This is a genomic window from Alcaligenes sp. GW821-FHT11D07 (assembly GCF_058808495.1).
On the sequence record NZ_JBXART010000002.1, the window covers coordinates 573,126 to 629,798 of the forward strand.

Here is a 56,673-nt window from a genome sequence, read left to right on the forward strand (position 1 = left end):
CACGCTTTTTCCAGCGAGTGGAAATTCGCTTGATTCTTGTGCAGGGTAAAACCTTGGTGCTGTGTTTAGCCGCGATGATGGCGCAACAAGCGCTGAATGGCGTCTGCCAAGGGGCCTTGCGGCAATGAGTCGTGCAGTTCTTCAAAGGATTGCAAGGCCCGCTCGTCCAGGACTTGTACCTGGCGCGCGGGCTTTTCTGTCACACCTGCAAACAAATGGGCTTGCACGTGGACCAGCGTCTCGCTAATGTTCCAGCCAGCGGCATTCATGTGCCGCATCACCGTGGGCAGCAGCTGCCGCAGTTTAGCCGCATGCGCGGCGCTGGGAACTGCCAGCGTCAATTGCTGTCTGTCTATACGGGCGACTTTACATGCCTTGCCCAAAGCGGGTGGCAGGGCTTTGCTTACATGGGTCTGAGCTGCCATCAGCTGTCGGGCCATTTCCAGTACCTGGGAACCTTGCTGGTCACCGGCCAGCCAACCCAAAGCGTGGCTTTGCCCGCTACTGCGTTTTTGCGTGGGTGACGAAAAAGGGGGCTTCCAGGTCATGTTCGAGGTTATACGAAAGTGGATCAACATAAAGACTATACGTCCTTAGATAGTAAAGCCAAAGGGTTGCGCCGTACGGTGATCACCCTGGTGGCTTTAGTATCGCTGGGCGTTTCCGCTGCTGCGGGAGCCTTGGTGCAGTCGCACTGGGGTGAACGTGGCAGTGTGTCGTTGGATGTGGACGTGGCCCAGGGCCAGGCCGCTGCCATGCAGGACAACGTGACCCGTCTGGCTGAAAAAGTTGGCGGTTTGCAGGCTAAATTGATTGAAATGGATGGTGTCAGCAAGCGGGTCGCCAAAGCGGCCGGTATTGCTTATACCGATCCGGAACTGGCTGACTCCATGCCCGCACAGGATCTGGAGGTGATGGACAGCATGGATGGTGCAGATCTGGTCTGGAACGCGGATCGTCTGGGCGAGCAGCTGGACAGTCTGGCCAAGCAGATGTCCGACCAGCAAGACTGGTTCCAGATGCTGGATTCCGTACTGACTGAGCGCACCGGTAATGAAGCACGCCTGCCTAATTACCGCCCCGTGGATTATGACGAAGTGGCATCCTCTTTCGGCTGGCGCCGTCACCCGATCACAGGCCGCCATGCTTTGCATGAGGGCCTGGATTTCCCCGCTCCCAAAGGCACCCCTATCTACGCAGCCTCGGGTGGCGTTGTGTCGGAAGCTCGTTACATGACGGGTTACGGCAAGCTGGTGGAGATCAACCACGGCAATGGCATGAGCACACGATACGCCCATGCCTCGTCTATCGTTGTTAAATTAGGCGACGTAGTGGAAAAAGGGCAGTTGATCGCCCGCGTGGGTTCTACCGGGCAGTCTACGGGCTCGCATCTGCATTTCGAGGTGCGCATGGCCGGGCATGCACTGGATCCCAAGCTTTTTCTGCCAGCGCGTGAGTATGTAGAACAGCAGATCGCGCAATTGGATTCGGACAAGTAGTTCCGTCCAGCAGCATGTGCGTTAAACTGATTGTTTGCTTGCGCATCCCTTTTAACCAGAGATAGGCTCGAGGCATAGATTCAAGCCCTTGCGGCCTCGCCTACATTGACGACACAAGAATGGTTTCATTGCTGAAAAAGCTTATTGGCAGTCGTAACGACCGACTGCTCAAACAGTACCGTAAGCAGGTCGCACAGATTAATGCTCTTGAGCCTTCTATTCAGGGCTTGAGCGACGAGGCCCTGGCGGCCAAAACGCTGGAGCTGCGCCAACGTGTTCAAGATGGCGCGTCGCTCAACTCGCTCTTGCCCGAGGCTTTTGCCATTGTGCGCGAGGCGGGTATCCGTGTGTTTGGCATGCGTCACTTTGATGTGCAGATGCTGGGCGCCATTGCTTTGCACAACGGCAAGATTTCCGAAATGCGTACGGGTGAGGGTAAAACCCTGACCGCCACCTTGGCCGTTTACTTGAATGCACTGTCCGGCAAGGGTGTGCACGTGGTGACGGTGAACGATTACCTGGCCCGCCGTGACGCGGCCTGGATGGGGCGCCTGTATAACTTCCTGGGTCTGAGCGTCGGTGTAGTCGTTCCCCAGCAAGACAATGCCGAGAAGATCGCCGCCTACCAGGCCGATATCACTTACGGCACCAATAACGAATTTGGTTTCGACTACCTGCGCGACAATATGGAATATCGCGCTGAGGACCGCCGCCAGCGCAGCTTGTCCTATGCGATTGTCGACGAAGTTGACTCCATTCTGATTGACGAAGCCCGTACCCCGCTGATCATCTCCGGTCAGGCAGAAGACAATACCGAGCTCTACGTGCGCATGAACGTGGTGCCGCCTATGCTGACCCGCATGACGCAAGAGCCCCGTCCTCAGGAGCCCGAGCCAGAAGGCGACTTCTGGGTGGACGAAAAAGGCCAGCAAGTTCATATTTCCGAAGCCGGTCACGAGCGCGCCGAACAGTTGTTGACTGAAATCGGTCTGCTGCCTGAAGGCGAATCGCTGTACGAACCACGTCATATTTCCCTGATGCACCACTTGATGGTCGCCTTGCGCGCCCATAACCTGTTCTTCCGCGATCAGCAGTACGTGGTTCAGGACGGCGAAGTGGTGATTGTGGACGAATTTACCGGCCGCCTGATGGCAGGTCGTCGTTGGTCTGATGGCCTGCACCAGGCCGTGGAAGCCAAAGAAGGCGTTCGTATTCAGAACGAGAACCAGACCCTGGCCTCGATTACTTTCCAGAACTACTTCCGTATGTACGACAAGCTGTCCGGCATGACCGGGACGGCTGATACCGAAGCCTACGAGTTCCAGGAAATCTACAGCCTTGAAACGGTCATCATCCCGCCGAACCGTCCTTTGGCCCGTAAGGATCAAAACGACCAGGTTTTCAAAACGGATGACGAAAAGTTCAACGCTATTCTGAAAGACATTCAGGATTGTCACGAACGTGGCCAGCCTGTTCTGGTGGGTACCACCAGTATTGAAAACTCCGAGCTGATTTCCACGCGCTTGAGCGCTGCCGGTGTCCAGCACGAAGTACTGAACGCTAAGCAACACGCTCGTGAAGCCGATATCGTGGCTGAAGCGGGTAAACCTGGCCACGTCACCATCGCGACCAATATGGCCGGCCGTGGTACTGACATCGTGCTGGGTGGCAGCATTGAGCGCCAGATTGCCCAGATTCGTGAAGACGAATCCTTGAGCGCAGAGCAGAAAGAAGCCAAAACTCAGGCTATCCGTGCCGAGTGGGAGCCGCTGAATCAGCAGGTCAAGCAGGCCGGTGGTTTGCGCATTATTGGTACTGAGCGCCACGAGTCGCGCCGTATCGACAACCAGTTGCGTGGTCGTGCAGGTCGTCAGGGTGACCCGGGTTCTTCCCGTTTTTACCTGTCGCTGGAAGATTCGCTGATGCGCATCTTTGCCGGTGATCGTGTGCGCGCCATCATGGAGCGTCTGCGTTTGCCTGAAGGCGAGCCTATTGAAGCCCGCATGGTGACCCGCTCGATTGAGTCGGCCCAGCGTAAGGTTGAGGCCCGTAACTTCGATATACGTAAGCAACTGCTGCAATACGATGACGTGGCCAATGATCAGCGCAAGGTGATCTACGCTCAGCGTAATGAGGTGCTGGAGTCGGGTGATATTACCGAGACCATCAGCAGCTTGCGCGAAGCAGCCGTCAGCCGTCTGTTCCGTGAATACGTGCCGCAAGACACGATGGAAGAGCAGTGGGATATCCCTGGCCTGACCACCGCTTTGCAAAGCACTTTCCAGATTGATTTGCCTCTGGCTCAAATGCTGGAGCAGGAATCCAATCTGACTGACGACGATTTGCATGATCGTGTCATTGCGGAGTCCGAGCGCTTACTGCAAGCCAAGATTGAACAAGTTGGTCAGCCCAACTGGGGCAATTTCGAGCGCTCTGTACTGTTGCAGTCTATTGATACGCAGTGGCGTGGTCACTTGCAAGCGCTGGATCACCTGCGCCAAGGTATTCACCTGCGTGGCTATGCCCAGAAAGATCCTAAGCAAGAGTACAAGCGTGAAGCTTTTGAGCTGTTCTCCGACATGCTGGATCGTGTTCGTGATGAAGTCATCAAGGTGTTGATGACAGTACGCATCCAGACGCCGGAGCAGGTCGAGGAAGCAGCCGTGGAAGTTCCACCGGCTAACTCCAACATTCGTTTCCATCACTCGGATTACGACGCGGCCTTGAGCGGCGAAGACCCTGGCCTGGAAGAAGCGGCAGCAGGTGACGTGCCACGCGTTGGCCGTAACGACCCTTGCCCTTGCGGCAGCGGTAAGAAGTACAAGCAGTGTCACGGACGTTTGGCCTGATCTTGATCGGGGCCGTCCGGACTGCAGGCTACTAAGCCCAAACCCCATGAGTGTGACTCATGGGGTTTTTTCTTGGCATTTCTCTGTATTTTTTTATGACGACATCTCCTTTATTGCATCGCCTTGCCCTGATTGGTGCAGGTGAAGTGGCCCGAGCCTATGGCACAGCTATGAAACAAGCAGGCGTGCAAATTCCGTTTTTATTGGTACGCCGAGACAGCCCAGCCGCTCGTGATCTGGCCAATCAATTAGGTGCGCAATTGTGTCTGCATGCAGATGAGCAGTGGCAGAGCCTGGATGGAGTGGTGTCAGCGGTGACAGGAACGCAGGCGGCAGCGGTTGCGCAAGCCGTCATGCCTTGTTTGTCAGCCACTAGCCTGTACATGGATTTGTGCACGGCGGAGCCTCAAGACATAGAGAGCATGGATAAGGTGGCGCGCCAGTACGTGGTTGAGCTGGCCGACCTGGCTATTATGGGCTCTGTGCCCGCTACGGGCGCTCAGACGGCTTTGCTGGCAGCGGGGCAGGGTGCTGTCAGGGCTGCGGCGTTTTGGGAGGCTCTGGGGGCTGCTGTGCGTATTCTGCCCGGTCAGGCCGGCGATGCCATGCGTTTGAAGTTGCTGCGCAGCTTGATGACCAAGGGCTTGGAGGCTTTAGGAATCGAAAATCTGATGTTGGCAGAGCGCATGGGGCTGCGCGCCGAGTTGTACGAAGTACTGGAAGATTTGAATGAGCGAGGCTTGCAGGACTTTATGGAGTCGTGCCTGCGCAGTCATTTGGTTCATGGCGTGCGCCGTCGTGATGAGGTGCTGCAAGTGCGCCGTCAACTGGAGCTGGCCGGAATCGAGCCACGGGTGACAAACGGCGTGCTGAATTTCTTTGAGCACACCGCACAGACCGAGTCTTTGCAGCGTCCCCAGGCTGTGAGCACAGTAGAGAGCCTGGAGATTTTTCTGCAAGAGGCCCAAGCATTCGAATCCCGGTCCCCCTAAAACGAGAGGGTTCCTAGCTTAAGTGGAGTTTCTCTGCATCGCGCTAGGCGGAGCAAATGGTGAGGGGAAATGTTTCTAGCCAGGCGCTGAGCATCAAGCCTGATGGTGGAATAATAAAAACCCGGCTTGATGCCGGGTTTTTATTATCGAGCCTATTTTCCTGCGGTCTACAGTAAGAATACAGTTGCCAGACCCAGGAACAAGAGAAAACCCAGCGAGTCCGTGGCAAAGGTCAGCAGAACCGAGGAACCCACAGCGGGGTCATTGCCAAAGCGATCACGCAAAATTGGAATCAGTACACCAAGTGCTGCTCCAATCAGCATATTGCCGATCATGGCGGCCATCATCACGGCGGCAATGGCAAGCGAGCCGGAGATGAACCAGGCAAAGAAAGCCGTCACCGCGCTGCCACAGACGCCGACCAGAAAGGTCACCAGCAATTCCCGCTTGATCAAGGGGATGACGTTCGAACCTGTTACACGGCCAGTGGCAATGGCGCGAATAATCATGGTCATGGTCTGGTTGCCGGAGTTGCCACCAATACCGGCGACAATCGACATCAGGAATGCCAGGATCACGATATGGCTGACTGTGTCTTCAAAGCGGGAGGCAATAAAGGAAGCTGTTGCCGCCGTACAGAGGTTGATCAGCAACCAGGGAGCCCGGTTACGAATGGCCGTGCGTATGGGCGAGAAAATGTCGTCCTCTTGCAGACCGGCACGGGACAGGGCTTGTTCTTCCGAGTCTTCCTGCAGCACGTCCACCACTTCGTCAATGGTGACGCGACCAATCAAGCGGCCAATATCATCCACAACGGGAGCAGAAACCAAGTCATACCGCTCAAAAGCCCCAGCGGCGTCCGAGTCCGAGTCCAGAGGATTCAGAGCCAGATAGTCGGTGGACATGACCGAAGACACTAGGGTTTCAGGTTCGCTGACCAGCATGCGGGTCAAAGACAGGGTGCCCTGCAGTTTGTCGTCCCGGTCGACCACAAAAATCTGGTCAGTGTGGTCCGGCAGTTCTTGTAGGCGACGCAGGTAGCGCAAGACCACTTCCAGGCTTACGTCCTCGCGCACGCGCACCATGTCAAAGTCCATGATGGCGCCCACGGTGTCTTCGGGGTAGCCCATGGCTTCAATCAGCTGGGCACGTTCCTCGTCGGTCAAACCGCGTTGGACGGCAGCCACCACATCGGGCGGCAAGTCGGGGACCAGATCGGCAATCTCGTCGGCATCCATATTGCCGGCGGCCGCGATCAGGTCGGCGGTGTCCATGGAACGGATCAGCGATTCCCGTGCCCAGTCTGCCACTTCCAGCAGCACGTCTGCGTCGTGCTCGGCATCTACTAATTGCCAGATAGCCTGGCGTTCCAGCTCGGGCAAAGACTCCAGGATGAAGGCAATGTCGGCCGGATGCAGATCGTTCAGAATCGTCTTGATTTCGCTTTCATGCTGGCGATGAATCAGACCTTCAAGCAGGTTGGAGCGGTCGTCGTCCTCGAACTGGCGCTGGGCCAGCGTTTCGACAACCTCCTGGCGTTTGAGGATGTTTTTCAGGCGATAGAGCGCCTGCTGCGCATCCTCGGGTTCCAGGCGACGCGGCTTGGGAGTGGGGCTGGGAGTAGTAGGGGGTACCAGGTTTTCCTGCATAGACCTGCCTATCACGAATTCTTAGAGAGGAGGCAGCGGGCGGCTGCGGCGCTCGTCATCGGTGGCCACATAGGTGAGCGTGGCTTCAGTTACCTTGACCGTTTCCAGTTGCAGGCGTTTGCGTTCTGCATACACTTCCACAGAAACAGTAATGGAGGTGCGGCCTGTCTTGACGATTTCTGTGTAGAAGCTGAGCAAGTCGCCAACGAATACCGGCTGCTTGAAGGTAAACGCATTGACCGAAATCGTGGCGACGCGACCCTGGGCGCGTCGTGTTGCCGGGATGGCACCGGCAATGTCCACCTGGGCCATGATCCAGCCGCCAAACACGTCGCCGTGGATATTGGCGTCGGTGGGCATGGGCATGACGCGCAGCGTTGGTGCGCCGTCCGGAAGTGCTGAAAAGTTGCTAGAGGTACTCACAAATACTCCCGAGGGGCAAGAGGGCCATCAAAGCCAGAGTCCGGCGTACGAGACGCACGCCGTCAAGAATAGAACCTGCCATTGTAACGGCAAGGCTCTAAGCTACTGTGAAACATTTGTTAAAGCGTCAACGGTGTTGCGCGAGCCAATCCAGGGCCAGCTTGGCCCAGTAGCTGGCACCGATGGGGATCAGGCTGTCGTTAAAGTCGTAGCTGCCGTTGTGCAACATGCATGGGCCCATGCCATGACCGTGGCTGCGGTGGTCGCCGTCGCCATTACCCAGCCAGACATAGCAACCTGGCACCTCTTGCAGCATGAAGGAGAAATCCTCGGCACCCATGGAGGGGCGGATGTCCTGGCGCAGCTTGTCCGGCCCCACCAGTTCCTGAATGACTTGAGCGCAAAATGCGGCTTGCTCAGGATGGTTGATGGTGGGCGGGTAGCGACGATCAAAGTCAAACTGCGCTGTACAGCCAAAGGCGGTACAGCTGTGCTCTGTCAGTTCGCGCATGCGGGTCTCGACCAAGTCCAAAGCCTGGGTTGAGAAGGTACGCACGGTGCCGCGCATGACGGCTTCATTGGGAATGACGTTGTCGGCCGAACCAGCATGGATCTGAGTGATGCTCAGCACCACCGGTTCCAGAGGGTCTACATTGCGGCTGACGATGGTTTGCAGGCTTTGAGCCAGTTGTACCGCCGTCATGATGGGGTCCGCACCCAGATGGGGCATGCCCCCGTGAGCGCCTTTACCTTCGATACGAATTTCAAAGGTATTGCTGGAGGCCATCATGGCACCGGGCAGTACACCGAAAGTGCCTGCCGGCATGCCGGGCCAGTTATGCAAGCCAAAGACGGCTTGCATAGGAAACAGTTTGAACAAGCCATCCTTGATCATTTCCCGAGCGCCGCCAAAGCCTTCTTCGGCAGGCTGGAAAATCAGATAGATAGTGCCCGCGAAATCACGGTGTTCGGCCAGATAACGGGCAGCGCCCAGCAGCATGGCCGTATGCCCATCGTGCCCACAGGCGTGCATCTTGCCTTCGTGGCGGCTTTTGTGTTCGAACTCGTTGAGCTCCTGCATGGGCAGGGCATCCATATCAGCACGCAGTCCTACTGCAGGGCCTTCGCCCCCTGTGCCTTTCAAAATGCCAACCACACCGGTCACACCCAAGCCGCGATGAATCGGAATTCCCCATTTTTCCAACCAGGACGCGACTTGATCCGCTGTCCGGGTTTCCTCGAAAGCCAGTTCGGGGTAGGCGTGAAGATCACGCCGGATCGCCGTAATCTCGTGAGACCAGGCGGAAATGGGTTCAAACAGCTTCATGATGCGGGCTTGTCCTTGGGTTTGAACAATAAAGTAGAGTAGAGTTAACCATAAATAAACACGTATTAGGTGACAAGCCCTTGGATACTCAGCAAAAACCTTGGCTCGAACATTATCCCGCATCGGTGCCTCAGGACATTCAGCTAGGAGCCGAGCAGACCTTAATTGATTGTCTGGATACTGCCATCAAAAAGCATAAGGACAGGACTGCCCTGACCTTTATGGGCCACGATCTCACGTATGCCGATCTGGACCGCAACGCCGATGCTTTTGCTGCCTGGTTGCAGGCTCAGGGCCTGGAGCGGGGCAGTCGTGTCATGTTGATGCTGCCCAACGGTTTGCCTTTTCTGATCTGCCTGCTGGGAACGATGCGTGCAGGCATGGTCGGGGTCAATACCAATCCTCAATACACAGAACGCGAACTGGAATTTCAGCTGGCGGATAGCCAGGCGCAAGTCATTGTGATTCTGGAAACCTTTGCGCATGTTCTGGAGCAGGTCCCTGCCAAGGTGAAGCCCGCCCATGTGGTGCTGAGCACCGTGGGGGATTTAATGGGGCTCAAAGGCAGCGTGGTGAATTTTGCAGTGCGTTACTTAAAACGCATGGTGCCTTCGTATTCTTTGCCTGGGGCACAGCGACTGACCGCGGTGCTGGAACAAGGAAGCCAATCCACAGTTAAACGTCAGCAAGCCAAACCGGATGATCTGGCCTTGTTGCAATACACCGGCGGAACAACGGGCCGCCCCAAAGGGGCCATGCTCAGCCAGCGCAATCTGATGGCCAATGTCCTGCAGGTGGAAGCGGTCGGCTTTCCGGCTTTGGGGGACTTCAAAGGCCCGGCCTACACCATGATGGTGGCCTTGCCGCTGTATCACATCTTTGCCCTGACGGTATGCGGCCTGTTCGCCATGTACTCCGGTATGCATATGGTGCTGGTCATGAACCCACGCGACTTAGATTCAGTGAATAAAGCCTGGAAACGTAATCCGCCAGAGGTAGTGCCTGCGGTCAATACCTTGTTCAATGCGCTGGCCAATCACGAAAAATTTCGCAGCCTGCCTTTTGATCAGCTCAAGCTGTGCCTGGCTGGTGGGGCTGCTTTGCAAAAAGCGGTGGCTGAACGTTGGCTGGCGGTTACAGGCTGCCCTTTGATCGAGGGCTATGGCTTGTCGGAAACCTCGCCAGTGGTTGCGGTAAATTCTACCGATTCGCGTGAGTACAGCGGCACCATCGGTTTCCCTTTGCCTTCTACCGATGTCCTCTTGCTTGATGAGCAAGGGCAGCCGGTTGCTATTGGAGAACAGGGCGAATTGGCGGTTAAAGGACCGCAGGTGATGTCTGCCTATTGGAATCAGCCCGAGGAAACGGCCAATGTTTTTACGCCTAATGGGTTTTTGAAAACGGGTGATATCGGCGTCATGGATCAGCAGGGACGTATTCGCTTGGTGGACCGCAAGAAAGACATGATTCTGGTGTCTGGCTTTAACGTGTATCCCAACGAGATTGAAGATGTCGTAGCCGAGCACCCTGATGTTTTGGAAGTCGCTGCGGTGGGCGTGCCCAGTGAGCATAGTGGCGAGAGCATCAAGCTATTTGTCGTGCGACGTAATCCATCCCTGACTGAAGCGGATATCAAGCAGTGGTGCAAAGAGCGCCTGACGGCCTACAAACGGCCCCGCATTATCGAGTTTCGGGATGAACTGCCCAAGAGCAATGTGGGTAAGATCCTGCGACGCGTCTTGCGTGATGAAACGTCCAAGCCTTCAACAAAGGCGTAAGGGGCAGGCGGGTTCGGCTTAGTGGTCCGCCAAAAAAACAGCGAACCCGTTTGAATGGGCTCGCTGTTTTTTTTATCTGGCTAAGATGAGTATTCGCAGTCCGGTACTCAGGGCTTGGGCTTGCCGGGGCGTTGCGTCAACGAGGGGCTGACCATATCCAGCAATTGAATGGCAATGCTCAAGTTACCCGCATAGACATGACCACTGACCGGCCAAGGCTCTTCCTGATACAGGTCCTGGCAAACGCCTTTGGCTTCACGTACCAGCAAGGTGCCTGCTGCCACATCCCAAGGGGCCAGACCCATTTCCCAATACCCGTCGTAACGGCCGCAAGCGACCCAAGCCAGATCCAGCGCAGCGGCACCCATGCGGCGCACACCACGGCTGCCAGTAATGGCGGCGTTCAGCCCCGGCATGTATTGATCCGAAAACGAAAAGTCGCGGAAGGGGAAGCCGGTTGCCAGCACCGAATCGGACAGCTTTCTGGCGGAGGAAGTTTGGATGCGACTGCCATTGAGCCAGGCACCGACGCCATACATGGCGGTAAATAGCTCTTCGCGGCAAGGGTCATATACCACTGCAATGACGGGGGTGTCCTGAGCCAGCACGCCGTTATCCATAGGAGTGCCTGCTGGGGCCACCAGGGCCACTGAGACGGCGTAGTGGGGGATGCCATGCAGGAAGTTGGTGGTGCCATCCAGCGGGTCGATATACCAGGTGGGGCGGCCGGTATTCACTCCACCACTTTCTTCGGCCACGATGTCAATATCCGGTGTGCGTTCCATCAGGATACTGATGCAGGCTTGCTCGGCTTCGTGATCGGCTTGCGACACCAAGTCGTTGTGCATTTTGCTGCTGATCACCAAAGAACTACGGTCAGACGCATAGGCTTGTAAAATGGCGGCTGCGGCATGGGCTGCGGTAACGGCAGCGTCAAGGCAGTTGCTGAGCGGTAAACGTGACAATGGCATGGCAATCCGGTTTTTTTAAAAAGAAAAATCTGGGACAGTGACTTTTTATTGTACGTGTTTGTTGGTGTCAGTTTGATTAAGGCCAGTTTAAGGGGTTTGAGCGTGTGTGATTGTTGTCTTGAGCAGGGAAATTAATGGCTGCTGCTGCGTATGAACCCCTGGTGCCTGCTGTTCTGGAATTCAATGATCACGGGGTGCCAGTCAGCGCTGTCTATCAGGATAGCTACCATCCTGCTGACGGCCCCCTGGGTCAGGCCCGCCGAGTATTCCTTCAAGGAAACGGTTTGCCAGAGCGCTGGCGGGGGCGTCGCCAATTCACGATTTGTGAGACGGGTTTTGGTTTAGGCGCCAGTTTTTTGGCAAGCTGGCAGGCTTGGCGAGAGGACCCGCAGCGCAGCGACTATCTGCACTTCGTTTCCGTAGAAGCACATCCTTTTCGGCCTGCGGATTTGGCTGTTTTGTACGCTCGCCTACCTGATGAACTTCAGACCCAAGCCCAGGAATTGTTGGCCGCTTGGCCCATGCTGGTGCCCGGCATACACAAGCTGGAACTGGACGAAGGGCGCGTCACGCTGACTCTGGCTTTTGGGCAGGCTGAGTCCATGATGCGAGAGTTGCAATGTCATGCCGACGCTTTTTATCTGGATGGTTTCGCACCTCGTGGTAATCCTTCCATGTGGTCCCGATCCGTCTTGGGGCAATTGGTGCGTTTGGCGGCCCCCGGTGCGACTGCCGCATCCTGGTGTTGTGCGGGGCAGGTGCGACGTGATTTGGCCGCCGTGGGTTTTGAAGTGGAAAAAGTACCGGGGGCAGGCGGCAAGTGGTGCACGATTCGTGCCCGTCTTCGACCGCACCTAGGGCGTCGTAGCTTCTTGCCGGAACAACAAGGACGCGTGGTTGTCATCGGGGCGGGGTTGGCGGGTGCAGCCTGTGCCTGGGAGCTGGCTCGTAAAGGTGTTCCCGTGCTGGTTTGTGATCCTGTGCTGAGCAAGGGCCTGGATGCTTCGCATCAAGGCCATCGCCTGGCCGCCATCTCCCCCGTTTTTGCCTTGGATGATGCGCCCCTGGCACGCTTGAGCCGCAATGCCGTCTTGCATGCTTGGCGCGGCTGGAAAGACTTGCCAGAGGCGGCAAGACCCCGTCAGGTAGGAACGTTGGTGTTCGGGCAGGCTGGAAATAAGGATGCGGATATTCAGCAGGCTTTAGAACGTCTGTCTTTGGATAATGACTGGGTGCATTGGCTGGATCGTGAACAGGGTTCGGCATTGGCAGAGGCCAGCTTGCAAGGTGGCGGCCTGTTTTTCCCGCAAGGCATGGTGGTGGACCCGGGTGCGCTCGTGGCCTGTCTGCTGGAACATCCCCTGATTCAGGTCCGAGCCGAAAAAGTAGCACTGCGCACTACGCAAGAGCCGGGGTTGTGGGATGTCTGCACACAAAGCGGCGATGTTCTGGAGCGTAGCAACCGACTAGTGATTGCTGCTGCCGATCAAAGCTTGAATGTGTTGCCGGATGAGGTGCTAAAAGCCTGCCCTTTGCCGCGGCTGGCTGTTATGCAGCGCCTGGCAGGGCAGGTCAGCTATCTGGAGGCAGACCAGGCTCTGACGACAGGAAGCGTGACCTTGAGCGGTCAAGGCTATATCCTGCCTGTTGATGCTCAAGGGCAGATAATAGGCAGTACCTACGAGCGTTTTGGGGCGATGGCCCGGCTTAGCGCTCAGGGACACCAGGAAAATGTACAGAAAGTCTCGGCCATGTTGGCTGATCCCGTGGCTGAGGTGAGAACGCCTGAGCAAGGTTGGGCGGGTTGGCGCTGTGCCTTGAGTGATCATTTGCCCGTAATGGGTTTTGTGCCGGGCTATCCCGGTTTGTTTATGGCTGCTGCGTACGGCTCTCGTGGTTTGAGCTGGAGTTTGCTGGCAGCCAGCTTGTTTGCCGCGTATTGTCTAGAGGAACCAATTCCTTTGGAGCGGCGTCTGGAGCAAGCCTTAATACCTCGCTAAGGCCATTTTTTCGATTTATTTAGGCGAAATTTGAAGCAACATTTTCCTTTGTAGCGCAAATACGTCAAAATAGTGGCCTTGTTAAGTAATCTTGAGCGTGACCCTGCGATCAGCATCGTGCCGTTCGCTCCACTCTGACGACGTGACACAATTGTTTAATCATCTGAGTTTGTTGACGACGAAACCGGCCATGGCCGATTTCGCTTTTGTCGAAACCGATTTTGCGCTGCGCATCGAAGCCCATGCGCCGGGTGTTTTTCGTTTGCGCTGTCTGCCGCTTGCCCGGCTGGATAACGAAAAGATCAGCACCCGTGCCAAGGCTTTGAGCGATATGCTGCTGGCCCGCCAAGAGGCGGTCAGCGAATTCCAACTTGAAGCTGCCGATGCGGGCTGGCGGATCGAGCAGGGCGAGATCGTTCTGCAGATCCAGGCCAATCCGTGGCGTTTTGAGGTACTGCGTGGTGATCAAGTGATCCTGAGCAGTGCAGCGCAACCCTTAACGCTCGTACAAGAGCCCACCCCCTGCTGGCAGCTGGACTTGGCCCTGGCCGAGGAAGATGCCCTATATGGTCTGGGTGAAACCTTGGGCGAGCTGGACCGCCGGGAAGAAGCAGTCGATACCGACCGCCCGGCCGACCGCAGCCTGCCTTTGCTTTGGAGCACGCAAGGCTGGGGGCTGTACATCAATACATTTGAACGGGTCGAGCACGATCTGGGTCAGCAAGACTTGGATCGTTATCGCGCCAGCGTTCATGCTGCAGAACTGGATTTTTTCCTGTTCCTGGGCGATCCCAGCGAAATCATCAACCAGTACTCTGCCTTGACAGGCCGCGCCGGCCAGCCCGGTGTCTCGCCTATGGGCTTGTGGTTGGATGGTGCGCAGGCCAAGGACGTGCAGTCGCTGCGCGAGCTGGCCAATCAGTTCCGCGAGCAAGGCATGGCACTGGACGTTGCGGTGCTGCCGTCGCCCGAGCCCTACGATTTCCAGCAGGATAAACCTGTATTGGAGTGGGACCCGGCGCGTATGCCTGACCCGCGCGAAGCGTTCACCGCTTTGCAGAACGATCAAGTGCAACTGGCTGCCTGGACTCGTCCTTGTGTGCTGGCGGGTACTGCCTTGTTTGAAGAGTGGGAAGATCGCGGTTGGCTACTCATCAATGATGATGACGGTTGTGCCTACGTATTCCCCGGTGACGAACTGAGCGGTGGCCGTGATTACGGTTTGCTGGATCTGACCCATAAAGACGTATTCCGCATGTGGACAGAGCGCCAACGCCAAATGGTCGATGACGGCCTGGGTGCGGTGCTGTGTAATGCGCGCTTTGATATTCCTGATGCCATCACCAGCCGTGGTGGCGAATCAGGCGCCTTGCTGCGTGCTATTTACCCCGTACTGGCTCGTCAGGCTTTGTTTGATGCTGTGGCCGGTCACAAGACACCACAAGAAGGCGTGGTGGCCAGTCGCGACCTTAGCCCGTCTGCGCAGCGTTTTGCCTGGCAGTTAGGTCCTGAAGTCGAGAATACCTGGGCCGGTCTGACCGAGTCCTTGAAATCGGCTTTGGCCACGGGCAATAGCGGTGTGCCGATTCAGGTTCATAGCTGGGGTAATGCTGCGGCATCGACCAGCGAGATGACGCCCGAGTTGTACCTGCGTTGGCTGGCCATGTCGGTGTTCTCGGCCAACTTCAGTCTGCAAGGTATTCCCGCTCTGCGCCCGAATGCTTTCGATGAAGAAACTCAGGCTTTGGTAAACCATTGGCTGGAATGGCGTTTCCGTCTGGTGCCTTATGTCTTGGGCATTATTGAAGACGCCGTGCGTACGGGCTTGCCAGTACAGCGTTCTATGGCACAAAGCTTCCCGTCTGACGGTCAGGCTCGCTTGTGGGATACGCAATATCTCCTGGGTCCTGCCTTGCTGGTGGCTCCTGTGTTGCAGCCGGGTCAGGAAATCGAGGTCTATTTGCCTGAAGGCGATGCCTGGTGGGATTTGAGCACCGGCTGGCGCTACGAGGGTGGCACTACCTTGAAGATGACGGTGGGGCTGGACCGCCTGCCTGTATTTGGTCGTGAAGGTCATATGCTGTGTCTGGGGCCTGTGGTCAAACATACGTCGGAATTCAACTCGGCTCGTTTGCTGGATGAGGTCTGGATGTTTGGCATGCCTGAACATAGCCCTGTCGTGATGCGTAATAAGATTCGCGTTATGCAGATGCAAGGCTCCAGCTACATCAAGGGCTTGGAAGGTCTGAAGATCCTGCCATCAGAAGGGCTGGAAGTGAAACGCCGTGGTGCCGAGGTTCGTATTTCTCGGGCCCGTTAATCACAAGACAGATCTTTTTGTCTTTGAATGCCTCCCGGCATTGGGGTCTAAACCCCATATCGGGAGGCATTTTCCGTTTTGGATGTCAGCAAGCTGCAATACAAATGTTCAGATTTTGTTTCTGAACGAGAGAAAACGGGCGGGAGAGGGGGATCTAAACCCTTTAATTACCGTGTTTTTAAAGAAAAACGCCTTTTCTCTACTTATTTTGCATTTAGTGCTTGACGAGGTGCTCAAATCAGGCCATAATTTCATCTTTCAGTAGGGGGTCGTTAGCTCAGTCGGTAGAGCAGCGGACTTTTAATCCGTTGGTCGCGCGTTCGAGTCGCGCACGACCCACCACTAAACTGAAACGTAGAAACAAGGCCGCGCTTAGCGGCCTTTTTCTTTGGGCGCTTACCTTGCATGGCCAAGGTAATATCCGCGCATTGGCCGGTCGGAAATCTTGCTCTACGAGGCAGTCCTCAGTAAGGTCTCAATATTTCCATTTGTTATATCTAACTGCTTATAGCCAAATTTGCTTTATGGTAAATTTCGCTTACAGCTCAGGCTTTTATAACTCGACTGACTAACTAGGCTGAGTTCACTTTGATTCGTCTTGAACACATCTCAAAAACCTACACCTTGGCGGGTAAAACAGTTCATGCCTTGAACGACGTTTCCTTGCAAATTCATCAAGGAGAGGTCTTCGGTATTATCGGTCGATCGGGTGCTGGGAAAAGTACGCTGATCCGCATGCTTAATCTGCTTGAACAACCTAGTTCAGGCCAGGTATGGATACAGGATCAGGACATCACACGTTTTTCGGGTGCGCAGCTACGTGCATTTCGCCAAGGCGTGGGTATGGTGTTTCAGCATTTCAATCTGCTTCATTCCCGTACGGTTCTGGATAACGTCTGCTTTCCTTTGCGTTTGGCAGGGGTAGATCGTGCCCAACGTCACGCTCGCGCTTTGGAAGTGCTGGAGCTGGTGGGCTTGAAGGACCATGCCAACAAATATCCCCGTCAGTTGTCCGGTGGACAGCAGCAGCGAGTAGGCATTGCCCGTGCGCTGGCGAATCGGCCCCAACTGCTCTTGTGTGACGAGGCCACCTCCGCGCTGGACCCGGAAACGACACAATCCATTTTGCGTTTGCTGCGCGAGATTAATCAGGAACTGGGCCTGACCATTGTTTTGATTACGCATGGCATGGATGTGATTCGTTCTGTCTGTGATCGGGTTGCCGTGATCGATGCAGGCAAGATTGTGGAGTGTGGTGAAGTGCTGGATGTGTTCTTGCACCCGCATCACCCCACCACGCAATCCTTGCTAAGCGAAAGCGGTGTGAACGCCGACGACTGGCTTGCTCTGGCTCAAGACGTACCAGGCAGCGTGATGCGACTGAGCGTGCGCGGTAGCGCCACGACGGAGCCCTTGATCAGCCGGATCACCAGCCAGTTAGGCTTGAACGTCAGTATCTTGCAGGGCGCTATTGGCCGCATCAAGACCGAGCCTTACGGACAGTTGGTTGTGGCAGTGCAGGGTGATGAGCAGGCTAAAGCGGGCCTGGCGGCTTTGCTGGCAGAGTTGAATGTCCAATTTGAGGTGTTGCGACCATGAACTTTGGCAATTTGGATTGGGCGCTGATTGGTGAAGCCACCGTTGATACCTTGTTGATGACAGGGATCTCCTTGGCGTTTACCGCCATTATTGGTCTGCCCTTGGGCGTGCTGCTGTTTTTGACCAGCCGCAAGCAGATGCTGGATAACGCCTGGATTTACCAGTCCTTGTCCCTGGTCGTGAACATTTTGCGTTCCGTGCCGTTTCTGATTTTATTGATTGTCATCATTCCACTGACGCGTATTTTGGCCGGCACCTCTTTGGGCGTGCAGGGCGCTATTCCGCCGTTGGTTTTAAGTGCCGCGCCGTTTTTTGCTCGTCTGGTTGAAAACGTTCTGCGCGAGCTGGACCCCGGTGTGAATGAAGCGTGTCGCGCTATGGGCGCCAATTCCCGTCAAACGGTCTTGTTGGCCCTATTGCCAGAGGCGACCACGGGTATTGTGGCAGCCTTGATTGTGACGGCGATTGCTCTGGTAGGTTATTCAGCCATGTCCGGTGTGATTGGTGGCGGTGGTCTGGGTGACCTGGCCTTGCGCTTTGGTTATCAACGATATCAAACGGATGTCATGGTGGTAACTGTGACTATCCTGGTAGTGCTGGTGCAGCTCCTGCAGGTGTTTGGAGACGCCATGGTGGCTCGCTTGAGCCGTAAATAAGTCCTGGCACAGCTATCCTTGGATAGGTTTGCCTTCTTGAAACTGGAGTCGCTCATGTCTTTGAAGAAATTTGTTCCCGTACTCGCCTTGTCCGTGTCGGCTCTGCTGGCCAGCGCTGCTCAAGCTGCCGAGACCTTGTCGATTGCTGCTACCCCCGTGCCACATGCCGAGCTGCTGGAGTTTGTGAAGCCTGCACTGGCCAAAGAGGGCGTGGATCTGGATATCAAGGTGTTCACCGATTACGTTCAGCCCAACCAGCAAGTTGCGGACGGTCATATCGATGCCAACTTCTTCCAGCACAAGCCTTACCTGGATACCTTCAACAAAGAGCACAAGACCGATCTGGTGTCGGTAGCGGTGGTTCACGTTGAGCCCTTTGGTGCGTACTCCACCAAAATCAAGAAGCTTGACGAACTGAAAGAAGGCGCGCTGGTTGCCATTCCTAACGATCCTTCTAACGGTGCTCGTGCCTTGCTGCTCTTGCAACAGGCCGGTGTTCTGACTTTGAAAGATCCTTCCAACATTCTGGCTACCTCTCGTGATGTGGATCAGAACCCCAAGAAGCTGAAGTTCAAGGAACTGGAAGCCGCTACCTTGCCACGCGTGCTGGCTGATGTGGATATTGCCTTGATCAACACCAATTACGCGCTGGAAGCCGGTCTGAACCCCACCAAGGATGCCTTGGCGATTGAAGGTGCCGATTCTCCCTACGCCAACCTGATTGCAGTGGCTGCCAAGTCCAAGGACGATCCTCGTATTGCCAAGCTGATCAAGGCTTTGCATAGCGAAGAGGTCAAGACTTTTATCGCTGATAAATACAAAGGCTCGATTGTTCCTGCATTCTGAATGTAAGTTTTGTCAGGGCTGATAGTCTGAAAAACCTCGGGATTTCCCGAGGTTTTTCTTTTTTTAAAACTATTAAATACAAAGAGTTGGGCTGCATCGGGTAGGATAGATTAACGCTGGGGCAGGCCATAAGCCTGCGCTGACTTGGGTGAAAACATCGAACTGGCTTTTTGTTGGCCGGTCCTTAGAGAGGAGTGATGGATGTTCAATAAGAAAATGAAAACCCTGATGGCCGGTCTGACCTTGGCCTTGGCTTTGCCCGCTGGGCAAGCTTTGGCGCAGCAAGGCAAAGAGCTGGTGGTCGCAACCGATACGGCGTTTGTGCCTTTTGAGTTCAAACAAAACGGGAAATACACCGGTTTTGATATTGATCTGTGGGATGCCGTCGCCAAAAAGGCCAATCTGAATTACCGTTTCCAGCCTATGGACTTCAACGGCATTATTCCGGGTTTGCAAACACGGAATTTGGATGCTGCTTTGGCCGGGATTACCATCCGGGATGATCGCAAGCAGGTAATCGATTTCTCTGACCCCTACTACGAAAGCGGCCTGGCCATTTTGGTCAATACCGATAACTCCGCTATCAAGACCGCTTCCGACCTGGAAGGTAAAACTGTCGCTGTGAAGATTGGTACAGCCACGGTGGACTTCATGCAGCGTTCGGTTCCCACCGCCAAGCTCAAGCTGTTCCCCAATATCGACAACGCTTTTCTGGAATTGGCTACCGGCCGCGTAGATGCAGTGGTGCACGATACGCCTAATGTGCAGTACTACGCACAAACGGGCGGCAAGGATCGCGTCAAGGTCACCGGTGCAGTAAAAAGCGGCGACTTTTACGGTATTGCTTTCCCCAAAGACAGCGAGCTGGTCCCGGTTGTGAACCAGGCACTGAAAGATATTCGTGCCGATGGCACTTACGACAAACTCTATCAAAAATGGTTTGGCAAACAACCTGATTAAACAGGTGTAGAGCCAAGCGCATGCCAAGCGGTGATCGCGTGTCGTAACGGATCACCGCTTTTATTTTTTAACGCTCTGTTGCGGGCGTTTATTCAAAGACAAAGGTAGCACTGTGACTTTTGAATGGGACGCTATCTGGGGGGCTTTGCCCAGCCTTCTGGAAGGTACAAAAATGACGCTGCTCATCACCCTTTTGGGTTTGGTGGGCGGGGCTGTATTGGGTTTTCTGACCGGTGTGATCACCACTTATGTTCGAGTGCCGGTTACTTGGCGCCGGGCCGCCGTGTTCGTACTGGGTCTGTTTGTGCTGGGACTATTGCTCAAGGGCATGTCCTGGTTGATGAGCAACTGGCTAAGCTTTGTGCCAGGCTGGATATGGAGTTCGCTGCAGGCACTGATTGTCCTGGCTTTGCTGAGCTTTTTCCGGCGCTCTTTGCTGCTCGTGCTGTCATTTCTGTGCCAGTTGTATGTGCTGTTCATACGCGGCACGCCGATTGTGGTGCAGGTGATGTTCATTTACTTCGCCCTGCCCATGCTGGTCAATATACGTATTGACGGACTGACAGCCGCCATCTTCACCTTGATGATCAACTCCGGTGCGTATATCTCCGAGATTGTGCGGGGAGCCTTGCAATCCGTGCCCAAGGGGCTGAAAGAGGCGGGCGAGGCCATGGGCCTGCCGTTCCACAAAATTTTGCGGCACATTATTGGGCCGGTGGCGTTTCGTCGCATGATCCCGGCCATGGGTAACCAATGCATTATCAGCTTGAAGGACTCTTCGCTGTTTATCGTGATTGGTGTGGCCGAGCTGACCCGCCAAGGTCAGGAAATTATTGCCAATAACTTTCGTTCGGTGGAGATTTGGGGAGCGGTGGCCGTGATCTATCTGATCCTGACTGGCCTGATTGCCCTGACTCTGAAGTTGATTGAACACCGCATGAGGATCGTATGAGTATTGTCGAGTTCAAGAAGGTGACCAAGCGCTTTGGGGATAATGTCGTGCTCGACGATATCAGTCTGAGCATTGATAAAGGCGAGGTCGTGGTGGTGGTCGGGCCATCGGGCTCAGGCAAGTCCACGTTTTTGCGCTGCATTAACAAGCTGGAAGATATTCAGGCCGGCGATATTATGGTCAATGGGCTGAGTGTCAACGGCACACCCGCTCAGGTGCGGGAGTTGCGCCGGGAGGCTGGCATGGTGTTTCAGCAGTTCAATCTGTTTCCGCAGATGAGCGCCCTGGAAAATGTCATGTTCGGGCCTGTGCACACGCGCGGAACCGAGCGACGTCTGGCGCGTCAGGAGGCGACGGACTTGTTGGCTAAAGTCGGCCTGGCTGAACGCATGAATCATTATCCTAACGAGTTGTCCGGTGGGCAGCAGCAGCGAGTGGCGATTGCGCGTGCTCTGGCGATCAAACCCAAACTGATGCTTTTTGACGAACCTACCTCGGCTCTGGACCCGGAGTTGCGTCAGGAAGTGCTCAAAGTCATGCAGTTGCTGGCTGAGGAAGGCATGACCATGGTGGTGGTGACCCATGAGATGGATTTTGCGCGTCGTGTGGGCAGCCGCTTGATCTTTATTGATCAGGGCAGGGTGGCGCATGATGGGCCGCCTGCCGAGCTCTTGAGCAATCCTCCTAGCCAGCGCTTGAAAGACTTTCTGCAACACGTGGCCTAAGCTGGCACGTTATAAAAAAAGCCCCTCAGATGCTGGCGTGACGGCCAGTTGCTGAGGGGCTTTTCTTTGCACAGCACTTCGTCTTTCTTGGACGAAGGGCCAGGCTGTTTACTTGGAGGGCGTAACGTAAATGGTGCGCGTAGCGACCACACGGTTGGCGCCATCAGGTTTGATACGGATGGTGACCTGGCGGGGGGTAAAGCCTGCTGGCAATTCTGCCGAGCCGTTGATATACGCATAGCGGCCCACGCTGACCGTTTGACTAGGCAGGTCCAGATTGCCGTATCGGCCATTGCTGTAGCGGCCCGCTGCAACAAATTCCATCGTACCGCTGAACTCGGCTTCCTTGCCCTTGTCCTGCATCAGCAGCACAAAGTGGTTCAACTGGCCGTCGTTGATCGTGAATTCTGCTGCACGAATACCGGGCGAGGTGCCGCGCGGGTCAGGGGGCATGGCATCGGCAAACAGCGCAATGTCTTTTTCCAGTTTGCTGACCATCGCTTGCAGGTCGCCGGACTGTTTATCCAGCTTGTCTTCTTTCTGGCGAATCTCGTCCAGATCGCGGGTGGTTTGTGTCAGTTGGGCTTGCAGGCGCTGCTTGTCAGCATTGGCGCCATTTAAGTCATAGTGCAGTTGTTCTGACTGCTCTACGGTCAGACGGGTGGGGCCATAACTTTTCTGCAAAAAAAGCAGGCCTCCTGCGCCCAGGGCAATTCCGGTCAGCAGCAACACAAACCAGCGAGGAATGCGGCGTTTGCGACGGCTGGAGCCGTAGGCGGTGGGTTTGAATACGGTACGTTTGGAGGAACCAAGCATGAGAACAGATGTTCCTGTCAGACAAGGGACTTAAGGCAGATTAAGTCCTGATTACAAAACCCATTAGCATAGACGTCATTGGGGCCACGGGGGTGGTACGGCTGGCTTTGTTGCCCTTTGTTGTGCTTGGAAACGTCTGCCAGCGACCGGGAAAAATATCAGTTTACTGTGAGGGCGCTAACGATTCCAAGTGTTGGTTTAACTGGGCAAGACGTTCGGGGGTGCCGACATCCATCCAGTAGCCCTCATGCAAGGTACCCAATACTTGCTGGCGCTCTATCGCGGCGTAGAGCAAGGGGGCTAGCTTGGCCGCTTGGTCTTTAGGCAGATCTGCAAAAAGCTGCGGTTTGTAGACGCCTATGCCACTTAAGGTTGCGCTACGAGCACCGGCTGCGGCTTTGTCGCACAGATGCGCATGCCCCTCTTGCATACCGAAATCCCCTTCCGGGTGGTGTGCAGGGTTGGGCGTCAGTACCAGCCAGGCTTGTTCGGGGCCTTGTTGCAGGCGCTCGGCCATGGCAAAAGCCTTGGCGGGGTCCCAGTCAGACCAAATATCACCGTTCATCAGCAAGAAGGGTTGGTCTTGGAAAAAATCCAGCGCCTTGGCAATGCCGCCTGCAGTTTCCAGAGCGCTTGATTCTGGCGAATAGCTCAGACGCAGGCCCCATTGGCTGCCATCGCCCAAGCTGGCCTCAATCTGCTCCCCTAGCCAGGCATGGTTGATGATGACGTCGCGGATGCCTGCTTTGGCCAGCGCGCGTAAATGCCAGACGATCAAAGGCTGACCACCGGCCGGAATCAGGGGTTTGGGGCAGGAATCGGTCAAGGGGCGCATGCGCTCGCCCCGACCTGCTGCCAGAATCATGGCTCGCATCAGACCGTCATGCCCAAGACGGTTTGCCGGCCTTCCAGGCGGTTGAGTAGGCGCAGCAAGGCATTGAAGCATTCGTAACGGCTGGCGACTTGATGCACATAAGCCAGCAGGCGGGGCATATGATCCAGATAGTGATGTTTGCCGTCACGTAGCGACAGGCGGGCAAAAACACCCAGAATGCGCAGATTGCGTTGCAGGCCCATCCATTCGTATTGCTGATGAAAAACGGCAAAGTCAGCGGGCACATCCAGCCCGGCTTCCATTGCCGCCTGCCAGTAGCGAATGGCCCAGTCTAGTTGCTGCTCTTCAGTCCAGGTGTGGCGTGCGTCCATCACCAGCGAAGCGATGTCATAGGTAATGGGGCCTGCCAGCGCGTCCTGATAGTCAATGACACCGGGTTCAGTCTGGCCGGGCAAGGGCATCATCAGATTAGGGCTGTGAAAATCGCGGTGTACGAGTACCGTTGCGCTTTGGACGTTGGCTTGAACCAGCTCGCCAAAGGTTTTGTGCAACATTTCTTTGTCTTTGTCGCTGAGATCAAACTGGCGGTGCTTCTGGATGTACCACTCAGGAAAGACTTGCAGCTCTTCTAGCAGGCGCTGTTCGTTGTAGGCAGGCAATCCTGTGGTGTCAGCTTGTTGCAATTTCACCAAAGTCAACAAAGTACTGCGGTACAGTGTGTCCAGCTCGCTTTGTGTCATGGGGTTTTTCAGCGCAGCCTGAAAGTTGTCCTGACCCAGATCGCTCAGCAGCAAAAAGCCTTGCTCAGTATCTTCTGCCAGGATTTCCGGGACGTGTATGCCCGTCGGGGCCAAGAGCTTGGTCACGTGCACAAAGGGTTTGCAATCCTCGGTAGCGGGGGGCGCGTCCATCAAGATAACGGTACGACCCTGGGCTTGCAGGCGGAAATAACGGCGAAAACTGGCGTCGCTGGAGGCCGCTTGTAGCGTATCCAGCTCTAAACCCAAGCCGGGTTTCAGGGTGTTCAGCCAGGTGATGGCTTGCTGCAGGCGGGGGTCGGTAGCGGCAGAAATAGAAGCAGACATAAATAAGGGATGCAGAAGATCGTAACGGATTAGTGTTTAGCAGTGCCGCTAAACGGCAGGCTTAACTATAATACCGGGTCGCCAGGGTTTTTCACCTGGTACGAGCAAATGCAGGACACAACTGGAGGCGCAGACTTAGTGCGAGTTGCGGCGTGGTATATCGTGTTGATGATGGCAGGCATGGGCGTTGCCCAGGCTCAGTCGTCTGTGCGTCCGTCTTTAAAGACGTCTCCCGGTTTGCAAGTGCGCAAGCTTCAGGAAGAAGATATGGCCGTCTATTTGATAGGCGACCAAATGAAAACGCTGGAAGATGGCACCTTGCGTATGGAAGGCGGAGCGCAGGTTCGGCGCATTGACTCCGTAGTCAAAGGCGACCGGATCGACTATCAGGAAAAAACCGGCCAGGTGCAAGTGCGTGGCAATGGCCTGATCATGCGCGATGGCGCTTTGGTGCGCAGCCAGGAGTTTGATTACAACCTGGATGCCGATACGGGCAGCATGACGAACCCCGAATTCTGGATGGGGGCTACGGGTGGTAGTGGTACTGCGACACAGGCTGATATTCTCAGCTCCAACCATATGCGCCTGTCCGATGTGAATTACTCAGGTTGCCCTTGCCCAGACCCTTCCTGGTATATCCAGTCGCCCAAGGTGGACCTGTATTCCAAGGAAAACGAAGGGGTGGCGCGCAATGGCGTGTTGTACTTCAAGGGCGTTCCGCTCTTGTATTCCCCTTATTTGACCTTTCCCCTGCGCAAAGAGCGCAAGTCCGGCTTTTTGCTGCCTACTTATGGCATGACGACGCGGGGTGGTCTGGATCTGAGCGTTCCGTATTACCTGAATTTGGCGCCCAACTTCGACGCCACCCTGTCGCCTCGTTTCATGAGCAAACGCGGTGCCATGCTGGGTGGAGAGTTCCGCTACTTGGGAGACAGCTTCTCGGGTGAGCTGACAGGTAATTATTTGCCCGATGATAAAGAGCTTGGCTACAAACGCTGGCTGTTCATGGGGCAGTATCGCCAAAGCTTACCGGCTGATTTTTACCTGAACGCGGATATCCGTCGTGCTTCTGATGATGATTACTTCCGTGACTTCAGCAGCTTTGGACTGAATGATTCCACTATCCAGGATCTGGCCAGTACCGTAAAGCTGGGCTGGGAAGGCTCAAAGTATTTTCGCTCTCATGTCAGCGCGACGCGCTATCAGACCTTGCAGGACTCCAGCACAGGCTATCGTCAACCGCAGTATGACAAATTACCTGAATGGTATATGGGTGCCTCCCGTTATAACTGGGGCGGCTTTGATGTGGTCAGCGATAACTACGCGACTCGCTTTCGTATGCCGTTCTATAGTGGGAATTTGAACGAGTTCGATGAAATGCGTTATACGCGTCGGGCCCCCGACGGTACGCGTTTCTCGTCTTACACAACGATTGCGTACCCTGTTATCCGTCCGGGTTGGTATATCACGCCCAAGGCTGGTTTGCACATGAGCCAATACCAGACTGACTGGTATGTGGGCGAGAAAAGCATGGCTCATTATGCTGATCGGGCACGAACACAAAGCCGGGTCTTGCCCATTTTGTCTTTGGACAGTGGGATGACCTTCGAGCGTGACACCACGCTGTTTGGCAACTCGTCCATTCAGACTCTGGAACCGCGCGTCTATTATCTGTATGTGCCTTATCGGGATCAGTCGACAATTCCCTTGTATGACACCAGTCTGGCCAGCTTTAACTTTGCCCAGGCTTTTAGTGAGAATATTTTCTCGGGTGGCTGGGACCGAATTTCCAACGCCAACCAGGTAACAGTGGGTCTGACCTCGCGTTGGCTGGATGCGGATACAGGCTACGAACGCCTGGTTCTGCAGGCTGCCCAGCGTTTGTATTTTGATAAGCAAACCGTTACTTTGGGCGATGAACAAGCGCGTACTACTACCCGTTCAGACTATCTGGTTGGTGCCAGTGCTGCCTTGACCAATACGTTCGGGGTGAATTTTGATGCGCAGTTCAATCCCGATGAGCGGCGTCGCAACCGACTCGCTGCTGGTGTGCGCTGGCGTCCCAAGCGTTTGGCAACCTTGGGCGTGAATTATCGTTATGAACGTGATCCGCGTCAGGTTGTGGATCCCACCTTTACGCCCATTGAGGAAGATCATCGGGGCAAAGAGTATGTCTCCATGACCGGCCAGTGGCCCTTGAGCAACAAGTTGTATGCTGTGGGGCGTTACGATTACTCCATTCAGGAAAGCCGTGGTACGCAGACCGTGATGGGGCTGGAGTACAAAGGTGATTGTTGCTGGACGGCGCGAGTCGTGATGCAACGCTATGCCGTGTCGGCCAGAGAAACCAACAAGGCCATGTTCTTCCAGCTGGAGCTCTCCGGCCTGGGCGGGATTGGCAACGACCCTATCAAAATGCTGCGTGACCGCGTAATTGGCTATGAGCCCATCTCGGCCCCCGTACAGGAAAAAATGATTCATGAGAGGTATGAATAATATGCGTTTCAGCTTGAAAAACCGTACCCTGTCATTGGCCATGATGGCCGTAATGGGTCTGGGCACGGCCCAAATGGCTCAGGCGCAGTCCAAGCCCGCCGCTTCCAATAAGGCCGCACAGGCCGCTGCACCACAGTTTGTGGATGGCATCGCTGCCGTAGTCAATGATGAAGTCATTACGCTGCGTCAGGTCGACCAGGAAGCCTCGCAGGTGCTGGACCAGTTAAAGCACCAGAAAATTCCTGCCCCTGATCAGGATGTGTTGCGCAAGCAAGTCTTGCAGCGCTTGATCAATGAGCGTCTGGAGCAGCAGGAAGCCCGCGCAATGGGGATTTCCGTCGGGCCGCAGCAAGTGGATGAGGGTGTGCGCATGATCTCTTCGCGCAACGGCATGAGCGAAGCTCAGTTGCGTGCGGAGATCGAGAAAAACGGTATTAGCTGGGAACAGTACCGCGCCAACTTGAAGCAGGAGATCCTGTTGGATCAGTTGCGTATGCGTGCGGTTGACAGCAGCATCAACATTACGGATGCCGACATTGATATTTACCTGCGCTCCCAAGGTGGAGCCGGCTTGGGTAATCTGGGGCAGTCTGCGGCACAAAGCCAGGATGCTCCAGTTAGCCTGGCGCAGATTCTGGTGCGTGTTCCAGAAGGCGCGAACTCCAGTGAAGAAGCTCGTCTGCGCAGCAAGGCAGAAGGTTTGCTGGCCCAGGCTCGTTCTGGCGCGGACTTTGCCGGTCTGGCAGCATCGAGCTCGGACGGTCAGGAAGCCTTGAGTGGCGGTGTGATTGGCACGCGTTCCTTGTCCGATTGGCCTGATTTGTTTGCCCAAGCGGTGAATGATTTGGCCCCCGGTCAAGTATCGAATCTGATTCGCAGCGGCCAAGGCTTTCATATCCTGAAGGTGCTGGAGCGTGGTGGCAGCAGCCCGGTCAATACCTCACAGGTGGCCGGCGCCAATGCGGCGCAATCGGGCCCCATGATGGTGACCCAGACTCATGCGCGCCATATTCTGGTCAAGCTCTCCAAGGTCATGACCTCTGAGCAGGCTCGTCAGCGCATTGAGCAATTGCAGGTTCGTTTGCAGAATGGTGAGCCCTTCCAGGATCTGGCCAAGCGCTATTCGGAAGATAGCAGTGCGCCCCAAGGTGGTGATCTGGGTTGGCTCTCGCCCGGCGAGACTGTGCCGCCTTTCGAGCAAGCCATGGACAAGCTGCAGCCCGGTAAGGACACCGCTGTGGTTGAATCGCAGTTTGGCTGGCACTTGATCCAGGTGGTGGAGCGTCGCACTCGCAATATGGAAGGCGAGTACAAGCGCATGCAGGCCCGTCAGGCTTTGTTCCAGCAACGTGCGGAACCCGCCTTTGAAGATTGGCTCAACAGCCTGCGTGGCCGTGCCTACATTGATAACCGTTTGGACCCTGAGTCCAGCACACGCCGTCGCTAAGGATAGGTATGGCCCAGCATCAGGCGCGCAAGCGCTTTGGACAGAACTTTCTGGAAGATCAGGGCATTATCGACCAGATCATCCGTGCGATTGGCCCTCGGCCTGTCGATAATATGGTGGAAATCGGTCCGGGCCTCTCGGCCCTGACTCGACCGCTGACGCAGGCGGTGGATCGCTTGCGAGTGATTGAAATTGACCGCGATTTGGCGGCCAGACTGCGCAATAATTATTCGCCCAGCAAGCTGGAGATTATTGAAGCAGACGCCTTGCGTGTGGATTTTGCTGCTCTGGGTCCTGATCTGCGTGTGGTTGGCAACTTGCCGTACAACATTTCCAGCCCCTTGCTGTTTCATCTGCTTGATTATGCAGATGCGGTGGTCGACCAGCATTTCATGTTGCAGCGCGAAGTCATTGACCGCATGGTTGCCAAGCCAGGTTCGTCTGATTACAGCCGCTTATCGGTGATGTTGCAGTCCCGCTATCGCATGAGCAAGTTGTTTGAAGTGCCGCCCGAGGCCTTCAATCCTCCTCCGCGAGTAGTGTCTGCCGTGGTGCGCATGGTGCCTTTGCCAGCGGATCGTCCTCAGGCGCGTGATGCACGAGTTTTCAGCCAAGTGGTGGCGCGCTCTTTCTCGCAAAAGCGCAAGATGCTGCGGGGTAGTTTGGGCGATTGGACGCCGCACATTGACTGGGATGGTTTGGGAATTGCCCCTACCAGCCGTCCGGCGGAGCTGTCGTTGACGGACTATATTGCTTTGTCGGATCACCTGATGGATAAGGGCGTTATAAAAGCCCCTTGATCTCGTAAAAAGGCCCCGTAAGGGGCTTTTTTCTTATCCGAAGAACCAGTAGCACACCGCGATGGAGGCCAGGACTCCCGCCAGATCTGCGATCAGGGCGCAGGAGACGGCATGTCGGGCGCGTTGTATTCCTACCGCGCCAAAATACACCGCCAGAACATAAAAGGTGGTTTCAGTGCTGCCCTGCACGGTGGCACCCAGCAAGGCGGGAAAACTGTCCACGCCATGATGCTGCATGGTTTCAATCAGCAAGGCGCGAGCCGCGCCGGCCGAGAATGGCTTGACCAAGGCGGTGGGCAAGGCGTCGATAAAGCGAGTATCCAGCCCGGTCAGGTTCACTAGCCAACGGATGACATCCAGCACGATGTCCAAGGCGCCAGAGCTGCGCAGCACGCCCACGGCACACAGCATGGCGACCAGATAGGGCAGCAGGTCCCGAGCCACCACAAAGCCTTCTTTGGCCCCTTCCACAAAGGTTTCGTAGAGCGGGATCTTGCGACGCCAACCCAGCAACAGAAACAGCCAGATGATGGACAGCAAGGTCAGGTTGCCCAGAAGCGAAGAGAGTGACTGGATGGCTGCGGCACTCAGGGTGCCCAGCAGGGCCATAAAAGAGCCCATGATCAGTGCAAAGACGGAGAACCACAGCAGCAGCACGGGATCAAACAGGCGCAGGCGCTGTACCAGAGCGACGCTAAGCAGCCCTGCCAGGGAGGAAGCGGTAGTGGCCAATAGGATGGGCAGAAACACCATCGTAGGATCTGGGGCGCCTTGCTGGGCTCGGTACATGAAGATGCTGATGGGGATCAGTGTCAGCGATGAGGCATTCAGCACCAAAAACAGAATCTGAGCATTGCTAGCCGTATCGGGATGCGGGTTTAGCGACTGCAAGGACTTCATGGCGCGCAAGCCGATGGGCGTGGCGGCATTATCCAGCCCCAGCCCATTGGCAGCGAAATTCAGGGTGATCAGCCCCAAGGCGGGGTGGCCCGCAGGCACACCGGGCATCAGGCGGCTGAACAGGGGTCCCAGCCAACGGGCCAGGGTATCGATCAGGCCAGCCTTTTCGGCAATTTTCAAAAAGCCTAGCCATAGCGTCAGGGTGCCGAAAAGTAGCAGCATCAGCTGTACAGACAGGGCGGCCATATCAAACAGGCTGCGCACCATCTGCGCAAAAATTTCGCTATTTCCCCCTACCAGCCACTGGTAAAAGCCGCTGACGGCGGCGATCAAGAAGAAAAATAGCCAAAGAGTATTGAGCATAGTGTTGGCAGCAGGCAAGACAATCAAAAAGCCAAGCTAGATTGTCGCAGAATCTGGCCGAGTTTTAGCGGCTACGGTATGTAAGGGCGGCGGCACAAATAGTCGCAAAATGGGTAGTGGCCCCCTTTAAGCGTGTGCGAGCGCTGAAGAAAAACCGGCCTGGCGACCGGTTGGGTGTTTCTTAGTCCACGCGCCCTTTGGCCTGGATCAGTTCAATCTTGTAGCCATCGGGATCTTCCACAAAGGCGATCACAGTTGTGCCGTGCTTCATGGGGCCCGCTTCCCGGACGACCTTGCCGCCACGAGCCTTGATGTCCTCACAGGCTTTGTAGGCGTCAGGTACTTCCAGGGCGATGTGGCCATAGCCATCGCCCAGATCGTAGGATGGGGTGTCCCAGTTATGGGTCAGTTCCAGCACGGCGGCTTCAGACTCGTCCTGATAGCCCACAAAAGCCAGGGTGAAACGGCCGTCCGGGTAGTCGGACTGGCGCAGCAGTTTCATTCCGAGCACTTCGGTATAAAAGGCCAAAGAACGGTCCAGATTGCCGACACGCAGCATAGTGTGCAGGATACGCATAAGGTAGAGCTCCTAGAGTTCAGCCTGCCTTAAAGCAGGGGCAGGGTGCCTGGATCATATTGTCGTAGCTGATTGCGCGCCTGAACAAAATCAGGGTAGAGCGATTCGACCAAGGTCCAGAAACGTGGGCCGTGATTCATCTCTTGCAGATGCGCGACTTCGTGAGCAACGACGTAATCAATAATGGATGGGTGAAAGTGTATCAGGCGCCAGTTCAGCATAATCGTGCCGTCACTATTGCAGGAACCCCATCGTTTAGCTGGCGCTGCCAGGCGCAGTTTGCTGGCATGCAGGCCAGACAGATTCAGATAGTGTTGAAGGCGCTGTTCAAACCAGTGCCTGGCCTGTTTCTGTAGCCAGGATTGCGTCAATTCCTGAACACGTAGCGGTTCCGCATCCAGAGGCAAAGGCAAAGACAGCCGTTGGCCGTTTTGCGGCTGGGGTATCTGACCTTCAAAGTGCACTTGCTGAATCTGCGGATTCAGGCTCAATCGGATGGGCACGCCCATAAAGGGCAGGGTATCGCCATCGACCCAACTTAAGGTGTTTAAGGCCAACTGTTCGCGACGTTGCTGATACTCGCGCAGCTTGCGCAGAATCCAGGCGCTTTTTGTGTGCAGTACCTGTTCGGCCTGACTGAGCTTGACCCAAGAAGGCAAGGCGACCGTCAGGCCGCTGTCATTAATGGTCAAGCCCAGGGTGCGGCGTCGGGAGCGTTTGAGCTGGTAGCCGATTGCGTGACCATCCAGCTCGATTTGCTGCCACTGTACGCCCTCAGGCAGCGTGTCTGGCCGTACCGTCAATGCACGTTGAGGTGGCAAGACCGAACCGGCGGGCTGCTTTGCGGGCCGCTGCGCCGGGTGGGGAAAGGCCGTGTCAGGAAACAGGGCCAGTTGTGGGGGGACCGTCATAGCGTTCCGGGTTCAAGACGCGCATTTCGGTTTCAATCCATGTCTGTACGCGCTGGTTCAGTTCTTCAGGGGTCAGCCCGGCAGGATCAATGGGAGGACCAAAGGAGATAGTAACCAGACCCGGCGTCTTGATAAAGGCATTACGACGCCAGCATTCGCCCGCATTATGTGCGACAGGAATAACAGGGGTGTTGGTGCGACTGGCCAGCAAGGCTCCGCCCAATTTGTAGCGCCCTGTAGAACCAGGAGCGGTACGGGTCCCTTCGGGGAACAGCAAAGGCCAGCGCCCCTCATTAATACGCTGTTGCCCGATTTTAACGACTTGTTCAAAGGCATCGCGGCCTTTGGCACGGTCAATCGGGATCATGCGCAGCAAGGCCAGGCCCCAGCCAAAGAACGGCACTTTGTGCAGTTCGCGCTTGTAAACAAAGCAGACCTGACGCGGCATATAGGCGGGAAAGAACAGCGTTTCCCAGGCCGACTGGTGCTTGGACAGGATGATGGCCTTGCCATCTGGCAGGTTTTCCCAGCCTTTGGTCTGCCAGCGTATGCCCAAAATGTTTTTCGCTCCCCACACCGCCAGACGAGGCCAGCCCACGGTAAAGCGATAGCGCAGGTCCAATGGCAAAGGTGCGATCAGCACACACACAAAGGCGTAGGGGATAACGGTGATCAACAAAAAGAGTTGATAGAGTGAAGCGCGGATAATGCCCATATCAGTTTCCGTGTAGCCATTGATCGACAACTGCCGCCAGATCAGCCTGAACGCGCGTGCCTTCAGGCAAACCGCCTTTTTCCAAGGTGCGCATGCCTTTGCCGGTTTGCACCAGCCAGGGCGCACAACCCGCTGCACTGGCCGCTTGCAAGTCGCGCAAGGAATCGCCCACTGAAGGGACGGTTTGCAAGTTCACTTCATAGCGATGGCCAATGTCGTGAAACATGCCGGCGGCCGGCTTGCGGCAGGTGCAGCCATCTTTAGGGCCATGGGGGCAAATAAAGATGGCGTCGATGAAACCACCTAACAAGGCCAGCTCACGACGCATCTTGGCGTGGATGGCATTGAGGGTGTTCATGGAGAACAAGCCCCTAGCCAAGCCCGACTGGTTGGTGGCCACCACCACCTTCCAGCCGTTTTCGGTCAGGCGCGCCAAGGCCTCCAGGCTGCCTGGAATAGCCTCCCACTCTTGCGGGCTTTTGATAAAGGCATCGCTGTCATGGTTGATGACACCGTCCCGATCAATGATGGCAAGTTTCACTACTGTGCCAGCCTGGAAAGATCAGCCACCTGGTTCATCAGTGCATGCAGCTTGGCCAGCAAGGCCAGGCGGTTGGCACGAACAGCAGGATCTTCGGCCATGACCATCACGTCCTGGAAGAAGCTGTCTACCGCAGCACGGGCCTGAGCCAGTGTTGCCAGGGAGGCGTCAAACTCGCCGGCTGCAAACTGGGCCTGGGCCACGGGTTGCAACTCTTCAATCTTGGCAGCTAGTTCGCGTTCAGCGGGTTCCACCAGCAACTTGGCGTCCAGAGGGGCCAAATCGCCTTCTGCCTTTTTGAGCAGATTGCTGACGCGCTTGTTGGCGGCGGCCAGGCTTTCGGCTTCGGGGCGTTGGGCAAAGGAGGCGCAGGCCTGAATACGGGCGTGTACCTGTTCCAGTGGTGGACGTAAAGCCAATACAGCATCAACCACGCTGCGTTCGTAATCGTTGCTCAGCTGGTTGCGGTAGCGTTCGTAGATGAAGGCTTCCACAGCAGGCACGGTATCTTCAGCCAGCACGCCTTCTTTGAAGAAGGACGCTGTGGTGTTGAGTAGGGTATCCAGACTCAGGCTGTTGGTCTTGAGCTGGGCACCAGCTTGCAACTGTTCATAGGCGCTGATCAGGCCCAGGGCGGCACGGCGCAAGGCATAGGGGTCGCGCTCGCCTGTCGGAGCCAGGCCAATGCCCCAGATACCGACCAGAACCTCGGCACGTTCGGCCAGGAACAGGATTGCTTGAGTCAGGCTGGCAGCCGAAACTGGCTGGTCCAGACGGTGGCGGTATTGCTCGCGAATAGCCAGAACAACGTCTTCCGGCTCGCCATCGGCCTGGGCGTAGTAAGCACCCATCACGCCTTGCAGCTCGGGGAATTCGCCCACCATATTGGAGTTCAGGTCGGCCTTGGCCAACAGGGCGGCACGACGTGCGTGCTCTTCATTCGCGCCCAATTGCTTGGCAATGTAGCCAGCCACTGCTTGCAGGCGGTCAATACGGTCCAGTTGCGAACCCAGTTTGTTGTGGTAGACGCTGCCAGCCAGGGTAGGAACCCGTTCGGCCAGGGTTTGTTTGCGATCGGTTTCGAAGAAGAACTGGGCGTCGGCCAAACGAGGGCGCACCACGCGTTCATTACCTTCGATGATGTTGCTGGGATCGTCCACCTTCATATTGCTGACGATCAGGAAGCGATTGGTCAGTTGTTGAGTGGCGGGATCAAACAGCGGGAAATACTTTTGATTCAAACGCATGGTCAGAATCAGGCACTCGGACGGCACTTGCAGGAACTGCTCGTCAAACTGACCGACGTAGACAGTCGGGTATTCAACCAGCGCCGTCACTTCGTTCAGCAAGGCTTCCACTTCGGGGTCAATCCCCAGGCTGGCGTTCAAACGCGTGGCTTCCGCTTCCAGTTCGGCCCGGATTTGTTCGCGACGAGTCTCGAAGGATGGAATGACCAGGCCTTGTTCCTGTACCTGGCTGGCCCAGCTGTCTGCATCGCGAATATCAAAGGGGGCGTCACACATGAAACGGTGGCCGTGAGTCTGGCGACCGGCTTGCAAACCCAGTGCGCTGACGGGCACCACATCGGAACCCCACAGGGCGATCAAGCCGTGGGCAGGGCGCACGAAACGTACGCTGCTGACGCCATCGGCCAATTGATAGCGCATCACTTTAGGGATGGGCAGGTGGGTAAGCGCCCAGTCCAGGGCTTCTTGCAGACCGTCTTTCAGGGCAGAACCGGTGGCGATGCCGCTGGCATACAGGTAGTCCTGTTTGCCATCAGATTCGCGCAGCAAATCGCTGGCCTTTACGTTCTCTAGACCTTTGGCGGCCAGGCGCTTGGCCAGTGCCGGTGCGATTTCACCATTGGCATCCAGGCCAATATGCGCAGGCATCAGTTTTTCGGTGTACGGCTGATCTTCCGCTTGCTGGTAGGCAGCGCTGAACCAGGCGGCCAGACGGCGTGGCGTGGCATAGGCACGCACTTCGCAGTTCGGTGCCAGCAGGGCGTGTTCGCCCAACACTTTTTGCAGGCCTTCGCTAAAGGCCTGACCCAGCTGCTGTAGTGCTTTTGGGGGCAGTTCTTCGGTGAACAGTTCAATCAGCAAAGGCTGTGTCGTAGAGGCGTTCATTACTTGGCCTCCGAAGATGTGTTGCTCAGCATGGGGAAACCTAGGCGTTCGCGGGATTCGTAGTAAGCCTGCGCTACGGCCCGGGACAGATTACGGATACGGCCAATGTAAGCAGCGCGCTCAGTCACACTGATGGCGCCACGGGCGTCCAGCATATTGAAGGTGTGCGCGGCTTTCAGCGTCTGTTCGTAAGCGGGCAGGGCCAGGGGCACGTCAATGACGCGCTTGGCTTCGGCTTCGTAGTCGTTGAAATGCGCAAACAGCATTTCAGTGCTGGCGTGTTCAAAGTTGTAGGTGGATTGCTCCACTTCGTTCTGGTGGAACACGTCGCGGTAGTAAATGCGCTGGCCATTGTGGCCTTCGGTCCAGACCAGATCGTAGACGCTTTCCACACCTTGCAAATACATGGCCAGACGCTCCAGGCCATAGGTGATTTCGCCCGTGGTAGGGGTACAGTCCAGACCGCCTACTTGCTGGAAGTAGGTGAATTGGGTGACTTCCATACCGTTGAGCCAGACTTCCCAGCCCAGACCCCAGGCGCCCAGTGTCGGGTTTTCCCAGTCGTCTTCAACAAAACGGATGTCGTGCGCTTTGGGATTGATACCCAGCGCTTCTAGCGAGCCGATATACAGGTCCAGGATATTTTCAGGTGCGGGCTTGAGCACGACCTGAAACTGGTAATAGTGTTGCAGGCGGTTGGGGTTGTCCCCGTAACGCCCGTCTTTGGGGCGACGCGAAGGCTGCACATAGGCAGCGCGCCACGGTTCGGGACCGATGGCCCGTAAAAAAGTTGCCGTATGAGAGGTTCCGGCACCGACTTCCATATCGTAGGGCTGAAGCAGAGCGCATCCGTGCTTGTCCCAGTATTGCTGGAGCGTAAGTATGATTTGCTGAAAGGTGAGCATGAGCAATGGCCAGTAAAGCGAGAATCTGCAAAATTTTTCTATTTTAGCGTGAACTGCGCGCTTGCAGCAGAAAAGCGCCCGCGATGACTTTTTAAGGCTTCGTCACGCCCCGTTAACGCCACTTTTTTCTACTGTGTTAGGACAGCAGGCGTCTTTCTTGTTGCGGTTCCGCTGGCAGGGAACCGGGCTGGCCGTTCTGCCTCCCCTCTGGCGGGCCATGTTTGAGCCGTCCGGGCCATGGGCAGGCCCTCTTAGTACCAAGCGGTCAAGTTGTTTTTAGACGTATCATATGCGTTTGTCCAAATACTGCTTATTTGCTGGCCTGATCTTGAAACAGAGTCTTGGGCAGCAGTCTAAAGGAGGCTAGGTCCATGAGTGAACTTGTCACGCTTGAACGTATCGGCAAGGTAATGTTGATTACCTTGAATCGCCCCGAGGCGCGTAATGCCATCAACCTGGAAACAGCCCAGGCGCTGGCCCAGGCCCTGGATGAGTTCGATGCCGATCCTGGCATTGCCGTGGGCGTGCTGACGGGTGCGAATAATACGTTTTGCGCCGGTATGGATTTGAAAGCCTTTGCCAAGACAGGCCAGCGTCCCTATGTAGGCGACCGCGGCTTCGCCGGCATTTGCGAACGCCCACCTGCCAAACCCCTGATTGCGGCGGTAGAAGGCTATTGCCTGGCTGGCGGTTTTGAAATTGCTCTGTCCTGCGACCTGATTGTGGCGGCCAACAGCGCCAACTTTGGCCTGCCTGAAGTCAAGCGCGGTATCGTTCCCGGCTCGGGTGGCATGGTGCGTTTGCCCAGCCGTATTCCCTACCACATGGCCATGGAAATGGTGCTGACTGGCGGTATGTACCCCGCAGCCCGCATGGCCGAACTGGGTTTGGTCAGCCGCTTGGCGGAGCCGGGCAAAGCGACCGAGCAGGCTTTGGAGTTGGCTGCGCAGATTGCCGCTAACGGTCCATTGGCTGTGCAAACCGCCAAGAGCATCGTCTCCCAGTCGCGCGACTGGCGCCAATCGGATCTGTTCGATCTGCAGCGCCCCCGTATCGCCGGTATCTTTACCTCTGCAGACGCTAAAGAAGGCGCCACCGCCTTTGCTGAAAAGCGCGAACCTGTCTGGCAGGGCAAATAGTTTCCCCTTGTTCATCCCGTTTTTTATATAGACGCCACCATGACCACGATCAAAGAAGACGATCTGATTCAGTCCATCGCTGATGCGGTGCAGTTCATCAGTTATTACCATCCCACCGACTATCTGGAGCATCTGGCCCGCGCTTACGAGCGCGAGCAGAACCCGGCCGCCAAAGATGCCATTGCCCAGATCCTGACCAACTCGCGCATGTGTGCCGAGGGCCATCGCCCCATCTGTCAGGACACTGGGGTGGTTAACGTATTCCTGAAAGTGGGCATGGGTGTGCGTTTTGATACCAAGCGCTCTTTGCAGGAGCTCTGTGATGAGGGGGTGCGTCGTGGTTATCTGAATCCGGATAACCCGCTGCGTGCCTCCATCCTGAATGACCCCTTGTTCACGCGTAAAAACACACGCGACAACACGCCCTGTATTGTGAATGTCGAATTGATCGCTGGGGATCAGGTCGACATTCAAGTTGCGGCCAAGGGCGGCGGTTCGGAAAACAAGAGCAAATTTGTGATGCTCAACCCCAGCGATTCTCTGGTTGATTGGGTGCTCAAGACTGTTCCTACGATGGGTGCAGGCTGGTGTCCTCCCGGCATGCTGGGTATTGGCGTTGGTGGCACGGCCGAAAAAGCCATGTTGATGGCCAAAGAAGCCCTGATGGAAGACATCGATATGTACGAGCTTCTGCAACGTGGCCCGCAAAGCAAGCTGGAAGAGCTGCGTATCGAGCTGTACGAGAAGGTCAATGCTCTGGGTATTGGCGCTCAAGGCTTGGGTGGTTTGACGACTGTGCTGGATGTGAAGATCAACACCTTCCCAACCCACGCGGCTTCCAAGCCTGTTGCCATGATCCCTAACTGTGCGGCGACCCGTCACGTGCACTTTTCGCTGGATGGCAAGGGCCCTGCCGAATTGGCCCCGCCACCGCTGTCGGCCTGGCCTGACATTCACTGGGCACCGGATTACAACAAATCCCGCCAGGTGAATCTGGACACCCTGACGCCTGAAGAGGTGGCTTCCTGGACACCCGGTCAGACCTTGCTCTTGTCGGGCAAGATGTTGACGGGCCGTGATGCTGCTCACAAGCGCATTCAGGACATGTTGGAAAAAGGCGAGTCCCTGCCTGTGGATTTCACCAATCGCGTTATTTACTACGTGGGCCCGGTGGACCCTGTGGGTGACGAAGCAGTCGGTCCAGCAGGTCCAACCACGGCAACCCGCATGGATAAGTTCACAGACATGATGCTGTCCAAAACGGGTCTGATTTCCATGATCGGCAAGGCAGAACGTGGCCCGGTGGCCATCGAAGCTATTCGTGCGCACAAATCGGCTTACCTGATGGCGGTGGGCGGTTCGGCTTACCTGGTGTCCAAAGCGATTCGCAAAGCGGAAGTGGTGGCGTTTGAAGACCTGGGCATGGAAGCGATTTACGAATTCGAGGTCAAGGATATGCCCGTGACAGTGGCGGTAGACTCGCAAGGTGTCTCCGTGCACAACACCGGCCCAGCTGAGTGGCGCAAGCGCATTGCAGAGATCTCTTTGGTCGCTGTCTAAACAGTCGCTTCAGGGGCTTATCGCCCCCGGAGCGTGAAGTGCAAAACCCGCATTTTGCTTTGATTGAATGAAGAGACAGCGTTCTCCTTCGTACTCAATCAGACAAAACGCGGGTTTTTTTGTGCGATCTGCCCCTGCCTTGGACGTGCCGGACAGGGGGCAGAGCTACTCGCCCAAAACTTAGGTTTGGGCAAGTTTGATCTTCATGCGCTCGTAGTCCGAAAGGTACTGTTTGGCGAGTTTTGTCTTTTGTGCCTCGCTCAGTATCTTTCCTGACACTTGAAAGAACTTGGATTCTTCTTCCTTCAGGTGATGATGCACGATGTGAGATAACTGTTTGGCCTTGGCATGCCAACTGCCGCCTTCATAATCAGCTTTGCTCAAGTCCTCCACGCATTCATCAATTTCGTGGTGCTCGGCCAGTGCATGCCGGGATGAGTTCAGCCCCATATCATCCATCAAAATGGGGGCGTACAGATACCGTTCCTCAGCAGCAGCATGGGCTGCCAACTCGACCCTGAGCTCCTTAAGGATAGATTCACGCTTGCCACTTTCTGGAGTGGCTCGTAGCAAGCGCCTACAGAGTGAGCGTTGTACTTCATGGCTCTGTCGAAGCGCCTCGTAAATCGTGATGGCCATCAGCATTCTCCTTAACAACAGTTGGGTACGGCTCGCTGTGCGCAGATCATGAGACTGAATGTCTCATGGCTAAAGTGGGTCGGTACGGCTTGCTGCAAAAGAGGGACTAGGTGTCTGACCATGTCCGGCGTAGTGTCGTGGCAAAACCGCCCTCTACACGGGAGATGGGGCGGGCGCTGGTACACACTCTGGGTCGGGCAGACCAGGCGATACTCGCGCCAGACAAAACCAGCTTGTCCACCAGGGCCTGGTCTTCGCTACAGGCCAGGGCTTCAAAGCCGCCTACCTGCTCGTAGACTGCGGCATCTATGCCTAGATTTGCCCCGTGAACATGGCGGTGGCCGTCCCGGTCCTGGTAGCCCTTCAGAAAAGACGCTTTGGCGCGCTCCGCAAATTTGCCATGACTGGACCAGTCGTCCACCTCTACCGTGCCGCACACCACTTGTGCTTGAAGCGCCAACTGATCTACCAGCCAGCTTGCCGAGACTGTGCTGTCGGCATCCGTGAAAGCGAGCCAGCGGGCGCCGCTTTGTATGAGTTGGCGGGCACCGGCGGCTCGGGCTAAACCTACGTTTCTGAACTGAACATGTAATTGCTCTACGGGCCAGGCGCTGGCCAAGGCCGCGCTGGCATCCGAGCAAGTGTCATGAACAACAATAATTTTCACAGGCTCACCATCCAGACCGGGATGCGCTGCCGCTTTTACGACCGAGTGCAGGCAGGCCGCAATGTATTGATCTTCGTTGTGAGCGGGAATACAGATGCCTATCATGCTTTTCCTTGCCCGGGCTTACGCCAGATATCCAGTTGAAACAGCTCATCCCGATGGCTTGTCACATGGGTCGCATTGCAGCGCTCTGTGATGCGTTGATGCATCCCAACGGTGTCCTGCAAGCGATCATGAAAGTCCGGCAGGTAATGGCACATGAGCCATTCGCCTTGCGGTGCCAGCGAATCCATACATCGCTCCAGCAATCGATCGAAGTCCGGGGGGCGCAGGTAGTAAGCCAGTTCTGACACGACGATCAGTTCAACATTGGCCTGCGTATCTGCCGGCCAGTTGTCTGGCACTTGCATGAGTTGAGGATGTACATGGCTGATCTGCGCTTCTGACAGAGCCGCCTGGCAACGGTTTAAAGCCGTAGGGGACAGGTCGATGGCACAAAGCTGTTTGCAACGCTGTGCTAGCCCTATGCTCAGCTCCCCTGTGCCGCAACCCAGTTCCAGAGCCTTGCCATAGGACTGACGCGGCAGACACGCCAGCACGATGTCCCGCTTGCGCCGTTCATACCAGGACGAACGGACATTCCAGGGATCCCGATGAGTTTGATAAAGGGCTTCAAAGTCAGTCATCGGAACAGCACCTCGTAAGGGCGTTCAAGGCGCGCCAAAGCAAAGTCTGGCAAGATCGCCGCTTTGCCTGAAACAGGGTCGGGCAGCAACTGACTTTGAAATTGCTGTATTGCCCTGGATTTCAGGTGTTGCTCCAAAGGAGTCAGTTCGATTTGGAACGCGCGTTGAGCAGGGAATCGCGGCTCATCGGGCTGAGCCCAATGCCATCCCCAAATAGGAACTTCCAGGAATTGACAGCCTTGTTGCCGAGCCGCAGCATGACTGGCGCGGGATGCGGCCTCGTGGTCAGGGTGGCCATCCAGATGCCAAGGCGCAATGACGGTGTCCCCCGGATTGAAGCGTTTTCGCAACTGTATTTCAAGCTGGGTTTGTGCTTGTGATACGCCTCCGTCAGGTATTCCTAAACGGTCGCGCAGGATGTCAGGATGCAGCATGGACAAAGCACGCAGGCTTTCCTGGGTACGAATTTCAGCTAATTGAGCCGAGGGGCGTTCGCAGCTGGCTTCATGGCTGGCCTCGCCGTCGGTGACCGCCCAAATCTGAACGTTAATGCCGCGCTTGCCCAATTGCTGGATCAGACCGGCGCAGCTAAGTACCTCATCATCGGGATGGGGGGCCACAATGTGCACGGTGTGAGTGCGGGAGATGAACTCGTCTACGTTCAGGACTGGCAAGGGATGACGTTCCATCCAGGCTTGCCATTCGTGTTCGGGGGTTCCATTGCCCTCTATGAGGCGATCTGGCCTTAGAGCTCCCATAGCGCTTGCTCCTGGGTCTTAAGCAAGGTTCTGCCATGGGCGGACAAGTCACGTTCAGCATGGCTTTGGCGCAGAAACACGGGCAGATCGGCAAACAATTGGGCCAGATGGGCGTTCTTGCATAAGGGACCGGCGCCCAGCGCCCGTGGCGCGCGACGCAGCACCGTTTCCACTGCGAACTCGACTGCCAGACGCGCCCGTTGAACGGCGAGTTCACAGCTGTCTTCAGGTATGTCATCAATTTGACTGGCAGCACTGGATAGCAGGCAGGCAGCCTGTTTGAGTGCGACGTCTATGGTGCCCAAGTGGGCCAGCAGGTGTTCATCATCGGGGCGTCGGCGGGCTTGCTCCAGAACATAATGAGCGATGGCACCGGCGGCCCCAAACCAACAGGCAGCCACACCCGCCGCACCATGTGTGAATCCGGGCCGCTGGATGTAGCTACCCGCTTCACCCACCCGTGTGCCTAGCGCGGAATCGAAGGTGACGTCGACGCTATCGGTATGGGCCATCCCGACGGCATGCCAACCCTCGGACCCTACCGAGACGGCATCCTGATCCATATCAACGGCGACCAGACAGGGTTCGTCGTTCTGGTCCCAGCAACTGATCAGCGCATGGCTTACGGCATCGGCGCCGGAGCACCATGCCTTGACGCCTTGGACGTAGACAGCCCTGGGCAGTTCAGGATGATCGCCTAAATGGACTTTGTGGCTAGGCGGCTCGGCACACCAGACGGCCCAGAGCGCCTTGTCCTGGATGAGAGCTTGCTCTCCCAGCTCGTGCAAGATGGCCAGCGCATCGTGATGGCTTTCAAACAGCTTGGCGCAGCTAAGATCGATGGCCGCGATTGCCGCCAGATCATGCCATCGTTTAAGGGTGTCGCCCGCGCCGGGCAAAGGCAGCGATTCGCTACGTTGAAGCAGGCTTTTCAGGGCGCTCAGATGGCTGGTGTGACCTTTCGCTATATAGCGGTCCCTAATACTGGCAGCAGCACTGGCTGCTGTACTTGTCCGCGTCTGCGTGTCCATCTGGTCGGTCTCCTGTCTGGTTAGATTGGGCTAGTCAGAAGGTATTGCCCGCTTCTGGGCGCTATATGTGCCTAAGTTCCTTGAATGAAAAGAATAAGTCTACGACGTTTGCGCAGCGCAAGCCTACCATTGCATGAAGCGCTATTTGCCACAAGCACGTTAACCCGCCGTACTGTATCCAAAAAAAACAGTTCCGATATAGGCGCTGAAATGACAATATATGTACAGGCTGAAATATTCTGTACATTTTTACGGTGTATGGTAGTAGGCTAGATACTATTCAGAACTTAAGTGTTGAAATAAAAAGTATTTGTTTGTGGTCTTAATAAGGGCCTTGTATGACACAACTTCAAAGCAACACCATGCCGCAGCTCAATCCAAGCATCTGGCAAACGCTTGAGCTCGTGCGATTACGTCAAACCCCCTGGCATAAAAAACAGGCCATCTTCGATAAACTGCAGTCACTCGGGCTGGTTGAAGCCATTCCACAGACTACGCAGACGCCTTCCCCTTTCCCTGCTCCCCTGATAGCGGCCTTGACCGAAGAGGGACGTCGAGCGCTGGAGATGCGTCTAGGACACCAGGCGGCCTTGATCAAACTATTAAATGACTAGTGATGCTTAGCGCAGCTGCTTGAGAAGGGCCGCTGTGGCAGGTCTTGGAGGGGCAGAAACAGGCCTATGGCTAACTCGACCCTTGAGCAACTGTTGCTGTGCTCAAAGCCAACAGCTGTCTTTTTCGATATTGATGGAACCTTGGCTCCCATTGCAGCTCATGCCAGTCAGGTACAGATAGCGCCCGCCATGTTGGCGGCGCTTGATGCTTTGTCTGTGAAGCTGGATGGGGCCTTGGGTATCCTGACAGGCCGGCCACTTCATGAAGCGGAGCATTTGCTTCTTTCCCGCCCCTTCGCCATTGCGGCAGAGCATGGTGCCACAATCCGCCGTCATGACGGCAGCATCGCGTCCACGCCTGAGATCGGCCCAGAGGTCCAGGCCCTATATGAGCACGCTCAGGCAGGCATAGAGGCGCTGCCCGGTGTTTGGGTGGAGCACAAGCGCTTTGGCATTGCAATTCACTATCGGTCGGCCCCTCAGTTTCAGGCACAAGTCTGCGATTTGGGAGAGCGTCTTTTGAGCGCTTATTCCCAGATGATGGGTCTGCACGGAAAAATGGTTTTTGAGATCAAGCAGACCGGGGTGGATAAGGGCACTGCCTTGCGTACCCTCCTGGAAAGCAGGCCATTTCGCGGCGGGTTTCCTGTGGTTTTTGGGGATGACGTCACTGATGAGTACGCATTCTTGCAGGTACAAGCCCTGGGCGGGCTAGGCGTAAAAATTGGCCCTGAGCCATCTGCTGCTGCCTTATCCTTGGCATGCCAGCAAGACTTGCTGCCTTTTCTATCGCAGTGGCTGGCTACGCTCAGGACGGGCTGAGCAAATCGTTCATGAAGCGTTGTTTCCAGGTCTGCAAATTGTTTTTTTGCAGGACTTGCATCATGGCGGCATGTCGCTCCTGACGCTCTTCCCGCGTCATAGACAGAGCCTGAGCAATCGCCTCGGCTACGGCACTTTTATCGTAGGGGTTGATGAGCAGAGCGCCCACGTGCAGCTCCTGCGCCGCCCCGGTAAATTCCGACAAAATCAGCACGCCCGGATCTTCCGGACATTGGACGGTCACATATTCTTTGGCGACCAGATTCATCCCGTCTCGTAGCGAACTCACCAGTCCAATGTCACAACGTCGAAAGAAAGCCAGCAGCGTGGGGCGATCAAAACTGCGATTGATGTAGTTAATGGGCATCCAGGATGGCTCTGCCCATTTGCCATTGATCTGGCTGGTCAGTTGCTCGATTTCATGCCGAATCTGGCTATATCCATGTACATCGGTGCGAGAGGGCGGAGATATCTGTACCAGGCTGACAGCGCCTCGACTTTTGGGATTTAAGCGCAGGAACTCTTCGTATCCGTTCAGGCGCTCGACAATGCCTTTCGTGTAATCGAGTCGGTCCACACTAATAATTAGCTGATTTTCCCCAAACTCCTTTTGTATACGGCTCATGGTTCTTTTCTTCTGAGCCAGCTCCATATCTTTGATGGTGGAGGAGAAATCGATGCTGATGGGATACGCACCTACTTGGGGTATTGGCCCACTTGCTGTTTCGAGTCCGGACGGCATGGGATCTTTAGCGGGGCTCGTAACTGTGTTGCGGTAATCACTAAACGCTTGCACGTCAGCCTCTGTTTGAAAACCGAGCAAATTATAGGCAGACAAGGCTTGTGACAATTCACGGTGTACAGGAATAGCACTAAAGGTGCTGGGTGGGGGAAAGGGGATGTGCAGAAAAAAACCAATCTTGTTCTTCATGCCTAGCGCACGGCAAAACTGCGCTAAATGCATGAAGTGATAGTCGTGTACCCAGATCACATCATCTTTGGAAATGTGCTCGGATAAGCGTTTCGCAAAAATCTGATTGACGCGTAAATAGGACTGGAAGTCCTCTCGCTTAAATCGAATATGGTCCAGACGATAATGAAATGCAGGCCAAATAACTGAATTTGTGAAGCCCCGGTAAAACCCGTCGTAATCCCGCTGTGACAAGGGCCAGGTTAGCGTATCTAAAGAGCCAATCCGCCCATGCTCTAGCGATTCTGCTTCATGTCCACGATCGATTTTTCCGTTCCAGCCCATCCACAGACAGGTCTCGCCTTGCAGCCCTTCCAGCACAGCGATAGCCAAGCCGCCTGCAGAGGGTTTGCCCTCTACCAGCGACGCCACTCGATTCGAAACTAAAACGATCTTGCTCATGTGCCTCTCAATTTGAAGGAAAAAATAAGGCAGATGAAGAAATTAACTCGCTGACTTTCAATCCTGATATTTCATGATCAGTGATCCCCAGCGTGAATGGCGTAAGTATTTGAAATAAAGATCATGATTCATGCCGTTTAAATAGGCTTTCCTGGCGGGTATTCGTTCAGGGATTATTTTCCTGGGCACAAAGCTTAACTATTAGCGACATATTCTGGCTTCAAATCAGCTATATGCTAGGGCGATATGCAGTCCGCGAGGGCAAGACCATGATCGATGTCGTGCAACTAAGACAGGAAGGTTTGTATTGCCCTAAGGGCGATTTTTATATTGACCCCTGGCAGCCAGTGGCTACCGCTGTCATCACCCATGGCCACGGCGATCATGCCCGGCGGGGTATGGGGCGTTATCACACTACAGCCCAAGGCCTGCCTATTTTGCAATGGCGGCTGGGCGAGCAGGATTACGTCGAGCATCAGTACGGTGAACCCTTCAAGCTGGGCGAAGCCTGGGTGTCGTTGCACTCGGCCGGTCATGTACTGGGCTCGGCTCAGGTGCGTATTGAAGTTGACGGGCAGGTGTGGGTAGTCTCTGGCGACTACAAGCGTCAAGCGGACCCAACGTGCGAGCCCTTTGAGGTGCTTGCCTGTGACACCTTCATCACGGAATGCACCTTTGGTTTACCCATTTACCGTTGGCCTGATACCCACGAGGTCGCCCGCGATATAGCGGCATGGCGTGAGCATTGCGCGCAGCGTGGCGAGGCAGCCATTGTTTACTGCTATGCCCTGGGCAAGGCGCAGCGCGTCCTGGCCCATCTGCTCCCTTTTCTGGATGAGCCCGTTTACCTGCACGGAGCGATTGCGTCCGGTGTTCAGGTCTATAGACAGGCTGGAATCTCTCTGCCCGAGACGGTTTTGGTCAGCGAGATGGATGAGCCTGGGCGCAAAGCCGATTTTGCCGGCAAATTGGTCATGGCGCCGCCTTCCGCTTCCGGTAGCACCTGGCTCAGGCGTTTTGGCAAGGCTCAGCACGCTTTTGCCTCTGGCTGGATGCTGCTTAGGGGGAACCGCAGGCGGCGCAATATGGATCGGGGTTTTGTGGTGTCCGATCACGCAGATTGGCCCGATTTATTGCGCACTATTCAGCAAACAGGGGCAGGGCGGGTGATCGCCACGCACGGCGACACCCGTGCGCTGGTCAAAACCCTGATCGAGCAAGGTATCCAGGCCGAAACCTTGATGACGCAATATGGTGAAGACGACTAAGGCAGGAGCAAACAGCTATGAAGCGTTTTGCGGCGCTGTATCAGGAGTTGGATCGAAGCACAGCCACTCTGGACAAACGGGCGGCCCTGATTGCGTACTTTGAGCAGGCACCGGAGCAGGATGCTGTCTGGGCTTTGTACCTTCTTTCCGGAGGCAAGATCTCGCATGCTCGTCAGAAAATTGCCAGCTCCACCGAGATGCGAGCCTGGGTGGCTGACGTGTCCGGCGTTGCCCCTTGGCTGGTCGAGGAATGCTATGAGCAGGTGGGGGATCTTGCTGAAACCTTGGCGCTTCTGGTGCCAGGGGACAAAACGAGCGAAGAGGATCGCAGCTTGGCCGAATGGATAGAAACGGTCCTGATCCCCATTGCCAACCGCGAAGTCAGTGAGCGCGGCGAGGTCATCATGGCGGCCTGGAAGACTTTGTCCTTTGACGAACGGCTGGTATTCAATAAATTACTGACAGGGGCTTTGCGCGTTGGCGTGTCCCAGCGTACCGTGCAACAGGCTTTGGCCGAAATGTCGCAGGTGCCGATCTCCTTGATTGCGCAGCGCATGTTGGGTGCCTGGGTACCCAGTGTCTCTTTCTTCAGAGACCTGCTCAGCCAGTCGGCTTTGCCGGGCGACAGTCAACAACCTTATCCCTTTTACCTGGCTTCTCCGCTGGAGGTATCGGCCTCTGAACTGGGCCCGATTGGCGACTGGTTGATTGAGTGGAAGTGGGACGGCATACGCGTCCAATTGATCCGGCGTCCTGATGGTGTGGCCTTGTGGTCGCGCGGGGAGGAGCGTCTGGACGGCCGCTTTCCTGAGCTGGAAGCAGCTGCTGCAGCGATGAGCCGCCACTGCGTGCTGGATGGGGAGCTGTTGGCTTGGCAGGGGCAAGAGCCTATGCCTTTGCCGTTTTCAGCCTTGCAGACCCGAATACAGCGGCTTAAACCCGGCCCGAAGTGGCTTAAGGAAGCCCCGGTGCGGCTGCTGGTCTACGATCTGCTGGAACTGGAGGGCGAGGATTTGCGAGACCGCCCCCAAGCCGAACGTCGGCAAAAGCTGGAGGCTTTGCTTCACGAAAATGCCGATAGCCGGCTCATGGCCTCTCCCTTGCTGGACGCAGTTGATTGGGAGCAGGCTGCAGCCTTGCGTGAGCAGTCCCGGGAGCTTGGCGTGGAAGGCTTGATGCTTAAACGGCGTGATGCTCCTTATCGCAGCGGGCGGCGACGAGGGGACTGGTGGAAATGGAAAGTGGACCCTTTAAGCATTGATGCTGTGCTGCTGTATGCGCAGGCAGGTCATGGCAGGCGCAGTTCGCTCTACACGGATTACACCTTTGGTTTATGGGATGGCGATGTGTTGGTGCCCATCGCCAAAGCCTATTCAGGCTTGGATGACAAGGAAATTTTGCAGCTGGATCGCTGGTTGCGCGCCCACACCCGCGAGCGCTTTGGTCCGGTGCGCTCGGTGGACCCGGTTCAGGTGTTCGAGCTGGGGTTTGAAGGGGTGAATATTTCCAAGCGGCATAAATCCGGTATTGCCGTTCGCTTTCCGCGCATTTTGCGCTGGCGTCACGACAAGCCAGCAGAGCAGGCCGATCAATTGTCTACCTTGCAGGCTTTGGCGCGATGAGTACACGTGCTTCTTGGGATGCCCCGCTTAAAGCCTGGTTTGAAGAACAAGGCTGGAAGCCTGCCAGCTTTCAACGCGAAGCTTGGAGACGGTATTTGCGCGGGGAGTCCGGCTTGATTCATACGCCCACCGGCAGCGGTAAAACTCTGGCCGCGTTCGGTGGACCTTGCCTGGAAGCCTTGCAAGAGGGCACATCTGTTCGCAAGGCCGCCGGTTCAGGCCCCCGTGTTTTGTGGGTCACTCCGTTGCGTGCCCTGGCTGCCGATACTGCCCGTAGCCTGACGCGTACGGCTTTGGAACTGGGCTTGGATTGGACAGTAGCCTCGCGTACTGGCGATGCCAGCGCCAGAGATAAAAGGTTGGCTCGCCAAGGTAAAGCCGATGTGCTGGTGATCACACCGGAGTCGTTGTCTTTATTGCTGTCCTATGCAGACGCCTCTTTGCGTTTCCAGGCCTTGCGTTGCATCGTGGTGGACGAGTGGCATGAGTTGCTGGGTAATAAGCGCGGGGTGCTGCTGCAGCTCAGTTTGGCTCGCTTGCGTAGCCTGTCACCCGCCGTAAGAACCTGGGGCTTGTCGGCTACGTTGGGCAATTTGCTGGAGGCCCGTGATGTGCTGTTGCCACATGCGCCAGATAGCGCTCTGGTGGCGGGCGTCAAGCCGCGAACCATACGCATCCAGACCTTGATGCCGCCCAAAAATGGCTCTTTGCCCTGGGCCGGTAATCTCGGGTTATCGCAATTGGCTCGGGTGTATCAGCAGCTTTTCGCTGTGCGCTCCAGCTTGCTATTTACGAATACGCGAGCGCAGGCGGAATTGTGGCACCGGGCCTTGGCGTCCATTTGGCAAGAAGCCCCCGCTACGTTGGCTTTGCATCATGGCTCGCTGGACCCGGCCTTGCGGGCTGCCGCTGAACAAGGTTTGCGAGAGGGAAGTATTCGCTGCGTGGTGGCGACGTCCAGCCTGGACCTGGGAGTGGATTTCCCGGCGGTCGATCAGGTGTTGCAATTAGGCAGCCCCAAAGGTGTGGCGCGCCTGTTGCAGCGGGCAGGCCGGTCCCGGCATAGGCCGGGCGAGGCGGGCCACGTGATCTGCGTGCCGGCACAGGCGCTGGAGTTGATTGAGTATGCGGCTGCCCGTGACGCTATTGCTCGGGGGCAGATCGAGTCGCGTCCCGCCTTGCGCGGCTGTGTGGATGTATTGGCCCAGCATGCGGTGACCCTGGCTTTGGGCGGTGGATTTCAAGCCGATGCACTTTTTCAGGAAGTTCGGGGCACGCATGCTTACGCGGATCTGGATGTATCTACCTGGAATGCAGTGCTGGATTTCATTGTGCAGGGTGGCAATGCCCTGAGTAACTATCCGGAGTTTCACCGCGTACAGCCTGATGAGCAGGGTTGGTATCGGGTACAGGACAGGCGGCAGGCCATGCGTCACCGTTTGTCTATCGGGACGATTTCGGCTGATGGCGCTGTGTCGGTCAAGTTCCTACGAGGGGGCGGCTTGGGCTCCGTGGAAGAGAGTTTTTTAGCCCGACTGCGCCCAGGAGACCTGTTCCAGTTTGCTGGCCGAACTCTGCAGTTGGTGCGCCTGGAAGGAATGGTGGCCTATGTGCGTCGCGCCAAAGGAGGGGACGGTGCGGTAGCCAGTTGGCAGGGTGGTCGTATGCCGCTGTCAACGGCCTTGGCGCAGTCGGTCGAGCGTCTGTTTACCGCTCCGGGCAAGCACCCAGAAATGAAGGCGGTGGAACGGCTGTTGAGTATTCAGGCTCAGGCTAGCGCCTTGCCGCAGTCAGACCGTTTAGTGGCCGAACATATCGTCACCAAACGAGGCATGCACCTTTTTCTTTACCCCTTTGCAGGTAGAGCGGTGCATGAAGGCATGGCTGCCATGGTGGCTTTGCGCTGGGGGCGTCTGCAGGCCAATACTTTTTCTTTTGCGGTTAACGATTACGGGCTGGTGCTGAACCTGGCTCAAGCCGCTCCTCTTGATGCCCATTTGCTCAAACAATTACTTAGCCCGCAGGGCTCGCAAGAGGATTTGCGGGAAGGTGTGAATCTGGGCGAGTTAGCAAGACGGCATTTTCGTGAAATTGCTCGTGTGGCCGGCTTGCTGACTCCTTCTTTGCCCGGTGGTGCTCCCCGATCTTTGCGCCAAATACAGGCGTCCAGCGGCCTGCTCTACGATGTTCTGGTGCGCTATGACCCTGGCCATATTTTGTTGGCGCAGGCTCAACAAGAGGTTTTGGAGTACCAATTGGAAGCCCCGCGCCTGGACGCTGCGCTGCACGCCTGTGAGAGCCGCGAACTGATATTGTGCAGGCCCGCTGCGCTGACCCCGCTATCTTTTCCGCTGTGGACTGAAAGCCTGCGCGGACAGTTGAGTACGGAGACCTGGCAGGCTCGGGTAAAACGCGCTGCAGAGCAATTGGAGACGCGCTATGCACGCTTTGACTGATGACAGGCTGTCTATGGACATGGCGGGAGAGGCCATGGTGCTGCTGGGTGACCGTGCTTTGTATTGGCCCGCACGCGAACGCCTGATTATTGCGGATCTGCATTTGGGCAAAGACCATGTGTTTCGCCAAGCAGGGATTCCGGTGCCGCAGGGGACTACGGAAGGGGACCTGCAACGTCTATCTGATTTGCTAACCCTTAGCGGTGCGCGCACTGTGTGGGTGGTGGGTGACGTCTTGCATGGTCCTGCTCCGCATCCGGCCCTGTTGGCGATTTGGCACAACTGGCGTGATCAACATCAGGATGTCGATTTGGCCGTTTTGGCGGGCAATCACGACCGCGCTTTAAGTAAAGCGGCTCTGGACGTTCGTATTCTGGGCGAACAAGTACAAGATGGCCCCTTTCTTTTTCAGCATTTGCCGCAGCTTAGCAAGCAAGGGCTGCATGTTATTGCAGGGCACGTACATCCTAAGGTCCGCTTAAAGGGAGTGCCACGCAGCTGGCCAGCATTTTGGCTCAAACCCGGCTTGGCTATTTTGCCAGCTTTCTCGGATTTTACGGGCGGGGTCTTGGCCAAACCTGAGCGGGGCGAAACCTTGGTCGCTTGTGTCGACACAGCGCTGGTAGTGACTTCCAGGGGCCGGTAGCCTGATAGACAGTGGCGGCCTTCAGTGCTTTGTGAAGGATTCCGGGCAGGTCGCTAAACAGACAGCGCTTATTTACCGGGCGTTTGCTGATGGATACAACTTAAGACTAAGCGCTTGATGCTGCAGAAGTTATTGTCGGTATAATACTGTTTTTATATACAGTTAACTGGCATGCAGCTATCAACAAAACTCGAGATCCTGGCGGACGCGGCAAAATATGACGCCTCCTGCGCCAGCAGTGGTGCGCCCAAACGGGACTCCCGTGGGCGCAACGGCTTGGGTGCCAGCACGGGGGCCGGTATTTGCCATAGCTTTACCCCGGATGGGCGATGCGTATCGCTGCTCAAGATACTGCTAACCAACTTTTGTCAGTACGACTGCCTGTATTGCGTGAACCGGCGGTCCAGCAATGTTCCTCGGGCGCGTTTCAGGCCGCGGGAAGTCGTAGACCTGACGCTGGATTTTTATCGGCGCAATTATATAGACGGCCTGTTTCTAAGCTCGGGCATCATACGCAGCTCGGACTACACCATGGAAAATTTGGTGGAGGTAGCGCGCTCCTTGCGCGAAGACCATCTTTTTCGTGGCTACATTCACCTTAAAACTATTCCTGATGCGGACCCTAGGCTGATCACGCTTGCCGGGCAGTATGCAGACCGCTTAAGCGTCAATATCGAGCTTCCTACAGATGACGGGCTGCATCGCTTGGCTCCTGAGAAAAGCGGGCACACGATCAAGCGGGCGATGGGGGTGATCCGTCTGGCTCAAGAACACGCGCTAGAGGAAAAGCGGCCCAAAGTGCCTGCGGGCCAAAGTACGCAGATGATTGTGGGGGCGGATGCTGCGGACGACCGCAATATCTTGCAAACGGCGCAGAATCTGTATGGCGCCTACAAACTCAAGCGGGTGTATTACTCCGCGTTCAGTCCTATACCAGATAGTTCGTCGGCGTTGCCGGCCCAGCCTCCGCCACTGTTGCGTGAGCATCGCTTGTATCAGGCCGATTTCTTGCTGCGTAGCTATGGCTTTCGGGCAGAGGAACTTTTCCAAGCCAGTGGCGATTTGCCTTTGGACATTGATCCCAAGCTGGCCTGGGCGCTGGCTAACCGGGCGGTGTTCCCACTGGATCTGAATCGGGCACCAGAGCGCCTGATCGCCCGGGTTCCGGGGATAGGAATACGCAATGCCAAGCGTCTGGTGGAGCTACGACAATTGCGGGCCATTCGTTATCAAGATTTGATCCGTTTGCGTTGCTCCATGAAGATCCTCCAGCCCTTTGTCGTGGTGCAGGATTATCGGCCCGGCTTGGCCGAGCCGCCTTCTGAAAAGTTGCGGCGAATGCTCTCAACAAACCCTGAGCAGTTGAGCCTGTTATGAGTCCGGCTAATAGCCTTGTATGGCCTTCACTGGGGACAGGCGCTGATCAGCCCACTATGCATACGCTACGGGTTGAAGGTGGCTATGCAGGCTGGCGTAAGCAAGCGTTGCGTGCCTTGGCCGCTGGTTGGCCACCAGAATGGCTGAATTGGACGGAGCAGGCCACGGAGCCCGGGGATCAGGCCAGCCAGATAGGTCTGGACTATGCGCAGCCCCTTCCGGCTTCGCCGCACTTGGCCGCCTTGCAGGAACCCCCAGCTGAGGCGCTTCCTCGCCTGCCTATTATTCGCATCTCGAAAACGCTGAGTGAGTTGTTGCGTAACGCCGCCTTGTGCCGTACTGCCGAGCGTTGGGCTTTGTTGTATCGGGTGCTGTGGCGCTGGCAGCAGGGGGATCGCAGCGTGGAATCTGTTGCTGACGAAGACGGTGCCCGTTTATACGCCATGGCCAAAGCTGTGCGGCGAGAAAAGCACGACATGATTGCCTACGTCCGGTTTCGCCGTGGCCAGGAGGGGAGCCTGCCGGAGTATTGGGCCTGGTTTGAGCCTGCCCACGATGTGCTGGAGTGGGTGGCGGAGCATTTTGCAGGGCGCATGGGCAAGGCGAGCTGGTGCATTGCGACGCCGCATAGGGTAGCACTGTGGAATGGTCAGGATTTGCAGTATCTGGATGCGCCCGAGGATTTGGCGGCACTACGTGCAGGGCCATCCGAAGATCAGGTGGAAGCCTTGTGGTTGCGCTACTACCAAAGTATTTTCAACCCCGCCCGTCTGAATGAAACGGCCATGCAGCAAAGCATGCCAGTGCGGTTCTGGAAGGGGCTGCCCGAGGCCGCATTGATTCCGGCCATGGTCAGCGAAGCGCGCAATGGTGCTCGACGTGTCGGCCAGTTCAGCTCGATTGCTCAAATGCCCGGCAAGCTGGTGGCTGTTGATGCCCAGCGAGCCTTACCTCAGCGCACCATGCCCTCATCACTGGAGGCATGTCGCCGTTGCGGTTTATGGGAGCACGCCACGCAAGTGGTGGCGGGGGAAGGGCCTGCCCATGCAGGTTTGATGCTGATTGGTGAGCAGCCGGGAGATTACGAGGATCTGGCCGGCCGTGTATTCGTTGGGCCTGCGGGTCAGGTGTTGGATCAGGCTCTGCAACGGGCTGGTATCGCGCGTGAAACCGTTTTTTTGACGAATGCCGTCAAGCATTTCAAATGGAAAGCCCGCGGCAAGCAGCGCTTGCATGTCTCGCCCTCACCCACGGAAGTGCAGGCTTGCGGGCACTGGTTGCAGGAGGAAGTGGCGCGTGTGCAACCGTCCGTGATTGTGACCTTGGGGGCCACCGCCTTGTCCGCGCTACTTGGGCCAAAGGTGCGCCTGCAAAGCCATCTGGCGAAGCCTGTGCGCTGGGGGCAGTCTTGGGTGATTGCGACCTGGCATCCTTCCTACGCGTTACGAGTCGGGAATGCGGCCGAGAGTGAGGAAATCATAAAGGGTATTGCCCGAGCGCTTGCAATGGCACAACAACTGCAGAGTGCTCGGGACGGGGAGGGGGCTTAGAGCAAGCCGCCTTAGGTCAGACGGCTGATGCCTTGATCTTTCACTGTATCCAGCAATTCGCTTAAGCTGCCTTGAGCCAGTTCCAGCTCGGGGGCCAGATCGGCCAGGGGAACCAGCACAAAAGCACGCTCATGCATGCGTGGGTGCGGCACCGTGAGCCTTGCCGTGTCGATCTGCTCCTGGCCGTACAGCAGCAAGTCCAGGTCCAGCGTGCGTGGAGCGTTGCGATACAGGCGCGTGCGGCCGTGTTCCTGCTCAATGGCTTGCAGGCGATCCAGCAAGGCCTCAGGGCCAAGCGTACACGTGAAGCGAGTGACGGTATTAACGTAGTCCGGGCCGCTGGAATCCACCGGCGCGGTGCTGTAGAAATGAGCCAGTGTCAGGTTCTGAATACCGGGCGTGGCTGCCAGTTCGGCAGCTGCCGTTTCCAGAGTGTGTCGTGCTTCGCCCAGATTCGCTCCCATCGCCACATAAACCGTGGTGTGGGTCAGGCTCATGTTTCGCTTCCTGTCGACGTTCCGCTGCGTTTGGCGTTAGAGCGCCGACGACGGGTGCGTCGCTGACCGCTGCGCGAGGCTGTGCTTGTTGTGCTGGCGGGTTTGCGCACGGCGATCATGGTGCTGCGCTCTTCCTCGCCTGCATCGGCCAAGTCCATCCACCATTGGGCCTGCACGCTATCGACTTCTTTGGCTTCCGCACGCAGTTGCAAAAAGTCCACAGCAGCACGGAAACGAGGTTGTTCTGTCATGCGCCAGATAGCCCGGTTGGCAATCCGCTCAAATCGCGGCTGCATAAACCAGATTTCACGCATATCCGATTGAAAGCGCTTCTGGATAGGCATGATGCGGCTTTGCTTTTCCAGGACCAGGTCGGCTGCTTCCAGCAGGGCTTGCTGAGGATGCACGTCCTGCGCAATGCGTCGGTCCCATTCTTTTTGCACCAGCTTCCAGAGCAGGCAGGCATAAATAAAGCTGGGGCTAACGGATTTGCCAGCGCGCACACGGCTATCGGTGCGAGCCAGCGCCATGTCCAGAAACTCTGCGCCACCGGGCAAGCGTTGAACGGGCTCAACCATGGGCAGCAGCTTGCTGTGCAGATCCAAGGCTTGCAGGCGTTGGATGCAGTCCATGGCGTGACCGCAATTGAGCAACTTGAGCGTCTCGTCGGACAGACGGGACTCCGGTACGTTTTCGATCAGACCGGATAGCGACTTGATGGGCGCTTCAGTGACAGGCTCGATGATTGCATCCAGCTTGGAGGCGAATCGAACGGCGCGCAACATACGGACCGGATCTTCGCGGTAGCGGGTTTGTGCATCACCAATAATGCGTACACGGCGGGCTTTCAAGTCAGCCACGCCATTGTGGTAGTCGATGACGGTTTCGGTCAGAGGATCGTAGTAGAGCGCGTTGAGCGTGAAATCGCGGCGGGCGGCATCGTCCTCGATAGTGCCAAATTCGTTGTCGCGCAAAATCCGGCCATGTTCGTCGGTCTGCTTGCCACTGTCATCAGCCCGGAATGTCGAGGTTTCGATGATTTCCTGACCGAACACTACGTGAACCAGGCGGAAGCGCCGGCCAATGATGCGGGCACGGCGAAACAGGGGGCGGATCTGTTCGGGGGTGGCGTTGGTGGCGACGTCAAAGTCTTTGGGCTCCAGGCCCACCAGCAAGTCGCGCACCGCCCCGCCCACGACATAGGCTTGGTAGCCTTCGTGGTTCAGGACCTCGCACACTTTCACGGCATGGCGTGAGACCAGACGTCGGTCTATGCCATGCTCTTCCCGTGTGTAGCGGCGGGGCCCTTTGGGACGCGCGCTTTTGGCTGGTTTGAGCAGCCGGTCGACAAATGTTTTTATTGTTCGCTTGAGCATGCGTTTGATTTTACGATTTGCTGTCCATCATGTCAGCGAACAAATCGATGACAGCCCAATTACGTTCGATTGCAACAGTGCGCAGTCTATCGCTGGGGTTGGTGGCAACGGGGTCGGTGACCACTTCCATCAAGGGCAGATCGTTGGGCGAGTCGCTGTAAAACCAGCTGCGCTCAAAGTCCGACAGGGATTTGCCCATGGTTTGCAGCCATTGGTCCACGCGGGTGATCTTGCCGGCCTGAAAGCTGGGCACGCCGCTGATCTTGCCAGTGTAGCGACCGTCTTTCATTTCGGGAGTGGTGGCAATCAGGTGCTCCACACCCAGCGCAGCGGCAATGGGGCGGGTCACAAATTCGTTGGTGGCGGTCACGATAGCCACCAGATGGCCTTGGTCTTGGTGCTTGGCCAGCAGTTCGCGGGCGGCGGGGCTGATCGAGGGCAGGATGACTTCCTGCATGAACTCGTCCTGCCAGGCCAGCAATTCTTCCTGGCTGGCGTTGGTGAGCAGGCCTAACATAAATTCG

The 56,673-nt window shown here is 56.3% G+C and carries 50 protein-coding genes and 1 tRNA gene (2 of these 51 running past the window's edge); 27 read left to right on the top strand and 24 right to left on the bottom strand.

All coding sequences use genetic code 11. From position 1 onward, the window contains the following. Positions 1–33, top strand: the end of a protein-coding gene (gene lpxC, locus AC1RSM_RS11240; RefSeq protein WP_492932511.1) for a UDP-3-O-acyl-N-acetylglucosamine deacetylase. It extends 891 nt beyond the left edge of the window; 33 of the gene's 924 nt are visible here — the last part of the coding sequence; its start codon lies off the left edge, out of view; it ends in the stop codon at positions 31–33. A 32-nt stretch (positions 34–65) separates the two neighbouring features. Here the strand turns inward: lpxC and AC1RSM_RS11245 are convergent, their stop codons facing one another. Further along, positions 66–548, bottom strand: coding sequence for a DciA family protein (locus AC1RSM_RS11245; protein WP_492932513.1), 483 nt, complete (start codon positions 546–548; stop codon positions 66–68). An 18-nt stretch (positions 549–566) separates the two neighbouring features. On the opposite strand from AC1RSM_RS11245, the gene AC1RSM_RS11250 reads away from it, so the two are divergent. From AC1RSM_RS11250 to AC1RSM_RS11260, 3 genes are all read left to right on the top strand, one after another. Beyond that, positions 567–1,499, top strand: a complete 933-nt coding sequence (locus tag AC1RSM_RS11250) for a M23 family metallopeptidase (RefSeq protein ID WP_492932515.1) — start codon at positions 567–569, stop codon at positions 1,497–1,499. Between the two features lie 119 nt (positions 1,500–1,618). Then, positions 1,619–4,348, top strand: a complete 2,730-nt coding sequence (secA, locus tag AC1RSM_RS11255; protein ID WP_492932517.1) for a preprotein translocase subunit SecA — start codon at positions 1,619–1,621, stop codon at positions 4,346–4,348. A 95-nt stretch (positions 4,349–4,443) separates the two neighbouring features. Next, positions 4,444–5,340, top strand: a complete 897-nt coding sequence (locus AC1RSM_RS11260) for a DUF1932 domain-containing protein (RefSeq protein ID WP_492932519.1) — start codon at positions 4,444–4,446, stop codon at positions 5,338–5,340. 167 nt (positions 5,341–5,507) lie between these two features. Here the strand turns inward: AC1RSM_RS11260 and mgtE are convergent, their stop codons facing one another. The 3 genes from mgtE to AC1RSM_RS11275 form a co-directional block, all read right to left on the bottom strand. After that, on the bottom strand, positions 5,508–6,989 hold the full coding sequence (gene mgtE, locus AC1RSM_RS11265; protein WP_492932520.1) for a magnesium transporter: 1,482 nt from the start codon (positions 6,987–6,989) through the stop codon (positions 5,508–5,510). A 21-nt stretch (positions 6,990–7,010) separates the two neighbouring features. Then, positions 7,011–7,355 carry an acyl-CoA thioesterase gene (locus AC1RSM_RS11270; RefSeq protein WP_492932972.1) on the bottom strand — a complete coding sequence of 115 codons (345 nt, stop codon included), beginning with the start codon at positions 7,353–7,355 and terminating at the stop codon, positions 7,011–7,013. 184 nt (positions 7,356–7,539) lie between these two features. Continuing rightward, positions 7,540–8,739, bottom strand: a complete 1,200-nt coding sequence (locus AC1RSM_RS11275) for a M20 aminoacylase family protein (protein WP_492932522.1) — start codon at positions 8,737–8,739, stop codon at positions 7,540–7,542. 80 nt (positions 8,740–8,819) lie between these two features. On the opposite strand from AC1RSM_RS11275, the gene AC1RSM_RS11280 reads away from it, so the two are divergent. Further along, entirely contained in the window at positions 8,820–10,517 is a 1,698-nt protein-coding gene (locus AC1RSM_RS11280; RefSeq protein ID WP_492932524.1) for an AMP-binding protein, read from the top strand. Positions 10,518–10,624: 107 nt separating this feature from the next. On the opposite strand, the gene AC1RSM_RS11285 is transcribed toward AC1RSM_RS11280, so the two are convergent. Beyond that, positions 10,625–11,488, bottom strand: coding sequence for an inositol monophosphatase family protein (locus tag AC1RSM_RS11285; protein WP_492932526.1), 864 nt, complete (start codon positions 11,486–11,488; stop codon positions 10,625–10,627). Between the two features lie 134 nt (positions 11,489–11,622). On the opposite strand from AC1RSM_RS11285, the gene mnmC reads away from it, so the two are divergent. From mnmC to glnQ, 9 genes are all read left to right on the top strand, one after another. Next, positions 11,623–13,488 carry a bifunctional tRNA (5-methylaminomethyl-2-thiouridine)(34)-methyltransferase MnmC2/FAD-dependent 5-carboxymethylaminomethyl-2-thiouridine(34) oxidoreductase MnmC1 gene (gene mnmC, locus AC1RSM_RS11290; RefSeq protein WP_492932528.1) on the top strand — a complete coding sequence of 622 codons (1,866 nt, stop codon included), beginning with the start codon at positions 11,623–11,625 and terminating at the stop codon, positions 13,486–13,488. Positions 13,489–13,678: 190 nt separating this feature from the next. Beyond that, positions 13,679–15,808: a glycoside hydrolase family 31 protein gene (locus tag AC1RSM_RS11295; protein WP_492932530.1), complete on the top strand. Its 2,130-nt coding sequence runs from the start codon at positions 13,679–13,681 to the stop codon at positions 15,806–15,808. A 266-nt stretch (positions 15,809–16,074) separates the two neighbouring features. Next, a tRNA-Lys gene (locus AC1RSM_RS11300) sits at positions 16,075–16,150 on the top strand. A gap of 246 nt (positions 16,151–16,396) precedes the next feature. Next, on the top strand, positions 16,397–17,407 hold the full coding sequence (locus AC1RSM_RS11305; protein WP_492932532.1) for a methionine ABC transporter ATP-binding protein: 1,011 nt from the start codon (positions 16,397–16,399) through the stop codon (positions 17,405–17,407). After that, positions 17,404–18,063 (top strand): methionine ABC transporter permease, encoded by a 660-nt coding sequence (locus AC1RSM_RS11310; RefSeq protein ID WP_492932534.1) that lies wholly within the window; start codon positions 17,404–17,406, stop codon positions 18,061–18,063. The genes AC1RSM_RS11305 and AC1RSM_RS11310 overlap by 4 nt, the downstream gene beginning before the upstream one ends. A 54-nt stretch (positions 18,064–18,117) precedes the next feature. Further along, on the top strand, positions 18,118–18,909 hold the full coding sequence (locus tag AC1RSM_RS11315; protein ID WP_492932536.1) for a MetQ/NlpA family ABC transporter substrate-binding protein: 792 nt from the start codon (positions 18,118–18,120) through the stop codon (positions 18,907–18,909). A 228-nt stretch (positions 18,910–19,137) separates the two neighbouring features. Beyond that, positions 19,138–19,869: a glutamine ABC transporter substrate-binding protein GlnH gene (glnH, locus tag AC1RSM_RS11320; RefSeq protein ID WP_492932973.1), complete on the top strand. Its 732-nt coding sequence runs from the start codon at positions 19,138–19,140 to the stop codon at positions 19,867–19,869. Positions 19,870–19,981: 112 nt separating this feature from the next. Further along, positions 19,982–20,821, top strand: a complete 840-nt coding sequence (locus AC1RSM_RS11325; RefSeq protein WP_492932538.1) for an ABC transporter permease subunit — start codon at positions 19,982–19,984, stop codon at positions 20,819–20,821. Beyond that, entirely contained in the window at positions 20,818–21,546 is a 729-nt protein-coding gene (gene glnQ / locus AC1RSM_RS11330; RefSeq protein ID WP_492932540.1) for a glutamine ABC transporter ATP-binding protein GlnQ, read from the top strand. Before AC1RSM_RS11325 ends, glnQ begins: the two co-directional genes overlap by 4 nt. A 108-nt stretch (positions 21,547–21,654) precedes the next feature. Here glnQ and AC1RSM_RS11335 read toward each other — a convergent pair whose 3' ends face one another. From AC1RSM_RS11335 to AC1RSM_RS11345, 3 genes are all read right to left on the bottom strand, one after another. Beyond that, on the bottom strand, positions 21,655–22,362 hold the full coding sequence (locus AC1RSM_RS11335; protein ID WP_492932542.1) for a hypothetical protein: 708 nt from the start codon (positions 22,360–22,362) through the stop codon (positions 21,655–21,657). Positions 22,363–22,525: 163 nt separating this feature from the next. Beyond that, positions 22,526–23,236 carry an N-acetylmuramate alpha-1-phosphate uridylyltransferase MurU gene (gene murU, locus AC1RSM_RS11340; protein ID WP_492932544.1) on the bottom strand — a complete coding sequence of 237 codons (711 nt, stop codon included), beginning with the start codon at positions 23,234–23,236 and terminating at the stop codon, positions 22,526–22,528. Beyond that, entirely contained in the window at positions 23,236–24,282 is a 1,047-nt protein-coding gene (locus AC1RSM_RS11345) for an aminoglycoside phosphotransferase family protein (protein WP_492932546.1), read from the bottom strand. Before AC1RSM_RS11345 ends, murU begins: the two co-directional genes overlap by 1 nt. 108 nt (positions 24,283–24,390) lie before the next feature. Between AC1RSM_RS11345 and AC1RSM_RS11350 the strand changes: the two genes are divergently transcribed. From AC1RSM_RS11350 to rsmA, 3 genes are read left to right on the top strand one after another with little or no spacing between them, the layout of a single operon-like run. After that, positions 24,391–26,778 carry an LPS-assembly protein LptD gene (locus AC1RSM_RS11350; RefSeq protein ID WP_492932548.1) on the top strand — a complete coding sequence of 796 codons (2,388 nt, stop codon included), beginning with the start codon at positions 24,391–24,393 and terminating at the stop codon, positions 26,776–26,778. Beyond that, on the top strand, positions 26,771–28,225 hold the full coding sequence (locus tag AC1RSM_RS11355; RefSeq protein WP_492932974.1) for a peptidylprolyl isomerase: 1,455 nt from the start codon (positions 26,771–26,773) through the stop codon (positions 28,223–28,225). Before AC1RSM_RS11350 ends, AC1RSM_RS11355 begins: the two co-directional genes overlap by 8 nt. An 8-nt stretch (positions 28,226–28,233) precedes the next feature. Then, complete coding sequence (rsmA, locus tag AC1RSM_RS11360) at positions 28,234–29,025, top strand: 16S rRNA (adenine(1518)-N(6)/adenine(1519)-N(6))-dimethyltransferase RsmA (RefSeq protein ID WP_492932550.1); 792 nt, start codon at positions 28,234–28,236, stop codon at positions 29,023–29,025. A 33-nt stretch (positions 29,026–29,058) separates the two neighbouring features. On the opposite strand, the gene AC1RSM_RS11365 is transcribed toward rsmA, so the two are convergent. The 7 genes from AC1RSM_RS11365 to glyQ all read right to left on the bottom strand — a co-directional run bounded on the left by AC1RSM_RS11365 (position 29,059) and on the right by glyQ (position 36,069). Beyond that, a complete protein-coding gene (locus AC1RSM_RS11365) occupies positions 29,059–30,288 on the bottom strand; it encodes a nucleoside recognition domain-containing protein (RefSeq protein ID WP_492932552.1) in 1,230 nt (409 codons plus the stop codon). A gap of 181 nt (positions 30,289–30,469) precedes the next feature. Beyond that, entirely contained in the window at positions 30,470–30,865 is a 396-nt protein-coding gene (gloA, locus tag AC1RSM_RS11370) for a lactoylglutathione lyase (protein ID WP_035271035.1), read from the bottom strand. 29 nt (positions 30,866–30,894) lie between these two features. Then, positions 30,895–31,776, bottom strand: coding sequence for a M48 family metallopeptidase (locus AC1RSM_RS11375; protein WP_492932555.1), 882 nt, complete (start codon positions 31,774–31,776; stop codon positions 30,895–30,897). Further along, the gene (locus AC1RSM_RS11380) at positions 31,742–32,491 is read right to left on the bottom strand and encodes a lysophospholipid acyltransferase family protein (RefSeq protein ID WP_492932557.1); all 750 of its coding nucleotides are present in this window, start codon (positions 32,489–32,491) and stop codon (positions 31,742–31,744) included. Before AC1RSM_RS11380 ends, AC1RSM_RS11375 begins: the two co-directional genes overlap by 35 nt. Position 32,492: 1 nt before the next feature. Next, positions 32,493–33,032: a D-glycero-beta-D-manno-heptose 1,7-bisphosphate 7-phosphatase gene (gmhB, locus tag AC1RSM_RS11385; protein ID WP_492932559.1), complete on the bottom strand. Its 540-nt coding sequence runs from the start codon at positions 33,030–33,032 to the stop codon at positions 32,493–32,495. Then, entirely contained in the window at positions 33,032–35,164 is a 2,133-nt protein-coding gene (glyS, locus tag AC1RSM_RS11390) for a glycine--tRNA ligase subunit beta (RefSeq protein WP_492932561.1), read from the bottom strand. Before glyS ends, gmhB begins: the two co-directional genes overlap by 1 nt. Continuing rightward, a complete protein-coding gene (gene glyQ, locus AC1RSM_RS11395) occupies positions 35,164–36,069 on the bottom strand; it encodes a glycine--tRNA ligase subunit alpha (protein ID WP_492932563.1) in 906 nt (301 codons plus the stop codon). The genes glyS and glyQ overlap by 1 nt, the downstream gene beginning before the upstream one ends. A 371-nt stretch (positions 36,070–36,440) precedes the next feature. On the opposite strand from glyQ, the gene AC1RSM_RS11400 reads away from it, so the two are divergent. Continuing rightward, positions 36,441–37,208: a crotonase/enoyl-CoA hydratase family protein gene (locus tag AC1RSM_RS11400; protein WP_492932565.1), complete on the top strand. Its 768-nt coding sequence runs from the start codon at positions 36,441–36,443 to the stop codon at positions 37,206–37,208. A 39-nt stretch (positions 37,209–37,247) separates the two neighbouring features. After that, the gene (locus AC1RSM_RS11405; RefSeq protein ID WP_492932567.1) at positions 37,248–38,768 is read left to right on the top strand and encodes a fumarate hydratase; all 1,521 of its coding nucleotides are present in this window, start codon (positions 37,248–37,250) and stop codon (positions 38,766–38,768) included. A 180-nt stretch (positions 38,769–38,948) separates the two neighbouring features. Here the strand turns inward: AC1RSM_RS11405 and AC1RSM_RS11410 are convergent, their stop codons facing one another. From AC1RSM_RS11410 to AC1RSM_RS11430, 5 genes are all read right to left on the bottom strand, one after another. Then, complete coding sequence (locus AC1RSM_RS11410; RefSeq protein ID WP_492932569.1) at positions 38,949–39,407, bottom strand: hemerythrin domain-containing protein; 459 nt, start codon at positions 39,405–39,407, stop codon at positions 38,949–38,951. 106 nt (positions 39,408–39,513) lie between these two features. Further along, positions 39,514–40,179: a glycosyltransferase family 2 protein gene (locus AC1RSM_RS11415; protein WP_492932571.1), complete on the bottom strand. Its 666-nt coding sequence runs from the start codon at positions 40,177–40,179 to the stop codon at positions 39,514–39,516. After that, entirely contained in the window at positions 40,176–40,760 is a 585-nt protein-coding gene (locus tag AC1RSM_RS11420) for a class I SAM-dependent methyltransferase (protein ID WP_492932573.1), read from the bottom strand. The genes AC1RSM_RS11415 and AC1RSM_RS11420 overlap by 4 nt, the downstream gene beginning before the upstream one ends. Next, positions 40,757–41,518, bottom strand: a complete 762-nt coding sequence (locus AC1RSM_RS11425; protein ID WP_492932575.1) for a PIG-L deacetylase family protein — start codon at positions 41,516–41,518, stop codon at positions 40,757–40,759. Before AC1RSM_RS11425 ends, AC1RSM_RS11420 begins: the two co-directional genes overlap by 4 nt. Then, positions 41,506–42,549 carry an acyl-CoA dehydrogenase family protein gene (locus tag AC1RSM_RS11430; RefSeq protein WP_492932577.1) on the bottom strand — a complete coding sequence of 348 codons (1,044 nt, stop codon included), beginning with the start codon at positions 42,547–42,549 and terminating at the stop codon, positions 41,506–41,508. The genes AC1RSM_RS11425 and AC1RSM_RS11430 overlap by 13 nt, the downstream gene beginning before the upstream one ends. A gap of 338 nt (positions 42,550–42,887) precedes the next feature. Between AC1RSM_RS11430 and AC1RSM_RS11435 the strand changes: the two genes are divergently transcribed. Both AC1RSM_RS11435 and otsB read left to right on the top strand, forming a co-directional pair. Beyond that, positions 42,888–43,163: a hypothetical protein gene (locus tag AC1RSM_RS11435; RefSeq protein WP_492932579.1), complete on the top strand. Its 276-nt coding sequence runs from the start codon at positions 42,888–42,890 to the stop codon at positions 43,161–43,163. Positions 43,164–43,229: 66 nt separating this feature from the next. Continuing rightward, positions 43,230–43,985 carry a trehalose-phosphatase gene (gene otsB, locus AC1RSM_RS11440; RefSeq protein ID WP_492932581.1) on the top strand — a complete coding sequence of 252 codons (756 nt, stop codon included), beginning with the start codon at positions 43,230–43,232 and terminating at the stop codon, positions 43,983–43,985. On the opposite strand, the gene AC1RSM_RS11445 is transcribed toward otsB, so the two are convergent. Further along, positions 43,972–45,357 carry an alpha,alpha-trehalose-phosphate synthase (UDP-forming) gene (locus AC1RSM_RS11445; RefSeq protein ID WP_492932583.1) on the bottom strand — a complete coding sequence of 462 codons (1,386 nt, stop codon included), beginning with the start codon at positions 45,355–45,357 and terminating at the stop codon, positions 43,972–43,974. The genes otsB and AC1RSM_RS11445 overlap by 14 nt on opposite strands. A gap of 269 nt (positions 45,358–45,626) precedes the next feature. On the opposite strand from AC1RSM_RS11445, the gene AC1RSM_RS11450 reads away from it, so the two are divergent. The 6 genes from AC1RSM_RS11450 (at position 45,627) to AC1RSM_RS11475 (ending at position 54,276) form a co-directional block, all read left to right on the top strand. After that, the gene (locus AC1RSM_RS11450) at positions 45,627–46,625 is read left to right on the top strand and encodes a ligase-associated DNA damage response exonuclease (protein ID WP_492932585.1); all 999 of its coding nucleotides are present in this window, start codon (positions 45,627–45,629) and stop codon (positions 46,623–46,625) included. A gap of 17 nt (positions 46,626–46,642) precedes the next feature. Continuing rightward, the gene (locus AC1RSM_RS11455) at positions 46,643–48,247 is read left to right on the top strand and encodes an ATP-dependent DNA ligase (RefSeq protein ID WP_492932587.1); all 1,605 of its coding nucleotides are present in this window, start codon (positions 46,643–46,645) and stop codon (positions 48,245–48,247) included. Next, a complete protein-coding gene (locus AC1RSM_RS11460) occupies positions 48,244–50,703 on the top strand; it encodes a ligase-associated DNA damage response DEXH box helicase (RefSeq protein WP_492932589.1) in 2,460 nt (819 codons plus the stop codon). The genes AC1RSM_RS11455 and AC1RSM_RS11460 overlap by 4 nt, the downstream gene beginning before the upstream one ends. Continuing rightward, complete coding sequence (gene pdeM, locus AC1RSM_RS11465; protein ID WP_492932591.1) at positions 50,687–51,349, top strand: ligase-associated DNA damage response endonuclease PdeM; 663 nt, start codon at positions 50,687–50,689, stop codon at positions 51,347–51,349. The genes AC1RSM_RS11460 and pdeM overlap by 17 nt, the downstream gene beginning before the upstream one ends. Before the next feature lie 171 nt (positions 51,350–51,520). Next, positions 51,521–52,726 carry a putative DNA modification/repair radical SAM protein gene (locus AC1RSM_RS11470; RefSeq protein WP_492932593.1) on the top strand — a complete coding sequence of 402 codons (1,206 nt, stop codon included), beginning with the start codon at positions 51,521–51,523 and terminating at the stop codon, positions 52,724–52,726. Positions 52,727–52,782: 56 nt separating this feature from the next. Then, the gene (locus AC1RSM_RS11475; RefSeq protein ID WP_492932595.1) at positions 52,783–54,276 is read left to right on the top strand and encodes a UdgX family uracil-DNA binding protein; all 1,494 of its coding nucleotides are present in this window, start codon (positions 52,783–52,785) and stop codon (positions 54,274–54,276) included. An 11-nt stretch (positions 54,277–54,287) separates the two neighbouring features. Here the strand turns inward: AC1RSM_RS11475 and folK are convergent, their stop codons facing one another. The 3 genes in view from folK to AC1RSM_RS11490 are tightly spaced (at most 10 nt apart) and all read right to left on the bottom strand, a layout consistent with a single transcriptional unit that may run on beyond the window. Further along, positions 54,288–54,773, bottom strand: a complete 486-nt coding sequence (gene folK / locus AC1RSM_RS11480) for a 2-amino-4-hydroxy-6-hydroxymethyldihydropteridine diphosphokinase (protein WP_492932597.1) — start codon at positions 54,771–54,773, stop codon at positions 54,288–54,290. Beyond that, complete coding sequence (gene pcnB / locus AC1RSM_RS11485) at positions 54,770–56,149, bottom strand: polynucleotide adenylyltransferase PcnB (protein ID WP_492932599.1); 1,380 nt, start codon at positions 56,147–56,149, stop codon at positions 54,770–54,772. Before pcnB ends, folK begins: the two co-directional genes overlap by 4 nt. Positions 56,150–56,159: 10 nt before the next feature. Next, positions 56,160–56,673, bottom strand: the 3' portion of a protein-coding gene (locus AC1RSM_RS11490) for an HAD family hydrolase (protein WP_492932601.1). Its footprint extends 188 nt past the window's final position; 514 of the gene's 702 nt are visible here — the last part of the coding sequence; its start codon lies off the right edge, out of view — the gene reads right to left on this strand; it ends in the stop codon at positions 56,160–56,162.

Bases quoted from the DNA above. Each gene is read 5' to 3' on its own strand.
- AC1RSM_RS11245 (WP_492932513.1), bottom strand. From the start codon at position 548: ATGACCTGGAAGCCCCCTTTTTCGTCACCCACGCAAAAACGCAGTAGC.
- secA (WP_492932517.1), top strand. From the start codon at position 1,619: ATGGTTTCATTGCTGAAAAAGCTTATTGGCAGTCGTAACGACCGACTG.
- AC1RSM_RS11260 (WP_492932519.1), top strand. From the start codon at position 4,444: ATGACGACATCTCCTTTATTGCATCGCCTTGCCCTGATTGGTGCAGGT.
- mgtE (WP_492932520.1), bottom strand. From the start codon at position 6,989: ATGCAGGAAAACCTGGTACCCCCTACTACTCCCAGCCCCACTCCCAAG.
- AC1RSM_RS11270 (WP_492932972.1), bottom strand. From the start codon at position 7,355: ATGCCCATGCCCACCGACGCCAATATCCACGGCGACGTGTTTGGCGGC.
- AC1RSM_RS11275 (WP_492932522.1), bottom strand. From the start codon at position 8,739: ATGAAGCTGTTTGAACCCATTTCCGCCTGGTCTCACGAGATTACGGCG.
- AC1RSM_RS11285 (WP_492932526.1), bottom strand. From the start codon at position 11,488: ATGCCATTGTCACGTTTACCGCTCAGCAACTGCCTTGACGCTGCCGTT.
- mnmC (WP_492932528.1), top strand. From the start codon at position 11,623: ATGGCTGCTGCTGCGTATGAACCCCTGGTGCCTGCTGTTCTGGAATTC.
- AC1RSM_RS11295 (WP_492932530.1), top strand. From the start codon at position 13,679: ATGGCCGATTTCGCTTTTGTCGAAACCGATTTTGCGCTGCGCATCGAA.
- AC1RSM_RS11310 (WP_492932534.1), top strand. From the start codon at position 17,404: ATGAACTTTGGCAATTTGGATTGGGCGCTGATTGGTGAAGCCACCGTT.
- AC1RSM_RS11315 (WP_492932536.1), top strand. From the start codon at position 18,118: ATGTCTTTGAAGAAATTTGTTCCCGTACTCGCCTTGTCCGTGTCGGCT.
- glnH (WP_492932973.1), top strand. From the start codon at position 19,138: ATGGCCGGTCTGACCTTGGCCTTGGCTTTGCCCGCTGGGCAAGCTTTG.
- glnQ (WP_492932540.1), top strand. From the start codon at position 20,818: ATGAGTATTGTCGAGTTCAAGAAGGTGACCAAGCGCTTTGGGGATAAT.
- AC1RSM_RS11335 (WP_492932542.1), bottom strand. From the start codon at position 22,362: ATGCTTGGTTCCTCCAAACGTACCGTATTCAAACCCACCGCCTACGGC.
- murU (WP_492932544.1), bottom strand. From the start codon at position 23,236: ATGCGAGCCATGATTCTGGCAGCAGGTCGGGGCGAGCGCATGCGCCCC.
- AC1RSM_RS11345 (WP_492932546.1), bottom strand. From the start codon at position 24,282: ATGTCTGCTTCTATTTCTGCCGCTACCGACCCCCGCCTGCAGCAAGCC.
- AC1RSM_RS11350 (WP_492932548.1), top strand. From the start codon at position 24,391: ATGCAGGACACAACTGGAGGCGCAGACTTAGTGCGAGTTGCGGCGTGG.
- AC1RSM_RS11355 (WP_492932974.1), top strand. From the start codon at position 26,771: ATGAATAATATGCGTTTCAGCTTGAAAAACCGTACCCTGTCATTGGCC.
- rsmA (WP_492932550.1), top strand. From the start codon at position 28,234: ATGGCCCAGCATCAGGCGCGCAAGCGCTTTGGACAGAACTTTCTGGAA.
- AC1RSM_RS11365 (WP_492932552.1), bottom strand. From the start codon at position 30,288: ATGCTCAATACTCTTTGGCTATTTTTCTTCTTGATCGCCGCCGTCAGC.
- gloA (WP_035271035.1), bottom strand. From the start codon at position 30,865: ATGCGTATCCTGCACACTATGCTGCGTGTCGGCAATCTGGACCGTTCT.
- AC1RSM_RS11375 (WP_492932555.1), bottom strand. From the start codon at position 31,776: ATGACGGTCCCCCCACAACTGGCCCTGTTTCCTGACACGGCCTTTCCC.
- AC1RSM_RS11380 (WP_492932557.1), bottom strand. From the start codon at position 32,491: ATGGGCATTATCCGCGCTTCACTCTATCAACTCTTTTTGTTGATCACC.
- glyS (WP_492932561.1), bottom strand. From the start codon at position 35,164: ATGAACGCCTCTACGACACAGCCTTTGCTGATTGAACTGTTCACCGAA.
- glyQ (WP_492932563.1), bottom strand. From the start codon at position 36,069: ATGCTCACCTTTCAGCAAATCATACTTACGCTCCAGCAATACTGGGAC.
- AC1RSM_RS11400 (WP_492932565.1), top strand. From the start codon at position 36,441: ATGAGTGAACTTGTCACGCTTGAACGTATCGGCAAGGTAATGTTGATT.
- AC1RSM_RS11405 (WP_492932567.1), top strand. From the start codon at position 37,248: ATGACCACGATCAAAGAAGACGATCTGATTCAGTCCATCGCTGATGCG.
- AC1RSM_RS11410 (WP_492932569.1), bottom strand. From the start codon at position 39,407: ATGGCCATCACGATTTACGAGGCGCTTCGACAGAGCCATGAAGTACAA.
- AC1RSM_RS11415 (WP_492932571.1), bottom strand. From the start codon at position 40,179: ATGATAGGCATCTGTATTCCCGCTCACAACGAAGATCAATACATTGCG.
- AC1RSM_RS11420 (WP_492932573.1), bottom strand. From the start codon at position 40,760: ATGACTGACTTTGAAGCCCTTTATCAAACTCATCGGGATCCCTGGAAT.
- AC1RSM_RS11425 (WP_492932575.1), bottom strand. From the start codon at position 41,518: ATGGGAGCTCTAAGGCCAGATCGCCTCATAGAGGGCAATGGAACCCCC.
- AC1RSM_RS11430 (WP_492932577.1), bottom strand. From the start codon at position 42,549: ATGGACACGCAGACGCGGACAAGTACAGCAGCCAGTGCTGCTGCCAGT.
- AC1RSM_RS11435 (WP_492932579.1), top strand. From the start codon at position 42,888: ATGACACAACTTCAAAGCAACACCATGCCGCAGCTCAATCCAAGCATC.
- otsB (WP_492932581.1), top strand. From the start codon at position 43,230: ATGGCTAACTCGACCCTTGAGCAACTGTTGCTGTGCTCAAAGCCAACA.
- AC1RSM_RS11445 (WP_492932583.1), bottom strand. From the start codon at position 45,357: ATGAGCAAGATCGTTTTAGTTTCGAATCGAGTGGCGTCGCTGGTAGAG.
- AC1RSM_RS11450 (WP_492932585.1), top strand. From the start codon at position 45,627: ATGATCGATGTCGTGCAACTAAGACAGGAAGGTTTGTATTGCCCTAAG.
- AC1RSM_RS11455 (WP_492932587.1), top strand. From the start codon at position 46,643: ATGAAGCGTTTTGCGGCGCTGTATCAGGAGTTGGATCGAAGCACAGCC.
- AC1RSM_RS11460 (WP_492932589.1), top strand. From the start codon at position 48,244: ATGAGTACACGTGCTTCTTGGGATGCCCCGCTTAAAGCCTGGTTTGAA.
- pdeM (WP_492932591.1), top strand. From the start codon at position 50,687: ATGCACGCTTTGACTGATGACAGGCTGTCTATGGACATGGCGGGAGAG.
- AC1RSM_RS11470 (WP_492932593.1), top strand. From the start codon at position 51,521: ATGCAGCTATCAACAAAACTCGAGATCCTGGCGGACGCGGCAAAATAT.
- AC1RSM_RS11475 (WP_492932595.1), top strand. From the start codon at position 52,783: ATGCATACGCTACGGGTTGAAGGTGGCTATGCAGGCTGGCGTAAGCAA.
- folK (WP_492932597.1), bottom strand. From the start codon at position 54,773: ATGAGCCTGACCCACACCACGGTTTATGTGGCGATGGGAGCGAATCTG.
- pcnB (WP_492932599.1), bottom strand. From the start codon at position 56,149: ATGCTCAAGCGAACAATAAAAACATTTGTCGACCGGCTGCTCAAACCA.